This is a genomic window from Ruegeria sp. BA12, assembly GCF_056539625.1.
Map to the genome: position 1 here is coordinate 55,021 of NZ_JBQFVF010000009.1, position 54,737 is coordinate 109,757.

Sequence of the window (54,737 nt, forward strand, 5' to 3'; positions counted from 1 at the left end):
AATTGCTGGACCCCAACAGCTTTATGCCAGCGCAGCGTATTCAACAGGTGATCGTGTTCATGATGGTGGCGGTGACATTGGGCGTGTCGATGCGGCGGCTCAATCGGTTGCTGATGTCGAATGCGGGGTTGGAGCGCGAAAGGGCAAACCTGTCGCGGTATTTCTCACCGAACGTGGTGGATGAGCTGAGCCAGAATGATGAGCCGCTGAAGCAGGTGCGCAAAGAGCAAATTGCCGTCCTGTTCATCGATATCGTCGGGTTCACCAGATATGCCGCTGGTCGCGACCCATATGATGTGATTGAAGCCCTGCGCGGCTTTCACGCCCGGATGGAGGCCGAAGTGTTCCGCCATCACGGAACGCTGGACAAATACCTGGGTGACGGATTGATGGCCACGTTTGGGACGCCGGTGCCGACACCGCAGGATGCGAGTAATGCAGTGGCCTGCGCGCGTGGGATGATCGATGTGATTGACCGTTGGAACGTGGAACGCCGCCGTACGGGCGAGCCTGAGATACGTGTGGGGATCGGGGTCCATTTCGGCGCGGTCGTTCTGGGGGATATCGGCGCCAACCGTTTGGAATTTGCGGTGATAGGGGATGCGGTGAATGTGGCCGCGAAGCTTGAGGCGCAGACCCGCGAATTTCAGGCAAAAGTCATCATGAGCGACGCAGTTCGGAGCCGTTTGGAGGAAGAAGGCCGCAACGTATCCGAGCTGATGGCGGGGTTTGCGAAACACGAAAATCGTGCGGTCCGGGGGGTGGAGGCCCCGATGGATGTATGGGTGATGACCGGGTGAGGGCTCCCGCCGATCAACCATGCATCGAAGATGCAAGGCGGATCGTTGGGCCGGGCAGCCCGCTGACGCGTGCTGCGGTCAGGCACGTGGCAGCGGGTTTTGCAATTTGTTATAGGACGTCCAGTCCGTAACTTCGGGATAGTATTGGCGCCGCCAAGCGCGGACGCGTGGGTTCATGATGCGACGCCACAGCGGTGGGATCATCGCGGCGACCGTCATCACCGGATAGCCGTAGGGCAATTGCGGGGCCGCGTCCTCAGGGTGGTGTTGCAACAGTGGAAAGCGGCGGTTGGGTTTATAGTGGTGGTCCGAGTGGCGCTGCAAATTGATGAGCAGCCAGTTCGACGCTTTCTGTGACGCATTCCATGAGTGGCGTGGTTGGACATGCTCATACTTGCCTGCGCCCAGATGTTTGCGCGTCAGGCCATAATGTTCGACGTAATTAACCAATTCTAGCTGCCAGATGGCGACGCCCGCTTGGATCAGGAACAGTGCGAGCCCCGAGAGACCTCCGATCACGAAGGCCAATACCAGCATTGCACCTTGTAATGCCCAGTAGCGCCAGAACGGGTTGGAGAGGTCGCTCCACGGGCGGTCTTTACGGGCCAGTTTTTCGCGTTCAGCCTGCATGGCCGAGAACAGGCATTGTTTCAGCACCCGCGGATAAAACCGATGAAACCCCTCGTTATAGCGTGCAGTCACCGGGTCGCGGGGCGTACCGACATAGCGGTGATGCACCAGCAGATGTTCAGAGCGGAAATGTGAATACAGCACCATCGCCAGAAGGATATCGCCCAACCAGCGTTCGACTCGGCCTTTTTGGTGCATCAACTCGTGGCTGTAGTTGATGCCGATCGTGCCCGAGATTACTCCCATTCCGAAGAACAGCCCAATCTTAGCTGAACTTGACAGGTGGTCGGTATGCGTGGCGTGCCAGATCAGCCCGTAAAGGGTCAGGAATTGTACCGGAACCCAAGCTTTTGTCAGCAGGATATACCAGTGCAACACCGAGTCGGGGGTATCGGGGTTGGCATTGGTCAGATCCAGCCCGGTGAGCCGGTCGAGCAACGCAAAGGCCCACCATGTGGAAAGTGGCACCAGCAAGACCCACCAACCGCCAGCCATTGCGGTGAACCAGATCAGCGGGATCAGCAGGAATGAGATCCAGAACGGCAGGGCTGATTGCCAACGGGGTAAGGTATCTGTTGCGGTCATTGGGTGGCTCCGGATGACTGCGCGCACATTAGCCACAGTCCGGTAGGACAGACAATGGGTTACCGGTTGCGCCAGAGGTCATATGCTTTGCGCATCACGGTCGGCAGGTCGCTGGGGCGGAAAGTGTGTTTTTCCAAAACGATCAGATCATCGAGGGTCGTTTCCGTCGGCAACGTAGCTGTCCAGACACACAGGATCAGGTGAAAATGGGTGAAGGTGTGGCGCACCTCACCTGCCAAAGCTTGCCAGTCAGCGGAAAAGGGGGGGGAGTCTGCTGGCGCATCTGACCAAACTGACCCCGGCCAGCCCAGCATGCCGCCCAGCAACCCTTTGTCGGGGCGCCGCTCCAGCAGCAGGGCTCCATCCGTACGCTGAGCGATATAGACATGGCCATACCGCGTGGGTTTCGGCTTTTTCGGTGTCTTGCGCGGCAGGTCGGGCTGGGTTCCGGCCGCACGGGCCTGACAAGGGTCGCGCAGGGGGCAGATGCCACAGGCCGGAGATTTCGGGGTACAGATCGTTGCCCCCAGATCCATCACGGCCTGTGCATAATCTCCGGGTCGCAGGTCGGGCGTTAGCGCAGCGGCTTTTTCTTTCAACAGGGGTTTCGAGCCTGGCAGAGGGTCGTGAATGTCATACAGACGCGCCATAACCCGCTCGACATTGCCATCCAGAACAGTTTCGGGCTGGTCAAAAGCGATGGCCGAGATAGCGGCGGCCGTATAGGGGCCGATGCCGGGCAGTTTCAGCAGGGCGTCATAGGTATCAGGAAAAACGCCGCCATGTTCATTGGCCACCGCGCGCGCGCATTTCAGCAGGTTGCGGGCACGGGCGTAATAACCCAGCCCGGCCCATTCGCCCATGACTTGATCATCCGGTGCGGCCGCCAGTGTCTGAACCGTAGGCCAGCGCGCGGTGAATCGCGTAAAATAATCTCGGACAGCGGCCACGGTGGTCTGTTGCAACATCACTTCGGACAACCAGACCCGGTAGGGGTCGGGTATCATGCCCGCCGCCCGGTCGGCCGGGCCTACACGCCAGGGCATCGTGCGCGCGTGGCGGTCATACCAGGCCAGTAACGCACCGCTCAGGTCATGTTGAATAGTGTCACGCAAGTTTTATCTATCTTTCTGTCGGGTTTCGCTGGCGTCCGATGTCATGCCCTTTACAATAGCGGCGCAGGAGTTGGAAACCAGATGCAGCGCAGACGTTCTTCGACCCGCGGGTTCAAACGCACCGCGACATTGCTGAACGGCCAGATCAGGCGCGCCGGGGAAAGCCGGGGCTTTGCCGTTTCGCGTCTGCTGACCCATTGGGCCGAGATCGTTGGCCAGGATATGGCCGCCATCGCGCGACCGGTGAATGTGGGCTATGGCAAGGGCGGGATCGGCGCGACGCTGACGGTGCTGACTACTGGCCCGCAGGCTCCGATGCTTGAAATGCAAAAAGAACAGCTGCGCGGCAAGGTGAATGCTGTTTATGGCTATAACGCCATCAGCCGGGTGCGTATCACCCAGACCGCGCCGACAGGATTTGCCGAGGGGCAGGCCAGCTTCGATCACAAACCGAAAGCGGCGAAACCCAAAATCGATCCCGAAATCGTGGCCGAGGCGGACCGGACCGCGCGCGACGTCAATGACGGTGATCTGCGCGCGGCCCTTGAACGTCTGGGCCGCAACGTATTATCCAAGCAAAAACGCTGAGAAAGGGCTGAGAAATGAGCCGTATTGCAACCGGAATCTGCGCGGCCGTAGCTATCGCCGCTGGCGGCTATTGGCTGTCGAATTCCTCTACTTCCTATCCGATGATTGGCAGTGCCGAGGCGCAAGAGGCCGATATTGACACCTCGACCATCGTCGAGATGGTGCAGGGGGCCGAAGATGCGCCGGTCGAGATCATCGAATATGCATCCTATACCTGCCCGCATTGCGCCAACTTCCATACGGGGGCGTATAAGCAGCTGAAGAAGGATTTCATCGACACCGGCAAGGTAAAGTTCATCTATCGCGAGGTGTATTTCGACAAATATGGCCTGTGGGCTTCGATGGTCGCGCGTTGTGACGGCCCCGATAAGTTCTTTGGCATTTCCGACCTGATCTATGAAGGTCAGTCCGAATGGACCCGCGCAGGTGGTCCAGCTGAAATCGTGGACGAGCTGCGCAAGATCGGGCGTCTGGCTGGTATTGACAATGACCAGCTTGAATCCTGCCTGCAGGACGGCACCCGCGCGCAGACACTGGTGGCCTGGTATCAGGAAAACGCCGAACGTGACGGTGTTCAATCCACGCCTTCGTTCGTTGTGAATGGCAAGAAGGTCGACAACCAATCTTATGCCGATTTCAAGAAGCTGATCGAAGAAGAACTGGGCAGCTGATTGCCTGTTGCGACCGGTTCTGCATGGACCGGTCGCACTTTACGGCGACGGGGCGATTTGCAGCAGCATCTGCCGCACCTTGTCGGCCTCATTCACTTTCAAACGCACGGGCAGGGTGATGACCTTGCTGCGAAACGCCGGTGGCAGGCGCACGGCGTCTTTTTCTGTTGTTACCATTTGCGCGCCCAGCAGGCGGGCCTCGTTTTCTAACCGGGTCATAAGGGCAGGGGTCAGCGGTTGGTGATCGTCCAGTGCCTCGGCCCGCAAGAGTGTCGCGCCCTGTTGGCGCAAGGTGGCAAAGAACTTTTCAGGATGACCGATCCCTGCAAAGGCCAGAACCGGCGTATCTGCCCAATCCATACCGGTTTGCAGGGGCTCAACCGCGCCGGTGGCGTGGGGCACGGTCAGCTTCGCTTCCCAGCGATCGGCAAATTGGGTTTGCGCGTCGGTATCACCCAGCGACAGTACCAGATCGGCGCGTTGCAATCCGGTTTCAACAGGTTCACGTAAAGGCCCGGCAGGCAGACACAGCCCATTGCCGAATCCGCGCGCCGCATCGACCACGATGACCGAGAAATCCTTGGCGACCGAGGGGTTCTGAAACCCGTCGTCCAGCAGGATCACACTGGCCCCGGCTTCGGCCGCCGCGCGCGCGCCGGCGGCGCGGTCCTTGGCCACCCAAACCTCAGCAAATGCGGCCAGCAACAGGGGTTCATCCCCGACTTGCGCGGCGGTGTGTTTGGATGGGTCAACCTGCACGGGCCCTTCTAACGAACCTCCATGGCCACGCGTCACCACATGCGTTTCGTGCCAGGCGTCGCGCAATTGCTCGATCATCCAGATCACGGTTGGGGTCTTGCCGGTGCCACCCGCGTTCAGGTTGCCGATGCAGATGACCGGGACGCCAGGTTTAACCCCCGGTTCCGACGCAACCCGCCGGGCGGTTGCGGCGGCATAAATACGGCCAAGCGGTGCCAGTAGTCTGGCACGCATATCCAGCCGGTTGGGGGCGGTGTTCCAAAAACCAGGTGCTCTCATCAATCCGCACTCCGCTGATCCAAGCAATCCTGCACCATATCGATCAGGTGATCCGCTTGTGGTGCGCCTTCGGATACGATCTGCCATCCGGCCAACGCCATATCTGCAGCTCGGTCAGGCGATAGCAGCTCGACCACGGCGTCGCCCAGTTCGGTTGCGGATCTGACCATGCGGGCAGCCCCGGCCCGATCCAGTTGATCGTACATCTGCTGATGACGATGCACAAACGGGCCGTGGATGACGGACGACCCAAGGGCAACGGCAACAAGTGGATCGCGCCCACCCGCGTCGCGCTCTAGCGAACTGCCCATGAATGTGACTGGCGAGACCCGGTGCCACAGGCCCAGATCTTCGGAGTGGGCGGACAGGATAACCTGCGTGTTGTCTTCGATCTGACCGCTGGTGTCCCAATTGGTACAACGCAGATCCATCGTCTCAAGGCGGTTTTGCAGTGGTTCTGCCTCGGCGGTGTCTGCCACATGCAGCACCAGTGTCAGCCGGGGCAACATCCGCAATGCCTGGCGATGGGCACTAAGGATCGAGATGAACTCTTTGTCCCGCACACATGCTGCCAACCAGACCGGACGCCCCGCCAGTGCGTGATTGGTTTCGATCAGTTCATCCTCGGGCCAGGGCTGCGGGTTCGGGCTGACATACAATGGTGGAGAATCGGTGACTTTGCCCGACGTTATGCCAAGACGACGGATTGTCCGGGTGGTCTCCGAATTCGTGGTCAGGATGGTTTTGAAACAGTCTAAAGTAAAACGGGTGATGTCCGGCAGCCACCGGGCGCCGCGCGCGATCTTTATATCGACCCGTGCTTCGATCAGGATCAGGGGAATACCGCGCTCTTCGGCGCGCGTGATAACATTGGGCATCAGCCCGCCCCCGACCCACAGGCCGATTTCGGGGTGCCAATGGTCCAGAAACGCGCGTGCTGCCCCCGCTTGTTCCGAGGGCAGGTTCACCAGCGGGTAGTCTCCTTGCTCCCAAAGGCTCAGGTCGGCTTCGGCGGGCACTGTCAGCAGCACATGCAAAGTGGGTCGAACCTGCTGCAGCCTATGGCAGAAATCTACGACCGCGCGCTGGCGATCCTGCGCGTTGATATGGACCCATAGCAACTCGCCCTCAGGGCGCTGGATCTCGGGTTGGCTGCTCGGGTTGGACACGCCCCAGGACAGAACCCGATAGGCTGCCAGGCTGAGGGATCGCGGTCGGCTCATGGGCGGATTCCGGTGCTGCCCGGGTCAAGCTGTGCGTGCAGGGTGTCATGAATGGGCGTGCCGGCCGCGATCACGCCGTTCAGGCGCGGATGGGCGTTGTTGAACCGCAAGGGTTGCGCCAACCGGTCGGAACAGCGGCCGCCAGCCTCGCGGATAAGCAGGTCGCCCGCGGCGATATCCCATTCCCAACTGGGCCGCAGCGTCAGCATCCCGTCGAAACGCCCTTGTCCGACCAGCGCCATTCGATAGGCCAGTGACGGGCGATAGACCCGTTCAAAGTCAGGCACCTGACCCTGCCGCCAATGGTGTGGCTTCATATTGGGTTTGGCCGCCAATATTTGCGCCGTGTCCAGCGTCGTGACGCCCGAGACGTGGATCGCCGCCCCATTCAGAAACGCGCCTTGTCCTTTGGCCGCAGTATACAGCAGATCGCGCAGTGGCAGGTAAATTACAGCCGCAATCACTTCGCCCTGTTCTGCAATGGCCAGTGAGTGTGCCCAGGTGCGCGATCCTTCGGCAAAGCTGCGGGTGCCGTCGATCGGATCGATGATGAACACCCGGTCCTTCGTCAGCCGGTCAGTGGAATCCTCGGTTTCTTCGCTCAGCCAGCCATAGCATGGCCGGGCGGCGGGCAGGCGCTGTTCCAGCATGGCGTTGACGGCCAGATCGGCCTCGGTCACCGGTCCGGCGCCGTCGGGTTTATCCCAGCGCTGCGCCGTTGTGCCCGAGTATCGGGTGGCGATCTTTCCGGCCTCTAATGCGGCGTCGATCAAAAGTTGCAGGTCAGCTGCCGGCAAGTGTCATTCCTTCGATCAGCACCGACGGAACCACCCGCGACAGATACGGGCGCGCGTCGTTTGCCGGGATGATCCGTTTCAACATATCGCGCAGGTTGCCCGCGATGGTGCATTCGTTGACCGGATGCGTGATTTCTCCGTTCTCGACCCAAAACCCTGATGCACCGCGTGAATAGTCACCTGTGTTTGGGTTGATGGTCGAGCCGATCATAGATGTCACCAGCAGCCCGGTGCCCATGTCGCGCAGCAAGTCCTGGCGGCTGTGTGTGCCTTGGGTCAGGCTCAGGTTCCAGTTGCTGGGCGAAGGTGGCCCCGACACGCCGCGCGCGGCGTTACCGGTTGAGGTCATGTCCAGCTTGCGCGCGCTGGACAGATCAAGCGTCCAGCCGGTCAGCACGCCGTTTTCGACAATGGCGCGCCGCTGCGTTGCCAGTCCTTCGGCGTCGAAGGGGCGCGAGCCTGCGATGCGTGGGCGGTGCGGGTCTTCGATCAGCGACAGGTGGTCAGGTAACACCTGTTCGCCCAGACAGTCCTTAAGCCAAGACGCGCCCCGCGCGATGGCCGCACCATTGCTGGCCCCCAGCAGGTGACCGATCAGCGAGGATGAGATGCGTTCGTCAAACAGCACCGGAAATGTGCCGGTGGCGGGTTTCTGAGCCCCAACCAGCGCCACAGCACGTTCACCTGCGGTGCGGCCAATTTCCTCGGGGCTGCGCAGGTCGCTTTGAAAGGTGCGGCTGTCGCCGTCATAGTCGCGCTCCATCCCGGTACCTTCGCCCGAGATCGCCACGCATGAGGTCGAGCGGCTGCTGCGGGCATAGCCACCGGAAAAACCGTTGGTTGCTGCCAGATGTACACGGTGCGTGCCATAAGCTGCCGCTGCGTCGGAAACTTGCGATACGCCGTGAACCGCCAGTGCCGTAGCTTCGGCTGCCAGCGCGTCATGCAGCAGGTCTTCGGCCGCTGGTTCCGGGGTGGGGTCGAACAATTCCAATGCGGGCAGATCCCAATCCGTGGCCAACTGGGCCGCATCGGCCAGCCCGGTGAACGGATCCTCGGGGGCTTCGCGGGCCATGGCCACGGCGCGCTCGGCCATCGCGGTCAAGGTTTCCGGGCGGCTGTCAGAGCTGGACACGATCGCCTGCCGCTGCCCCAGGAACACCCGCAGGCCAAGGTCAGTACCCTCGGACCTTTCGGCATGTTCCAGTGCCCCGCTCCGCACTTCGACTGAAACCGAAGAGCCATCGATCACAATAGCATCCGCCGCTTCGGCCCCGGCATTGCGGGCCGCGTCCATCAAGGATTGGCTGATGTCTTCAGGTGTAAGGGTCATGCGGCCTCCGGTTGTATTGCATTGGACCTAGCCTTGGACCGCCCGTCCCGCAAGGCCTCTGGGCAGATAGATCACAGGTCAGACCCCTTAGTTTGGCCCAAATTCAGATGGGGCAGCCGAAGGGTTTACATTTCCATATAAACTTTCATTAGTTGGGACGCATTACAGATTTCCGGGTGACGATCACAACAGATTGAAACTTTCACCCGGGCAAGTGAAGGCAAATAGGAGAGCTTGGCTTGGCTCAGTTTTTCGTAGTTGATTTTGACGAGCCGCATGTCGTTGCCGCGGGCAAAGGGTCGAGCAATATCATCAGCCATTTCACAAGGGTTCTTACCAAGCTGCAAGTCCCTGCTGAAGTTTTGCCTTTCCGGGAACTGATTGAGCGCGGCCCGACAACAGATCCGAAAAGCTATGTATTACTGCATTACAACGAGCTTTTCGTCGTTCAGCATCAAAAAGTAGACTGGCTGCGTGCACGTGAAACAGAGCTTGCTGCTCTGGGTCACAAGGTACTGCATTCCGTTGAACATGGGCGCGTCATTGGCCACAAAGTCCGTCAGAACAAGGTTTTGACGGCCGCGGGCGTTCCCATGCCTAGGTTGATTGAGGCGGGTGACAGTTTCGGCACTGTTTTTTCGAACGAAGTGTCAAACGCGCATGTTCCGGTGCAACTCGTGAGCGACGAAAGGGAATTGGATTCCACGCGGTACAACACCGATTACATCAATTGCAAATACGAATACAAAGGTAAGCCCTGGCATTTATCCATTCGTGCCATGGCGGTAGGCGAACAGGTCTTGTTTTCGTGGATAAGAGCCGGAAAAGGACTCAATGTCCGAACTCGGGGGACGCCGGTTGACGCTGAAATGCTAACACATTTTCACGACCTACTGATCAAACCCAATAGTGACCAAATCCGCGACATCGCGAAAAGCGTCAAGAATGCTGTGGGCGTCGGGCTTTACGCGCATGACATTCTTCCATGCGCAGAAACCGGGAAGTTTTTTCTGTGTGAGACCAACTTCAAATTTTATGAGGGGATGTACCGGTTCCACATGCAGAGCATTGCTAAGGATCTGCCGACACCCGCGTATTTTAATGGTCGAACCGCCGGACGGCGTATCGCACGAGCTCTAGTCCACGAGTTGGATTTGCAGACCTGAGTCAGTTAGCGGGCGAAGCTCTGGTAATATTGAGCTTCGCCCCCCAACATCACTTGATGCGCTGACCGTTGGCCAGTATCTGGCCATCTTCCGTGAACTCGATTTTCGAGTTCAGCGTATCCGGTTCGTCGCCGGGTACGGCCATCAGGCCCATCATCATCCGCGCACCCATCGCGTCGCTTTCGCCGATCACGCCCATGGTGATCAGCGTGTCGATCAATGCGTTGGCGCCCGCCAGCTGAAGGTTCGCCACGCCGGCCGGGGTCGGCAGCCCGTCGAACTCCTCGGTGCTGGAATTGTCGAAAGTAAAGTCCGCGTCACCCGTCAATTTAGCTCCGACCATTGAGACCAGCAATTCGTTGATCTTCAGCGAGTTCAGCTCACCCGGTGCTTCGCCAGATGTTTCCAGAGCCTCGATGGCGGCCGGATCGAAGAAGTTCGTCAGGATTCTTGCGGTTCCGGTGGCGTCCAGCGCGATCGTTGCCGGGTCGCGCGGCAGGGCGCCTGCCGGGTCGAAGATGCTCCACAACACGTCCGACATGGTGAAATCGGTTACGTTGACCGACAGTCCAAAGGGCTGCTCTTCTTCGGATTGCTGCACCGGGAATTCGAACCCTAACCCTGTCTTGGCCATTGCCATCTCGATTGGGAACGGCAGCTCGGCCGTAGTCACGGCGAGGTTTGCGCTGTTTTGTTCGACATCATAAGCCAGACGCTGATCGTCCAAGCTGGCGCCGAACCGGCCACCTTCGGATTGGGTGGCCATCGAAAATGCCTGACCTTCGCTCGTCCCTTCAATCGCGGCCTGACCCGAGGCATAGGTGAACAGACCCGAGAATGAGACCCCGCCGTTGAAGAAGGATTGCGGATCGGTGCCGTCGAAATCTTCGGGGATCACGTTGGTGCCTTCGAAGGTCAATTGGTTCATCGACCCGTTGATCTCGCCATCATCTGATCCTTCGGGATCGGTGAATGCCAGATCATAGGTCAGCCCGGCTGCGGTCATTTTCTGGTCCACAGTGCGGGTTTCGCCGATTTTCATCCGCGAATCTCCGGACAAGTCGGTCAGTTTGAAATCCATGGCCAGCATGTCGTTGGGCAGGGTCTCATCCTCGACCTGTACGCCACCCAGTTTCAGACCAAGTGTGGGCGCGGAATAATCATAAGTCATATCGTCCGGTTGGCCCGAAACGACCATCTCAAGCCCGGTATGGTAGTACTCGATATCAACGGAAAACGCCTCCCCCTCTTCCTCGCCGGACAGGGTCATGGGAAAGCTTTCGGGAAAACCGATGCTGACTGTGCCGTCACCATTTTCAGTCAGGGTCATCTGCGGCACGGTCATCTTGAACGATCCGTCCGTGTCCGGCGAAGACAAGGCAACATTCATATCGGTGATCGTGGTCACCCCGCCCGAGATGGATTGTTCCGCCGAAACCGTATAGCCCATCTGGGACAGGTAGGCCTGCCAATCATCCCAAACCTGCTGGGCGGTGACATCGGCGAACGCGCCCTGAGTGACAACGGCATAGGCCAGAACTGCGCCGCTGCTGCGGCGGAGGAAAGCGGACATTTGAGAACCCTTCTTGATCAAATTTGCCGGCATCGTCGTGCCTGAGGCCGCAGGCGTCAAGGGGCAAGGGCTGGACCCTTTCCCCGTTGGCACGGTAAAGATTCACACAATCTAAAAACAACGGAGGTACAGGGTCCGTATGCAGGGTAAAACCGTACTGATAACAGGGGCCAGTCGTGGCATCGGGGCCGAAGCGGGGCGCGTATTTGCCGCAGCGGGGGCAAATGTCGCGCTAGTGGCCCGTAACCTCGACCAGATTGATGCGCTGGCTGCTGCATTGGGTGACAATGCTATCGCGCTGCAATGCGATGTCAGCGATTTTGCGCAGGTCGAACAGGCCGTTGCGGATTGTATCGACCGTTTTGGCGGGCTGGACGTTTTGATCGGCAACGCGGGTGTCATTGATCCGATCTTTCACTTGTCCAATGCCGATGTCGCCGCGTGGAGCCAGGCAATCGACATCAACCTCAAAGGTGTCTTCTACGGAATGCGCGCCGCGTTACCGGTTATGCGCGCGGCGGGCGGGGGCACGGTGATCACGGTTTCTTCGGGCGCGGCGACAAACCCGATCGAGGCGTGGAGCCACTACTGCGCCTCGAAAGCCGGGGCTAAAATGCTGACCGAATGCCTGCATCTTGAAAATTCAATGCACGGCATTCGTGCTATGGGCCTGTCGCCGGGCACCGTGGCCACGGATATGCAGCGGGTGATCAAGGCGAGCGGCATCAATGCCGTTAGCCAGCTGGATTGGGATGATCACATTCCCGCCGATTGGCCTGCACGGGCATTGCTGTGGATGTGTTCGACGGATGCAGATGAGTTTCTGGGCTCAGAAATCTCGCTGCGACGCGAAGATATCCGGCAAAGGGTAGGGCTGACGTGATCAAACTAACCAAGAAGGACGGGTTGTGGACGGTCACACTCAACAACCCGCAAAAGGCCAATGCACTGACCGAGGCGATGCTGAGTGAACTGGTTGAGATCGCCGAAGCTGCTAATGAGGCGCGGGCCCTGATCCTGACAGGTGAGGGTAAGGTGTTCAGCGCCGGGGCCGATCTGGATGAGGTCCGTGCAGGGCTGGCGACCTCGGATCTTTGGGAGAGGTTGTCAGGCGCCATCGCGGCCTTGCCGTGTCTGACGGTGGCTGCTTTGAACGGGACGCTGGCGGGCGGTGCCAACGGGATGGTGCTGGCCTGTGACCTCCGAATCGCGGTGCCGCAAGCCAAGTTCTTTTATCCTGTGATGAAGCTGGGGTTTTTGCCGCAACCCTCGGACCCGGTGCGTATGGCTGCCCTAATCGGGCCATCACGCACCAAGATGATTCTGATGGCCGGTCAAAAGATCACGGCAGAGGAAGCGTACGGTTTCGGTCTGGTCGACCGGGTTGTCGACCCTGATCAACTGATGCCAACGGCGCATGAACTGGTGGCAGACAGCCTGGCCGCCGATCCCCGAATTGCCGCTGGAATCGCAAGGATGAGCCAATGAAATTGTCCGCCGTGCTGCTGCGTGTTGCCGACCCCATGCAACTGACTGATTTTTATACGGATGTTCTGGGTATGACGGCGCGTGCGCAGGGGGCGAATTATCGCATTGGCTATGGTGGGCAGGACGCGGACCTGCTGCTGATGCCGGGTGGGGGCGGATATGCCCACGATGGTGGACAGCGGTATTGGAAGATCGGTATTACCGTGCCCGATGTTGACCTGGCTGTTTCTCGTCTGCGTGAAAAAGGCGTCGAGGTCTCGGAGCCGAAACAGTTCCGCGACATCGGCTATATGTGCCACCTGAAAGACCCCGAAGGGTTTGTGATCGAGCTGCTGCAACACGACTTTCAGGGCAACCGTCCTGACAACGCAGCCGACCCTGCCGCACCATTCGCCAATGCCTGCATCGGCCAGATCACCTTGCGGACAGGGGACATAGCCGCCGAGGATGCGTTCTGTCGGGCGCAAGGCATGCGACTGCTTTCAGTGCAGGATGTGGCCCAATACGGGTTCGACCTGCATTTCTATGCCTTCACCGATGATGTGCCGCCTAATCCGGACCTTTGGTCCGTTGAGAACCGCGAATGGCTTTGGAAACGTCCCTATACCACGCTGGAATTCCAACATATCGCCGGGGCGCAGTTTGCGCCGGCGCCGGATTACAGGGGGTTAGAGGTTCAGGGGCTGTCGACGTCCCTGAGGGATGCTTTTGGTGATCCGGTGCGGCCTGGCTGATCAGCGCCCACGTCGCTTGCCCGGAACTTTCGACCAAAATCCGGGTGGTCGTTTGCGCACCCAGATCAGGAATTTCTCCAGACGCGGGTGGGTGCGCAGAGCCTCGACCGTATTGAACGCGCGGGCCAATTCGCCCTCGGTCAGGGTGGCGTGGATCTCTTTGTGGCAAATCACATGCAGCAAAACCGTGGGTCCGCCCTTGCCCCCTTTGAGTTTTGGGATCAGATGGTGCAGGCTGCCGCCCCCATCCGGGATGGGGCGGTCACAGAGCGGGCAGATCGGATCGCTGTCTGACATGGCAGGTACAGATTTGCGCTGGATAGCGTGAAAGGCAAGGGGACGGACATGGCGCAGGCAGTGGTGATCGGGGCCGGACCCGCAGGCCTGATGGCGGCAGGGGAACTGGCCGCTGCTGGCCATGACGTGATGGTGGCCGAGGCCAAGCCATCAGTCGCACGCAAGTTTCTGATGGCGGGCAAGTCGGGTCTGAACCTGACCAAGGACGAACCGTTCGAAACTTTGCTGCAATCCTACGGAGAGGCGGCGGAGTGGCTGCGTCCGATGATTGCTGAGTTCGACGCCGCCGAGGTGCAGGACTGGGCGCGGGGTTTGGGGCAGAAGCTGTTTACCGGCTCGACCGGGCGGGTTTTCCCGACAGTGATGAAAGCCTCGCCGCTGTTGCGCGCATGGCTGAGGAGGCTTGAGGGCGCGGGCGTTCGGATACAAACCCGCTGGCGTTGGTTGGGATGGGACGGCGATGCGCTGATTTTCCATACGTCTGAGGGTACACAGAGCCTGAAGCCGGATGTGACCATTCTGGCGCTGGGCGGGGCCAGCTGGGCGCGGTTGGGGTCAGACGGTCAATGGGCGGATATCTTGCAACAGAAAGGCGTCGCGCTGACACCCTTCGCCCCGGCGAATTCCGCCTTGTCCGTTGACTGGAGCCCCCACATGACCCCGCATTTCGGCGCGGCGCTGAAATCGGTGCGTTGGATGGCCGGAGAGCTGGACAGCCGCGGAGAAGCCACGATATCGGCAACGGGGCTTGAGGGCGGCGGGTTGTATTCTTTGACCCCGGCTTTGCGCGCCGGTGCGGACCTGTTAGTCGATCTTGTGCCCGATCTGGACGCAGTGGCGCTACAGTCGCGGTTGGCTGCAAAGAATTCCAAGACCACACTGTCACAATGGCTGAAGAAGTCATTGAAGCTGCCGCGGCAAAAGGTTGCGTTGTTCCATGAGATGTCGAAACGTTGTGGATTGCCGCAATCCTCTGAGGCCACTGCACTCAAACAACTTCCTGTTTCCGGGGCTGCCCTGCGCCCGATGGATGAAGCCATTTCAACGTCTGGTGGGGTCAGATGTACAGCGCTGGACGAGGGGCTAATGCTGACTGCAATGCCCGGCGTGTTCTGCGCCGGAGAGATGCTGGATTGGGAAGCTCCGACCGGGGGCTATCTGCTGACCGCTTGCATGGCGACTGGGCGATGGGCCGGGCGTTCGGCTGTGGATTGGTTGCGCACCGGTTAGCGGGATCGGGCCAGCATAGCCAGACGGATCATTGCGCGTTCCACCAGTGCCATGGCAGGCGCAGTCTGCCCAGCTGAGCGCAGTGACAGGTCAGTATCAGTCAGAACTGTCAGAGCCGTTTGCAACTTCGGTGCCCCCCAGCCCTGGGCCTGGCGTAAAATCCGGTCGCGGCGTTTGCCATAGACCGGTGGCCGCAGCTTACCGATGCCCTGTGCCGCCCCGCCGGGGTCCGAGGCACAGGCATACAATGTGCGAAAGTGCCGGGTTGCGCCGATACACAGGCTGACCGCATTGGTGCCCTGTGATTGCAGCCGTCGGATCAGCGGACCGATCTCTCCGGCGCGGCCTTCAGCGACCACGTTTAAAACATCATCCAACGCTGCCTCGGTCGAGCGGGGCGCGCAAGCTTCGATATCTTCGATGGCCAGTTCGGAACTGTCTCCACGTTTATAGAGCGACAGTTTTTCAATGGTTTGCGTGAAGTCTCCGGGGCTGATGCCGGTGGCCAGTTCAGCAACGGCAGACATCGAATCGCGAGGGATGTTCTGCAACCCGGCCTGAGTCAGAATACGTTCGATCTCGGTCCGCGAGGGTGGGTCGTCATAGATGCCGACGGCATAGGCAGCGGGATGCGCCTCGAACGCCTTGCGGACTTTCGAGCTTGGTTTCAGCTGCCCGGCGGTGACGATGATCTGGGCATCACCGGGGGCCCAATCCTCGAACGCGGCGGTAATCGCCGGGGCGGCGGTGTCGGTGGTGTCTTCGACGAATACGGCGCGGGGGCCTGGGAAAAACCCCACGGCCTTGACCGCATCCAACAAAAGTGCAGGATCGCCGCGCAAATCCGTGCCCGGAATGCGGGTCAGGCGCATTTCCTCTTCGGCATTGGCGCCCAGAAGTGCCGACAGAACCTGCTGGCGTTTCAGTGCCACGCGCATCGTATCCGCACCATAAATCAAGAGCCCGGCCTTGTCGGCGTCGGGCCGGGCGAAATACCCTTCAGCCTCGCGCGGGCTGAGCTTCATGAACCAAGGCCTGGCGCAGCATAGAGTTCGTTTACGATCTGATCCGACAGGATCGCCATCAGCCGTTTGCGGGCGTCGCGTTCGTCCGCCAGCGTGGACACTGTCGATCCGGCGGCAGAATAGCTGACGAAATTCTCGACCGTGCCCGAGGCAATGACCTGACCGGTCTCGTTTGATTTGAGCGTGTAGCTAGACCTGCCTTCGATGGTATAGCGGTTGGTTTCGTTCGTCGAAGTGATCGCTGACCGCTGGAAAGCAATCGAGACGTTTACATTCAGATTGTATTCGCTGCCCGAGGTCGCGCTGCGCCCCAGCCGCTGTTCCAGATTTTGGACCAGCAAATAGGTGTCGACCGAGTTTGGCGCTGAAACGGCGACCTTGCCGTTCAGGGCCGCACCCGAACCACCGGGCGCGTAGACCGGTTCAAAGCCGCAGGCAGCCAACACCAGCGGTATCATCAACAGGATTCTGCGGTTAAACAACGACATTTACGATCCGGCCCGGGACAACAATAACCTTCTTAGGCGCATTGCCATCCAGCGCCTTTTGCACAGCTTCGGTGCTGAGCGCTATTTTTTCAACCTCGTCCTTCGCCATATCCTTGGCCACGCTGATTTCCGCGCGGCGCTTGCCGTTGATCTGAATCGGCAGGGTCACCGTGTCGTCGACCAGCATCGCCTGATCCGCAACGGGCCATGGGGCTACCGCCACCAAGCCTTCGCCGCCTTGATGTGCCCAGATGTCTTCTGCAAGGTGCGGCGTCATCGGCGACATCAGCTGCGCCAGCGTTTTTATTGCCTGCTTTTGCGCCGCAGCGCCAGCTTTGGATTTTGCCAGCGTATTGGTGAAGGCGTAGAGTTTCGCGATCGCTGCGTTGAAGCCAAAGCTCTCAACGCCAAGGGTTACGTCGTGGATGGTCTTGTGCATCTCGCGCAAGAGCTCTTGATCGCCTTCCCCTTCGGCTGCTGGGTTCATGGCCCCGATCTTGTCGCAGAGGTTCCATACCCGGCTGAGGTGCTTATAGGCGGCCTCGGCCCCGGACGCGGTCCATTCCACATCGCGCTCGGGCGGCGAATCGGACAGCACGAACCAGCGCGCGGTGTCGGCACCGAACGCCGAGATAATGCTGACAGGGTCGACCACGTTCTTCTTGGATTTCGACATCTTGGCCGAAGGGATGATCTCGACCTCGGTGCCGTCTGCCAGTTTGCCGTCGGTCACATCCTCGGGCAGGTGATAGACCGGGCGGCCGTTTTCGTCGCGGGTCTGGTAAATCTCGTGGGTCACCATGCCTTGGGTGAACAGCGCATCGAAGGGTTCGATGGCCTTTTTGGGCAGATGGCCCGTGATGTTCATCGCCCGCGCGAAGAAGCGGGAATAGAGCAGGTGGAGAATCGCGTGCTCGATGCCGCCGATATACTGGTCCACATTCATCCAGTATTCGGCCTCAGCCAAATCAGTGGGCGTTTCGGCGCGCGGGGCGGTGAAGCGGGCGAAATACCACGACGAATCGACAAACGTATCCATCGTGTCGGTTTCTCGCTTGGCCGGGGCGCCGCAGTTCGGGCACGAACAGTCGCGCCAGGTCGGATGACGGTCCAGCGGGTTGCCTGGTTTGTCAAAGGTGACATCATCGGGCAGGCGGACCGGCAGGTTCTCTTTCTTCTCGGGCACCACACCGCAGCTGTCGCAATGGACAACGGGAATCGGGCAACCCCAATAGCGCTGGCGGGAAAGGCCCCAGTCTCGCAGGCGGTATTTGGTGACGCCTTCGCCCCAGCCTGCCTTTTCGGCAAAATCCACGGTGGCGTTGATAGCCTCGTCGCCTGTCGCCTCGGTCAGGCCCGCGAAATGGTTCACCCAACGGACTTTCTCGGTTTTCGGCGGGACAAAGGCGATCTTGTCGACCGGAGTGGCGTCATCCAGCGCAAAGAACGTATCGACCACGGGCAGGCCGTATTTGCGGCAGAAATCCAAGTCGCGCTGGTCATGCGCGGGGCAGGCAAAGATCGCGCCCGTGCCATAGTCCATCAGGATGAAGTTGGCGATCCAAACTGGCAGTTCCCAGCTTGGGTCCAGCGGGTGCTTGACGCGGATCCCGGTATCGTAACCCAGCTTTTCAGCCGTTTCGATGGCTTCTTCGGTGGTGCCACCTTTGCGACATTCAGCCACGAATTCAGCAACTTCGGGGTTCTCGGCTTCCAATTGCTTGGCAATCGGGTGATCCGGCGAGATGCCCACAAACGACGCGCCCAGCAGCGTGTCGGGGCGCGTCGTATAGACGGTGATCGGTTCGCCTCCGTCCGTGCGCTCGAACCCGAATTGCAGGCCGCGTGACTTGCCGATCCAGTTTTCCTGCATCAAGCGGACCTTTGCGGGCCAGTTTTCCAACGTGTCCAGTGCGTCGAGCAGTTCCTCTGAATAGTCCGAGATCTTGAAGAACCATTGGGTCAACTCGCGGCGTTCAACCAACGCGCCCGAGCGCCAGCCGCGCCCTTGTTCCACCTGCTCGTTGGCCAGAACGGTCATGTCGACCGGGTCCCAATTCACAACGGCGTTCTTGCGGTAAACAAGCCCAGCATCGAGCATATCCAGAAACAACGCCTGTTGCTGGCCGTAATATTCTGGGTCACAGGTTGCAAACTCACGCGACCAATCGATCGACAGGCCCAATGGCTTCATTTGCCCCCGCATGTCGGCGATGTTCCCGTAGGTCCAGTCTTTGGGGTGGCCACCGATGGCCATAGCGGCATTTTCCGCAGGCATTCCGAAGGCGTCCCAACCCATCGGGTGCAATACGTTGTGGCCGGTCGCCAGTTTGTGTCGCGCGATCACGTCGCCCATCGTATAGTTGCGCACATGTCCCATATGGATTCGGCCCGACGGGTAAGGGAACATCTCAAGCACATAGTATTTCGGCTTGTCCGCCTTGTGGTTGGCGGTGAAGATTCCGGCCTTGTCCCAGGCCTCTTGCCATTTTGCTTCGATTTCGTTGGCCGAGTAGCGAGACATCGTACGGTCCTTCGTGAATGAAAACGCCGGGTAGGAACCCGGCGTGGTATTAGTGTGATTTTCGACGAGTTGCTAGAACTTGTTGTCCGCAATGCGCAACTGACGGGCGCGGGACAGGATTGCATCTTCGACTGCGCGGGTCGTGGCCGCACTGACCGGGGCGCCACCGCTGGTCTGCAGCGAGACCGACAGAGACCGCGCCGCCAGGGCCGGGTCACTGATGTGAACTGTCGCGCGATACTGCCGCCCTCCACCCGGAGGTGTGCCGTACCCGGTCACGATTACCCCGGTAAAGGGATCAACTTCCTGAACCGGCAGGAAATTCAATACATCCAGCGACGCCGTCCAAAGATAGCGATTCACATTTGTGATCTGTTCAGCATTGGCCGTGTTGAACACATCCCAGATGGTCTCGCGATTCGGATCGTTGAGCTGGCGCTCATCGGTTTTACCCGCATCGAGATTCGTAGTGTACTCGGTTGGTGCGGCCCGATTCTGTCCGCAGGCGGACACGGCAGCAGTCATTATGATCAAACCGAAAATCGTCTGCAGGCGCATTATCGACTGGTCCTGTTCACTTTGGTCAACGTTGTCAATTGTTACTCCTAGACAAGGACCCGTTCAGCAACAACCCTATTATTGTCACATATCAGTGGTCGTAGGGCTTACCGATGCCCAAAAACAGACTGTGGCATCCTTGCACCAATTTTCCCTCAATGCAGCCGAGTCATTTATGCCAAGCTTGCGTGTTGGGGGCAAAAAGAGCGAAACGGTTCCCGTGCTGAGACATGTGCTGAGGCATGTGTCGAGTAGAAAAACTTTTGAAACCGAGGGAAACAAGATGAAAAAAGTTCTCTTCGCATCGACAGCTCTGATTGCAACCGCAGGTGTTGCAGCGGCTGATTCCGGTGTAAACTTGAGCGGTTATGGCCGTTTCGGTATTGGCTACGTTGAAGATCGCGCCAATGCGACCGGCGTAACTGCTGCCACTCTGACCACCGTGAACGGCGGAACTACAGCAGGTGTCATCCCGACCTTTGCTGATTCCGACGACGCGATCCTGGTATCGCGCTTCCGTCTGAACATCGACGGTTTCACTGAAACCGACGGTGGCGTTCGCTTTGAAGGCCGTGTTCGTCTGCAAGCCGACGAAAACTCGTCGACCGGCGAAGCCAACTCCGCTGGCCTGAACGGCGCGCGCTTCTCGGTTATCTACGGTGGTCTGCGTGTTGACGCCGGCAACGTTGCCGGTTCGTTCGACAACTTGGCAAACTACTACGGTAACGAAGTTGGTCTGGAACTGTTCGCAGGTCAGTATTCGGGTGTTGACTACAGCTTCCTGTCGTACACCTCGACCGGTTCGGGCGCGAACGCAGTGTTCTTCCAGTACGCAGTTGGCGACTTCGCTTTCGGCGCATCGTATGACCAGCGCACCATCTTCCTGAACGACGGCCTGGGCGGCACCATCGACGCCGACCGTTGGGACGTGAGCGCGACCTACACCTTCAACAACATCACCGCAGCTATTGCTTATGGTCAAACTGACGCTGGTGTTTCGGGTGTTTCGGATCCAGAACTGCTGGTTTTCACCCTGGGTGCTGAATTCGGTGACTTCTCGGGTACCCTGTTCGTGGCTGACGAAGACAATACCGCTCCTGCTCTGATCGGTACTCGCTTCTATGAAACCGACGGCACCGCTTGGGGTGTGTCGGGTGCCTACAACCTGGGCGCAGCAACCACCCTGCTGTTCACCTACGGTGACGGTAGCGCGGACGCTGACCTTCAGCAGATTGCTATCGGCGCAAGCTATGACCTGGGCGGCGGCGCGTCGTTGGTCGGTGGTATCGGCCGCAACGATTGTTCGGTTTGCGAAGACTCCATCCAGGCTGACTTTGGTGCAATCTTCAACTTCTAAGTTGGGTTGAACCGCAAAGTTTAAGGGCAGGTCTTCGGACCTGCCCTTTTCTTTTTTGCCGACATGGTGTTTTCCTGCGCTGAAAGCAGATTGAGGAAGCTTATGTCGCTGCAAGATATCACTGCCCGTATTTCCAAAGCCGAAACTGCCGCCGGGCGACCTGCCGGTTCTGTCAAACTGATCGCCGTATCAAAAGTGCAGCCGAACGAACGTGTGCAGGCTGTTCTGGAGCAGGGCCATCGGTGTTTTGGTGAAAATCGGGTTCAAGAGGCCGTAGGTAAATGGCCGGGTTTCATGGAGCAGTTCGCCGACATTGATCTGCATCTGATTGGCCCGCTTCAAACCAACAAGGCCCGTCAAGCGATTGAGCTGGTCAACTCTATCCACTCGGTGGACCGGCCCAAGCTGGCCAAAACGCTGGCGCGGCTGGCACAAGAGGTCGGCACCTGCCCGGATCTGTTCATTCAGGTCAATACCGGGGAAGAGGATCAAAAGGCCGGTATCCTGCCTGCCGAGGCGGATACGTTCATTGCAGAATGCCGGGGGCTGGACCTGCCGATCCAGGGACTGATGTGTATCCCACCCGTCGATGAGGAACCCTCACTGCATTTCGCACTGCTGGCGAAAATAGCCGAGCGCAACGGGCTGACTGGTCTATCGATGGGTATGAGCGGTGATTTCGAACAAGCCATTGCGCTGGGGGCAACCCATGTGCGCGTGGGCTCGGCCATTTTTGGTGAACGGGTCAGGCCGCAGGAATAATTACACGCGTGCCAGGCGAAATCTGGCGCGCGATCCAATGCAGGTGGTCCCGGCGGAAGGCTACGCAACCCTCGGTCGGGAATCCCGGGCGGCGCCATTGGTGAACAAAGATCGCCGATCCGTAGCCCGGTATCGCATTGGGCCAGTTCCAATCGGTGATCAACACCAGATCATACAGCGGATCTGCGCGGCGCAGCTTTTCATGGCTAAAGTCATAGGGCGCGCTGACCATATTATTGTACTGGTCGTCCCGCCCGTCATCCGACCAAAGATCGCGCGGACCGATGGGAATCGCCCAAGAGGCCGGTTTGGCCATGCGATCTGGCCGGTACAGCATCCCCACGATGTGATGTACACCCGTGGGCGTGGCGCCATCCCCTTCGCGTTTTGCGTGGCTCAACCCACCTTTGCCGATTGTGCAGGGAAAAACACGCCCGGCAAATCGTACTCCGCGCGGTGTCAGGACCAGATCATTCGGCGTCACAGCAGATGCCCGGACTTGGCCGCTTTGGTCGCAAGATATCCGCGGTTATGGGCGGTTTCGCCAACCTTCAGCGGCACGCGCTCGGTCACGGCGATACCGGTCTTCTCCATCATCGCGATCTTTGCCGGGTTGTTGGTCAGCAACCGGACCGAGTTGAACCCCAGAGATTTGAGAATGTCCGAACCCAGCCTGAAATCCCGCTCATCATCCTCGAAACCCAAACGATGATTAGCTTCGACCGTGTCGAACCCCTGATCCTGCAGGAAATAGGCGCGCATCTTGTTGGCAAGGCCAATCCCGCGCCCTTCCTGGTTCAAATACAGCAGCACCCCGGCCCCTTCCGAGCCCATCTGCGCCAGCGCACCACGCAATTGCGGACCGCAGTCGCATTTCAGACTGCCCATAAGGTCTCCGGTAAAACAGGCCGAATGCAAACGGGCCAAAACCGGTTTATCCCGATCAGGGCGGCCGATCTCGACTGCGTAATGTTCCTCGCCACCGTCTTCGGGGCGAAAAACGTGCAAACGACCGGCCTCGGATACTTCCATCGGCAGGCGGGCGGCAACCACAGCATGAAGCTCACTGCGATCGGCCAGATGTGGCGCAGCGCGGGTGTGGTCAATGCATGTCAGGCCATGTGCCGCAGCAAAGCCGCGCCCATCCTCAATGGGCATCACAACGGCTGCGGGTAGCAATCGCGCCGATTTGGTGAGGGCGATTGCGATGCGGTGCAGGTTGGCGTTGCCCTGACGTTCGGTCATCAGGGGGCCCTTCATCGGAGCGTTCAGGTCGTCTGACGGATCGGCCACCGCCTGCACCCAGGTCATATCGGCATCGGCAGGGATAATCACACGCGCCAGATCGCCATCATAAGACCGGGCCTTCAGCGTTTCCGCCCGCCGCACAGTGACAGCAACCACCGGGTCGCCACCAAGCCCGCGCAGATCCGCGAGCCGTTGCGCGCTCAGGGTCTCAGCCGCGATGGCCAGCACGCTGAACCCGCTGTCGTCGGTCAATGCGACGGGAACCCCCATGCGCAGATCGGCGCGGGCCCGCGCCAGCAATTCTGAAATATCCGGGATCAGACTCATTTATGTTACCCTGTAACGTTCAAGCTTTCCTGTAGCCTGATACGGCAGAAATGTGAAACATTTCCTCTACCTTGGACACGAGGGCGTGAGACAATTGCAGCAAACCTTGTTGATTGCATCTTCCGCGCGCAAGTGGTGGAAAAGGCTTAGGAGGACCGCACATGGCTCAGCTCAAGAAAATTCTGCTGGTGGATGATGACGAAGACCTGCGCGAGGCGCTTAGCGAGCAACTTGTGATGACCGAGGATTTCGACGTGTTCGAAGCCCATGACGGTCAGTCCGCGATGGAACGGGCGCGTGAAGCGATTTACGATCTGGTCATTCTGGACGTTGGTCTGCCGGATACCGATGGGCGCGAGCTGTGCCGCCTGATGCGCAAGCAAGGTGTAAAAAGCCCGATTCTGATGCTGACCGGCCATGACAGCGACGCAGATACCATCCTGGGCCTGGATGCAGGTGCCAACGACTATGTCTCGAAACCGTTCAAGTTTCCCGTGCTGCTGGCCCGTATCCGTGCCCAGCTGCGCCAGCATGAGCAATCCGAGGATGCGGTGTTTGTTCTGGGGCCGTACACGTTCAAGCCTGCGATGAAGATGCTGATCACCGAAGAAGATCGCAAAATCCGGCTGACCGAAAAAGAAACCAATATTCTCAAGTTCCTGTACCGTTCGACCGATGGCGTGGTTGCCCGCGACGTTCTGCTGCATGAGGTCTGGGGTTATAACGCCGGTGTCACCACCCACACGTTAGAGACGCATATCTATCGTCTGCGCCAGAAAATCGAGCCCGATCCGTCAAATGCGCGCCTTTTGGTCACAGAATCGGGTGGATATCGCTTGGTCTCATAACTCGTTGTGGATTGACGTGGATCAAAGTGATACTCTGGATACGAAATTAGATTACTCCCAACCCGCGCATGTCCGGGTAATGACATGCACCTCCCTGTTGGACTGCCGGGCCTGATGGCCCGGCCTTTTTTTGAAACAAGCTGGGTCGAAGATACAAATCCGATGGCCAGATTTGCTCACTCAAACGCAGTTTAGCTGGTGCCGTCGTTTTCCAGAACGGTACCGTAGGTTATGCCGCTGCGCAGGCTGCGAAAATCAGCATAAATCTTGCCATCTTCAAATGTGGCATCGATCAACCCGTTGACCTGGCGGTCTTCTCCGACCCGGGTTTCAACCATGGCGATTGAACCAGTGCCATCGCGGCTGATTGTCCCGGTAACCTGACCTTCGTTCCACCGGTCCGAGCCAATCCGGCTCCATTTGCTGGTTCCCCAGAACGCATTGTCCTGCTGTTGTTTGATCTCAAGAACCCACTCAGATTGATTAAAACGCGGGGCTCCGTCGCTGTGTTCGTTGGGCAGGGCCGCAACGGTGTGGGTGCCGCTCCAGACGCCGCGCAAATCAGGTGTGTTTTCCGCAACTGCATGGGTTGCAAAGGCAAGGGTGCTGGCCAGCGCGGCGGCGCCAAGTGTCTTGAATCTGGTCATGGTTTCCTCCGTTTTCTAGTCTTAAATGTTGGGAACCGCTGTTCTGATTTCCATGCTGGCGACGAAACATAAACAGGATTTAACCTGCGCTTTATGTTGCGAACGGTGTGGTGGATTGAGCCCGTTTGCCCTCAAAACCAAAAACTGGCTCAGGACAATTTTTTCTCGTGGCACCGGCGGAAACGCCACGCTAACCTGCGCCAATTGCGACAGAGGAATCCCCCATGCCCTTTACCCTTGCCACCTGGAACATCAACTCGGTCCGCCTGCGCGAGCCTATCGTGCTGAAATTGCTGCAGGAGGAAGCGCCGGATGTTCTGTGTCTGCAGGAGTGCAAGTCGCCGGTTGAAAAGATCCCGACCGAGGGGTTTGCCGAGCTGGGCTACACCCACATGATCGCACGTGGGCAAAAGGGGTATAACGGCGTCGCCATCCTGTCTCGGCTACCAATGGAAGAGGTCGGCGACAAGGATTTCGCGGGTCTCGGTCACGCGCGACACATTGCCGGACGGTTGGAAAACGGGGTTACCATCCACAATTTCTATGTCCCGGCTGGTGGCGACGTGCCGGATCGTGAAAAGAATGAGAAGTTCGGGCAAAAGCTCGACTACCTCAGCGACATGCGCGATTGGTTCCATACGGAAAAGCCGGAAAAATCCATTCTGGTGGGGGATCTGAACATCGCCCCGCGCGAGGATGACGTCTGGTCGCACAAACAACTGCTCAAGGTTGTTTCGCACACACCGATCGAGGTCGAAGCGCTGGCTGAAACCCAGGATGCAGGCGGTTGGGTTGATATCACCCGCCAGGATATTCCCGAGGGGCAATTGTACAGTTGGTGGTCCTATCGCGCGCGCGATTGGGACGCCGCTGACAAGGGGCGGCGGCTGGATCACGTCTGGGCCACGCCCGATATCTCGAACGCGGGCCACTCCAGCCGCGTCCTGCGCGACGCGCGCGGATGGGAAAAACCCAGCGACCACGCACCCGTTTTTGCCAGTTTTGACCTGTAATTACGCAACTCTGCCCTTGGTTTCCGCTGCCAGCGGTTGCATATAGGGCGCAAGTTCGAACCGGAGAGTGAAAACCATGGATCTTCTGAACGCCGCAGCCAGCCCCGAGGCCACCGATCTGATCAAGGACGGGTCCGAGGCGACCTTTATGGTCGACGTGGTCGAGGCCTCTCAGGAAACGCCTGTCATCGTTGATTTCTGGGCGCCTTGGTGCGGGCCATGCAAGACGCTGGGGCCCGCCCTGGAAGAAGCTGTAACCGCTGCCAAGGGTGCGGTGAAGATGGTCAAGATCAACGTGGATGAGGCGCAGATGATCGCGTCGCAAATGCGCATTCAGTCGATCCCGACCGTTTATGCCTTTTTCAAAGGTCAGCCCATCGACGGGTTTCAAGGCGCTCAGCCGGGTTCGGAAATCAAGGCTTTTGTTGATCGTGTGATCGAAGCCGCGGGCGGCGAAAGCCCCGGTGGGCAGCTGGATGACGCAGTCGAAGCTGCCGAAGATATGCTGGCCGATGGCGCCGCTGTTGATGCGGCCCAAACCTTTGCTGCGATTTTGGGCGAAGATCCGAACCATGCCGGGGCTTACGGCGGGCTGGTTCGCGCACATATCGCGTCAGGCGATTTGGAACAGGCCGAAGCCATTCTGAACGGCGCACCTGCCGAGATTTCTACCTCGGCCGAGGTGGAGGCGGCGCATGCGCAGCTGGAACTGGCCAAGCAGGCCGCTGATGCCGGTCCGGTGGCCGAACTGACCGCTGCGGTCGAGGCTGATCCCGACAACCTTCAGGCCCGGTTCGATCTGGCGCAGGCACTGCACGCCAATGGCAATGTGGAGGAGGCCGTGGCGCAGTTGCTGGACCTGTTCCGCCGTGATCGCGAATGGAATGACGGTGCCGCCAAGGCGCAGCTGTTCACCATCTTCGACGCGCTAAAACCCAATGATCCGATCGTTCTGAACGGGCGGCGCAAGCTCAGCTCGATGATATTTGCCTAATTCGGGATCAGAGCTACACTCGGATACATGATGCATCCCGCTGATCTGCCGGAAACGGTATCCGTTTTTCCATTGCCGGGGGCGCTGTTGTTGCCCCGCTCGCGCCTGCCGCTGCATATTTTCGAGCCGCGCTATCTGCAGATGCTGGACGACGCACTGAAAACGCAGGAGCGGCTGATCGGCATGGTGCAGCCGAACCCATGTCACAGCAACGAAGATAAGCTGCACCAGATCGGCTGTGCTGGGCGTGTGACGCAATTTTCGGAAACCGAAGATGGCCGTTACCTGATTACCCTGACCGGGATTTCACGGTTCCGCGTCCAATCCGAGTTGGACGCCTTTACGCCTTACCGGCGCTGTGCCGTGTCGTGGGGTGGGTTTGATCGGGATTTGGGCCGGGCCGAGATGGACGATAGTTTCGACCGCAGCGCATTTTTGGGCTTGTTGGAACGGTTTTTCGCCTCGCGCCAGCTTTCGACCGATTGGGATACGTTGAAAGATGCAGATGATGAGTTGCTGGTGAATTCACTGTCGATGCTGCTGGATTTCGATCCCGAGGAAAAACAAGCGCTGCTTGAGGCCCCCTGTCTGCGCACCCGGCGCGAGACACTAACGACACTGATAGAATTCGCCATGCGCGGCGGCACGAATGAGGAAAAACTGCAATGACCGAGCCCCAACACCCTTTCGACCGGCATATGCTTGAGGCTCTGATTTGTCCGCAGACGCACACGACTTTGCATTATAATGCCGACAAGCAGGAACTGGTGTCCAAGGCGGCCAATCTGGCCTTTCCGATCCGAAATGGGATTCCGGTGATGTTGGTCGATGAGGCGCGAGAACTAGACTAAATCGAGCGACCCTGCAGCAGTTTTGGCAGGTCTCCGGTCAGCCCGGCGGCCTCACGCACGAAGCCACGGCGCAGGCCGGGCAGCGATCCCACAATTCCCATTCCAATGTCGCGTCCGATCCGCAGCAGTGGGTTGTCGTTGGAAAACAGCTTGTTGAACACGTCTGTCGCCATAGCCAGCGCCGCCGTGTCGAACCGCCGCCATTCCTGATAGCGTTCCAGCACCAGGACAGATCCGATATCCTCGCCGCGCCGTCCGGCCAGTGTTAGCACCTCGGCCAGAGCCCCGACATCGCGCAGACCCGCGTTCAGGCCTTGCCCCGCGATGGGGTGCATGCCGTGGGCGGCGTCTCCGACCAGGGCCATTCGGTCGCCAATGAAGGAATTGGCGATGGTCAGGTTCAGCGGATAGGTGAACCGGTCGCCCTGCAGGCGGATATCGCCCAGAAAATCTCCGAACCGGGGGCGCAGGACCTGCAGGTACTCGTCTTCGGGCAGGGTGTTGATGTGCTGGGCCGTCTCGGTCCGTTCGCTCCAGACGATCGAACTGCGATTGCCGGTCAGGGGCAGAATGGCTAGCGGGCCGGGTGGCATGAAGAACTGGTGGGCAACGCCGTGGTGGGGCAGGTCATGTTCGATGGCGCAGACCAGTGCGGTCTGGCCGTAATCCCAGCCAGTACGCTTGATGCCCGCCCGCGTGGCGGTCCCGCTGCGGCGACCGTCGCAACCGACCAGCATTAAACCTGTCAGTGTGGTTCCGTCGTCCAAGGTCAGCGTCACGCCGGTCGCATCGCAATCCTGCGCGACAACGGTTCTGCCGCTGATTTCTTTGATGCCTTTTTCCTCGGCCATGGCGTTCACAAAGGCGCGGCGCAGGTGACGGTCTTCGACCATATAGCCCATCGGACCTTCTTCGATCTCGGCATGGTCGAAATGCATGAAGAACGGGGATGGCCCAACGCCCGCATGCCCATCGGTGACCTTGATTTCCAACATCGGCTGGGCGTGTTCGGCCACGCGATCCCAGACCCCGATCGCATCCAACAACCTTTGCGAGGCTAGCGCCAGCGCATAGGCACGCCCATCAAAGGCTGCGTTCTTGCGCACTTTTTCCGCCAGCGCGTCAATCACGGTGACCGAATGGCCGGTCTGCGCCAGTGCCAAAGCCAATGCCGGGCCGTTCAGGCCGCCGCCCACGATCAGGATATCCGAGGTTTGTTCCATGCTCCGCAATATGCGCGCCCATTCGGGATTGTCCATGTGCGGTCCTGTCGCTACCGTCCGTCAAAGCGCAATTTTTTCAAGGGGGCGGTGATGCAGGATTGGCTGACCATGACGGCGTGTGATCTGGGTCGGGGCATCGGTATGGGGCGGATTGACCCGGTGGAATTGACCGAAACATACCTGTCGGCCATCGACGAACATCCCCACAGCGACCGAATCTATGCCCGTGTCACCCATGATCGCGCCCGGTCTGAGGCGGCAGCGGCGCAAGCCCGCGCCAAGCATGGGCAGCGTCTGTCGCTTTTGGATGGGGTGCCGATCAGTTGGAAAGACCTGTTCGACACTGCCAGTATTGGAACCGAGTCCGGGTCGGCCTTGCTGAAAGGTCGGGTGCCGGAAACTGACGCGGTCGTGGTGCGCAACGCCACCGCATTGGGGGCGGTCTGTCTGGGCAAAACCCATATGAGCGAGCTGGCTTTTTCCGGCCTTGGCCTGAACCCAATTACTGGCACGCCGCCCTGCGTCGATGATGTAGAGGCGGTGCCGGGTGGATCCTCGTCTGGTGCCGGGGCATCGGTGGCCTGGGGATTGGCGGCTGGCGGGATCGGCTCGGACACCGGCGGATCGGTCCGCATCCCCGCGGCCTGGAACAACTTGGTGGGGCTTAAAACCACCGCCGGACGGATCAGCCTGGAAGGTGTAGTGCCCTTGTGCCTGCGATTCGACACCGCCGGTCCGCTGACCCGGTCGGTTGAGGATGCCGCGCATATGCTGGCGCTGTTGGAAGGAGGCACACCGGCGGACCTGCGGGGGGCCAGCCTGAAAGGTCGGCGCTTTGCTGATCTGCAGAACGTCGCCAAGGACGACCTACGCGATGCGCCCCGCAAAGCTTTTGACGACGCTGTTGACCGGTTGCGCGATGCTGGCGCGGAAATCGTGCCATTGGAAGTGCCCGAACTGGATGAGGCGATGGGGCTTTCGGGCATTCTCTACACCACCGAAGCATATGGCTTGTGGCGTGACGTGATCGAGGCCAACCCTGATGCCATGTATCCCGAGATTCTGGAACGGTTCCGTGCAGGCAAAAATAACTCTGGCCCCGATTACGTCGCCGCATGGTCCAAACTGAAAGCCTGCCGTGCCGCTTGGGACGCGGCAACCACTGGCTTTGACGCCGTTCTGGCCCCGACAGCCCCGATTCTGCCACCGAATCTGGAGCGGTTGATGACGGATCACGACTATTACGTCACTGAAAACCTGCTGGCGCTGCGCAATACGCGGATTGGCAACCTGATGGGGCTTGCAGCCCTGACCCTGCCCACCGGCACCCCCGGTTGTGGGCTGATGATGTTAGGTTATCCGGGCTCGGAAGAAGTGCTTTTGCGACTTGGATCAGCAGCCGAAGCAGCATTGGCCTGAATGCCACAATCCCCTGATTCGGCACCTCTTTGTCTGGACGAAGCGGGGTGCGGCCTGTAATCTGCTAAAAAAACGGGGCGAAAATGATCCCGATATTGAGGCAGCAGTTATGAATTTCCCCGAGCGGTTTTCGAACCTACCGGAATACGCATTTCCGCGTTTACGCACCCTGTTGGACCACCATCAGCCGGGCGGAGACGTGATTCACATGACCATCGGCGCCCCGATGCATGACTTCCCGGCTTGGGTGACGGATGTGATCATGGAAAACGCTGCTGGGTTTCAGGGCTATCCGCCAAACGAAGGCTCGCCCGAGCTGCGTGGCGCGATCACCGACTGGATCAAGCGCCGCTATGGCGTGGCGATGGACCCCGAAACCAACGTGATGGCGCTGAACGGCACGCGTGAGGGGTTGTATAACGCCGCCATGGCGCTGTGCCCGGAACAGAAGAACGGCCAAAGACCGGTCGTCCTGTGCCCGAACCCGTTTTATCAGGTTTATATGGTCGCCTCGATCTCGGTTGCGGCCGAGCCGGTCTTTGTGCCCGCAACCGCCGCAACGGGTCATCTGCCCGATTACGCTGGATTGCCCGAGGACGTGCTGAACCGCACCGCTGTGGCCTATATCTGCTCACCCGCCAACCCGCAGGGGGCCGTTGCCTCGCGCGATTATTGGGCCGAGCTGATCCAATTGGCCGAGAAATACGATTTCCGCATCTTCGCGGATGAGTGTTATTCCGAGATTTATCGCAATGATGCCCCAGCCGGGGCCTTGACCGTAGCGCAGGAAATGGGGGCCGATCCCGAACGGGTCACCCTGTTCAACTCGCTGTCAAAACGGTCCAATCTGGCAGGGCTGCGGTCCGGCCTGATTGCGGGCGGGCCTGAGACGATCAAACGGGTCAAGCAGTTGCGCAGTTACGCGGGCGCGCCCTTACCAGCCCCCTTGCAGGCCGCAGCGGCACGGGTTTGGGCGGATGAGGCGCATGTCGCTGAGAACCGCGCGCTGTATCAGGAAAAATACGCGATTGCCGATGAGGTACTTGCCAATGTTCAGGGTTATATGCCGCCAGAGGCGGGGTTTTTCCTGTGGCTACCGGTCGAAAACGGTGAAGAAACCGCATTGAAGCTTTGGCAGCAGACCGGGGTACGGGTGCTGCCGGGCGCATATCTTTCTCAAGGCGATCCGGGGCAAAACCCGGGCGAACAATTTATCCGGGTCGCCATGGTGGCCCCAAAAACAGAGATGAAGCGCGGACTGATCATGCTCCGCGACTGCATCTATTCGTGAGGTACGAGGGCAAAATGGCATCTTATAACGCGCGCAACCGCGATCCATTGCTGGACAGCACGACTCAGGCCGCGATTGAGCGGCGCAGCAAAGAGCTGATCGGGATCGCCCTGATCCTGCTGGGCCTGGCCGCCGCTGCGATGATCTGGTCCTACACGCCGGATGATCCGAATTGGATGGTTTCAACAGACGCGCCGGTGCAAAACTGGATGGGGCGGATTGGTGCCTCAATCGCCGCACCGTTGTTCATGATCGTAGGTTGGGGCAGCTGGAGTATCGCGCTGGTGCTGATAGGCTGGGGCGTGCGCTTTGCTGGGCATTTCGGCGAGGAGCGCGCAGTTGGCCGCCTGATCTTTGCGCCGATCTGGATTGCCATAGTCTCGGTCTATGCCGCGACGCTGGTGCCGGGGGAGGCGTGGCGTGCGACCCACAGCTTTGGTCTGGGTGGTCTGTTCGGCGATACCGTAATGGGCGCGCTTCTGACGCTGCTGCCGATTTCCTCGCATTTCATGGTCAAGCTGATGTCACTGGCCATGGCTGCCGGGATGTTGGCGCTGGGTGTTTTTGTGCTGGGTTTCACCAAAGCGGATGTGCGCAAGGGCTTCCGCGCCTTCTTGCTGGGCTTGGTCATGTCCTATGACATGCTGATGAACCTGCTGGGCCGTGGGGCCACTGCCACCGCGCAGGTCGCTCGCGACCGTCGCACGCAGTGGGAGGAACGCAAGGCCGCCCGTACGGAAGCGGCGGAAGCCGTGTTTGACGATGATCTGGCCTATGCCGATCCGGTGTTCGAAGAGCCGGACTATGAAGAACCCGAGCCCGCAAAGCCGGGCTTGTTGGCGCGGATGCCCAGCCTGATCCGCCGTCCCGATCCGATGATCGAGCCCGAGCTGGTCGATCCTGAACCCGTTGCTGGCTTTGACGAAATGCCGGGTGAGGATCGTATCCGATCCAAGATCTCTGCCGCTGTGCGCAACCGCAAGGTCGCGATCGGCGAAATGACCCCCGAGCCTGATCCGAACCTGCCGCTGACCAAGGGGCGGGGCCGGGGGCCCGATCCGCTGATCCTGAACCCCAGAGGTGGCGACGAGCTACCGCCCGAACCGCCGATGACCTCGGCTGGACTGCCGCCGGAACCGATGCTGACAGCGGAACCTGCGCCCGAATGGCAGCAAGAACCGCTGCATCAGGATTTTGCGTCCGAGCCGGATTTCGAAGACGAAGCCGTGTTCGAGGATGCGCCACAGTCTGAACCCGCGTCGCAGCAGCGCCCTGCGATGAAAATCCCGGTGGCCGAGCCGCGCAAACCGGTGGTGGCACAGCCCGTGCGCCGGACCCCGCCGCCCTCGCGCCGCGCTCAGGCCGAGGCACAGCCGACCTTGTCCTTCGAGGAACGGCATTCCGATTTTGAATTGCCGCCGCTAAGCCTGTTGTCCAATCCCGCCAGCATTCAGCGCCATCATCTTAGCGACGAGGCGTTGGAAGAAAACGCGCGGATGCTTGAAAACGTGCTGGATGACTATGGCGTCAAGGGTGAGATCACCAGCGTCCGCCCCGGCCCGGTTGTCACCATGTACGAACTGGAACCGGCGCCGGGCCTGAAAGCCAGCCGTGTGATCGGTCTGGCCGACGACATTGCCCGTTCGATGTCGGCGTTGTCGGCCCGGGTTTCGACTCTGCCGGGCCGCTCGGTGATCGGGATCGAACTGCCGAATGAAAACCGTGAGATGGTGGTTCTGCGCGAAATTCTGGCCAGCCGAGATTTTGGTGACGGTAACCATGCGCTGCCTCTGGCGTTGGGCAAGGATATCGGTGGCGAGTCCGTTGTGGCGAACCTGGCCAAGATGCCTCACTTGCTGATCGCGGGGACCACCGGGTCCGGTAAGTCGGTAGCGATCAACACGATGATCCTGTCGCTGTTGTACAAGTTGTCACCGGACGAATGCCGCCTGATCATGATCGATCCGAAGATGTTGGAACTGTCAGTTTATGACGGCATCCCGCATCTGCTGTCGCCCGTTGTAACCGACCCGAAAAAGGCGGTTGTGGCCCTGAAATGGGTCGTGGGCGAGATGGAGGACCGCTATCGCAAGATGTCCAAGATGGGCGTGCGTAATATCGCGGGCTACAACGGCCGTGTGAAGGACGCGTTGGCCAAGGGCGAGTTGTTCAGCCGCACGGTGCAGACCGGGTTCGATGACGAAACCGGCGAACCGATGTTCGAGACCGAAGAATTCGCCCCCGAGTCGATGCCCTATATCGTTGTCATCGTCGACGAGATGGCCGACCTGATGATGGTAGCGGGCAAAGAGATCGAAGCTTGCATTCAGCGTCTGGCGCAAATGGCGCGGGCCTCGGGCATTCACTTGATCATGGCTACGCAGCGTCCCTCGGTCGATGTGATCACCGGTACGATCAAGGCGAACTTCCCGACCCGGATTTCGTTCCAGGTGACCTCGAAAGTCGACAGCCGCACCATTCTGGGCGAAATGGGTGCTGAACAACTGCTGGGGCAGGGCGATATGCTGTATATGGCCGGTGGGGCCAAGATCACCCGCTGCCACGGGCCATTTGTCTCGGACGAAGAGGTCGAAGAAATCGTCAATCACCTGAAACAGTTCGGCCCGCCGGATTACATGAGCGGCGTTGTCGATGGACCGGCAGATGAGAAGGCTGACAATATCGATGCCGTTCTGGGTCTGAACACGGGCGGCAATACGAACGGCGAAGATGCTCTCTATGATCAGGCCGTGGCGATTGTGATCAAGGATCGCAAATGTTCGACCTCATACATCCAGCGGAAACTTGCCATTGGCTACAACAAGGCCGCGCGGTTGGTTGAGCAGATGGAGGACGAAGGCGTTGTTTCTTCTGCAAATCACGTCGGTAAGCGGGAAATCCTCGTCCCCGAGCAGTAGGATATTTAATAACACGGGCAAAGCGCTTATCTGGGTTTTATGAAACAGATTGCTTTTGCCCTTGCTCTGACCCTGGCCGCACCTGCCGCCTGGGCGGCTGACAAACTGCCATTGTCGCAGATATCCAATTATCTGAACGGTCTGAATACCGTTGAGACGACATTCACTCAGGTCAATGATGACGGCTCGTTGAGTACCGGCAAGCTGTGGATGCAGCGGCCGGGCAAGATGCGGTTCGAATATGATCCGCCCAACAGTGCCGTTGTTCTGGCCAATACGGGCACGGTGCAAATTTTTGACCCCAAGTCGAACCAGCCGCCCGAGCAATACCCGCTGAATCGGACACCGCTGTCACTGGTGCTGGCGCGTAACGTGAACTTGGGGCAGGCAAATATGGTTGTGGCTCATGACTTCGACGGCACCGCCACAGTTGTCACCGCCCAAGACCCGAAAAACCCCGATAGCGGACGGATCGAGCTGATGTTCACCGACAACCCGGTTGAGCTGCGCAAATGGGTGATCCATGACAATGCGGGCACGAAAACAACTGTGCTGTTGGGTCAACTGGATACAGACAGCAACCTGAGCCGAGATCTGTTTACCAAAGCGAAAAGAAGCGGGTCAGGCAATCGCTGACCCGCGTTCTGGTCAATAGCGGCAACCGGACAGTTGCGCTTGGTAAAGTTTGGCGCGCGCATCCACATCATTGGCGACATTCAGCAACCAGGTCTTGCTATAGTGGCTGCCCCGGGCATAGCCGGTGTGGCCTTCGTGATAGGCTAGATACTGGTTGCGGGTGTCGCTGGGGTGAATGCCGTTCCGCTGATAACTTTTGTTCATATACCAGCCGATAAAGTCAGACGCATCGCGGATACGGTCACGCTTGGCCCGGCGCTTGCCGGTCTCGCGCTGGTATTCATCCCAGGTGCCATCCAACGCTTGGCTGAAGCCATATGCGCTGCTCTGCCGGCCCATCGGAATCACACCCAGAACGTAATTATGCGGCGTGCGTGCGTCATGCTTATAGCGGCTTTCCTGATAGATCGTCGCCATTTGGACATGAATCGGGACGCCCCATTTGCGCTCGGTGCTTTTGAAGGCCTTCATATAATCGGGCCGTTCGCGCGCAATGCTGCACGCGTCATTCAATTTGCTGGGTGGTTGCTTGGACCCACCACCACAGGATGCCAAAAGCAGCACCCCGAAGAGTACGATAAGAATTCTGCTCATGTGCCTCGTGCCTTTTTTCTTTATTCTAGCGCAGATTGAGCGTTTAGGGAATCACAATCGTTACAGAATAATCGCGAGAATTATAGGTAATGCGCCCACGGACAACGCTGTTGAGACCATGACCATCCCGGCAACCGCGTCGGAATCGGCATCGAACCGCTCGGCCAGCAAGTAAGAGGTTACTGCCACCGGAGTACACATCTGCAGCACCAGAACGCCAAAGGCCACGGCTTCGAGTTTGAAGATCAGCGCAACAGACCAGCCCAGGGCGAAACAGACAGCCAGTTTAAGAAATGACAGCCAGACCGCCTGACTCAGCCGGTGCGTTGTCAACCGCGCAACCGCCACGCCCAGCGTTATCAGCATCAGGGGCACTGCCATCTGGCCCAACAATTCCAAAGTGTTAGTCAGAAACGGGGGCGTCTGCCATCCGCGCCACAAAAACAGTGCCCCCAATAGGGTGGCCCAGACCATCGGTTCGCGCACGACTTTGCCGAACGCGCCTTTTCCGGCCACAAGGTAGATGCCGTACGTAAACGAAAACAATGCTGTAACTGATAGGAAAATGACCGCATAGCCCAACCCGGCCTGGCCAAAGGCGAAAATGCACAAAGGAAGACCCAAATTGCCGGTATTTCCGAATATCAGCGGCGAAAGATAGGTACGCTGTTCAAGTTTCAGCCCCCGGACGATCAGCCAGAAGACCGCTGCCATCACCAGATTGGCAACGATTGTCGCAACGGTAAAACGGGAAAGATCGCCGCCCGGAATGTCGGTTTGCATCAGCGCCACAAAGATCAGGCTGGGCACAGCAAGGGTCATGGCAAAGCGTGTGACGAATTGCAGGCGATACTCGAATCCCAGCTTGACCCAAGCAAAACCGATGCCCGCCAGAATAAACACCGGGGCCACGATTTCGAATACTGTCAGCAAGAGGTTCACAGACTGTTTCCCTTATTTACGGATCAATGATTGGCATTTCGGCCCGGAAAGAGGTAGTAAGTTCAATGGGGGCATAAACTATGCTGAAGACACACGCCAAGTACGGCCTGGGACAGATCGTCCGTCATAAAAAACATCCCTTCCGCGGGGTGATTTTTGACGTGGACCCCGAGTTTGCGAACACGGAAGAATGGTATCAGGCCATCCCCGAAGACAGCCGCCCGGTCAAAGATCAGCCGTTTTACCACTTGTTGGCGGAAAACGACCAATCCTTCTATGTGGCTTATGTTTCTGAACAAAATCTGATCGCTGACCAGTCGGGCGAACCGGTCGAACACCCCGATATCCCCGATATGTTCGGCCCGTTCGAAAACGGCGCCTATCCGCTCCATTTCCATCTGAACTGAAGGTGCTTGGCCGGGCGTCGGCCCGTCAGTATCCAAGGGCGCACCCGTCTTTTCGCGGATCGCTTGCGCCTTGCAAAACGCCATCCTCACAGATTCGAATAGCTTGTGCGCCACCCAATGGCGTTTCTGGAATCTCTACAGTGTGTCCCAAATCACGCAATTGTTGGGCGGTGCTGGGCGAAATTCCGCGTTCCAGCTTTAATACGCCATTGTCGGCAAAGGCGCGCGGTGCCTCGATGCTGACCTGAAGGCCCAACCCGTGGTCCGTCAAATTTGACACAAACCGGGCGTGGCCGGTGGGTTGATAGGCGCCACCCATCACGCCGAACGGCATCAGCACACGACCATTTTGCGTCAACATCCCCGGAATGATTGTGTGCATGGGGCGTTTGCCGCCGCCCAGTTCATTCGGATGACCCGATTGCAGGGTAAAGCCTGCGCCTCGGTTTTGTAGCAGAATGCCGTATTTTTCGGATGCGATCCCCGAACCGAAGCTGTGAAAGATGGAATAGATCAGCGAAACCGCCATTCTGTCCCGATCCACAACGGTGATATAGACGGTGTCCTTGTGAATCGCCTCGGTCAGCGGGGCGGCGGCGGGCATGGCGCGTTTCGGGTCGATCAGCGCGGCCAACTTGTCGGCCACATCCTGATCCGTGAACCGATCCGCGTGTGTTGTATGATCGGGATCGGCGATAAAGCGGTTGCGCGCGTCATAGGCGAGTTTCGAGGCTTCTGCCTCGATATGCAGACGCTGCGCCCCGAACGGGTCCATGCTGGCAAGGTCGAAGTTCTTGAGGATATTCAGCAAAAGAATGGCCGTGGCGCCCTGGCCATTTGGTGGATGTTCAACCAACTCCAACCCATTGTAGTCACCGCTGACAGGCTGTGTTTCAGTGCATGCGGTGGCCAGAAAATCCTCAATCGTGTGAACGCCGCCCAGTTGGGTGAGTGCAGCGACCATGTCCTCGGCGATGTCGCCGGAGTAAAACGCATCCCGCCCGGTGCGAGCAATCTGGCGCAAGACTTCGGCTTGCCCTCGAGAGCGAAACACCTGCCCAGTCTTAGGAGCACTGTCATTGATCAGGTATTGCGTCCGCGCGGCCCCCTGTAGAATGGCTGCCCCCGTTTCCCAATCAAACGCCACCCTTGGGGCAACCGGCACCCCAGCTTCGGCATAGTGAATGGCGGGTTGCAGAATGGCCTCAAGCCCCAGCTTGCCCTCGGTTTGCGCCAGATGACAGAACGCATCGACGGCGCCGGGAACGGTTACAGCGTCTGCTGTGTTCAAAGGCACTTTTGTCAGCCCTTGTGACCGCAGTTTTTCTGCGCTAGCTGCTGCAGGCGCGCGGCCCGAACCATTCAGGGCGCGTATCTGATCCTCACCCGCCCGGTTGTACAGCACGAAACAATCGCCGCCCAGCCCGGTCATCTGAGGTTCACAAATACCCAGCAGCACCGCCCCGGCGATGGCGGCATCCATTGCGTTGCCACCCCGGGTAAGAATGTCCACAGCGACCTTTGCGGCCAAGGGATGCGACGTGGCGCACATCCCTTCGGCTGCCAGAACTTCGGATCGGCCCGGTGAGTGAAAATCCCGCATGACATTTTTCCCCGATTGAACGCGCCGAAGGTATCGCGCAGTCAGGGGTTGTCCAGTCAAATCAAAGGGAAGTTCCTCGGCGCCGTTCACTGGGTGGGGGCTGTGACACGTGGCGCCGAGGGAAGCTATCTGAGCTACAATTACTCTTTTGCCCTTTGTTTGCGGCGTTACAATGGTTCGATCTGGGCCTTATTGTGACGTTTTCTTGCCGTCAGGCGGGCTCTGGAAAGTCAAAGCGCAGCGACAAACGGTTACAACCATTGCTTCGTTCATAGCGGATATCGCTGGTCAGTTCATGGATTAGAAACCAACCGAACCCACCTTCGGGCAGGTCTTCGACCGTCGATCCCAGTGATGCCGGGATGCCGTCAGGTACCCGAAATCCGGGTAACGGGTTGCCGGTGTCCGAGATCAGAATCTCAAGCCAGTTCTGATGCAGGCGGCACCGAACCTTCACCTTGGCCGGAGTTATGTCGGCATAGGCATGTTCGACCACATTATTGATTGCTTCGGCCAGCGCGATTTTCACATCACCCGCCTTGTGCGCCGGAAGCCCATGCGCCGCCAATCCCCGGCTGAGTTGCGCGATCCCGGCGCTGGCCTCAGTCTCAGTTGCTGCGAAGCTCAGATCTAAACACTTGCCGTTGTACATGGGCATCGCGCCTATTCAGATAGTCAATTAGGTCAATCCGCGGAGGTCGACAGGGCATCATCAAGGGTTGGATATAGTTTGAACACCGTGTCCATACGGGTCAGGCGGAATACCTTTTCAACAAAAGGGTGCAGCCCAGCCAGGTCCAGCCTGCGCTCATTTCCAAGCTGTTTCATCGAGGCGACTATGGCACCCAAGCCACTTGAATCTATGAACTCGACACTGGTCAGGTCCAGCACTACGCGCGTGGCCCCGCCTTCGGCCTGATTGCGCATATCTTCCTTGAACTGGATGGCCATGGCCGCATCAATCCGGTCGGAATGCACTTTGATAATTTGGGTTGCGTCGGTCGTTGTGCTGGTCAAGGCCATGCGCGACGGTCCTCTAATATGAAACTCGCTAGTAGAAATACGCTAGACGACAATTCTTACCATTCGGTATCCATCAAAGCTGAAAGAGGAGGATCATCGCGATGAAACAGGTTGTTATCGCGGGGGCGGCGCGGACGCCCATCGGCGGGTTTCAGGGTATGTTCGACGGTATTGCCGCTGCTGAATTGGGCGGGAGCGCCATTCGTGCTGCGCTGCACGGCGCAGGCGCTGATACGGTCGACGAAGTGCTGATGGGCTGTGTTCTGCCCGCCGGCCAGGGCCAGGCCCCGGCACGACAGGCCGGATTTGCGGCGGGATTGGGTGAAGAGGTGCCCGCAACAACCCTGAACAAGATGTGCGGGTCGGGAATGAAGGCTGCCATGATCGCCTTTGACCAGATTGCTCTGGGTCACGCTGATACGATGATCGCAGGTGGCATGGAGAGTATGACCAACGCCCCTTACCTGTTGCCGAAAATGCGCGGCGGTGCGCGCATCGGGCATGGTCAGGTGGTTGATCACATGTTTTTGGACGGCCTCGAGGACGCCTATGACAAAGGCCGCCTGATGGGCACTTTCGCCGAGGATTGCGCCGAAGCCTATCAATTCACGCGAGAATCGCAGGACGAATACGCGCTGCAGTCGCTTTCCAACGCCCTGTCTGCACAGGAAAGTGGTGCCTTCGAGGGTGAGATCACACCTGTTACCTCCAAGACCCGCAAGGGCGAGGTCACTTTTGCCCAAGATGAACAGCCGCAATCCGCCCGGCCAGATAAAATCCCGACGCTGAAACCTGCCTTTCGTAAGGATGGGACGGTCACGGCAGCCAATTCGTCATCGATTTCTGACGGGGCAGCCGCGTTGCTACTGGCTTCGGCTGAGGCGACCGAAGCGCAGGGCCTGACTGTGCGTGCCCGGATCATTGGTCATGCCAGCCACGCGCAGGCCCCGGGTTTGTTCACGACCGCGCCGGTTCCGGCCGCACAGAAACTACTGTCGAATATCGGCTGGTCCAAAGATGACGTCGACCTGTGGGAGGTGAACGAGGCCTTTGCCGTTGTACCCATGGCCTTTATGCACGAAATGGGCCTGTCGCGCGACAAGGTGAACGTAAATGGCGGGGCCTGCGCTTTGGGGCATCCAATCGGCGCCTCGGGCGCTCGGATCATGGTCACTCTGCTCAACGCACTGGAAAAGCGGAACCTCAAACGCGGCGTGGCTGCCATCTGCATCGGTGGCGGCGAAGGCACGGCCATCGCCATCGAACGCGTTTGACGCTTGGGTTTATTCCACATACTGCGGGATAAACCTTTTCCAAAGAGCTCAATCATGACCGCCGATTACGACACGCTTGCTAAAACCATCGCCGCCCTGACCGAAGGTGAAACGGATCAGGTTGCCCTAATGGCGACAATTACCTGCGAGGTGCATCACGCCGATGACCGGTTCGACTGGACTGGCTTTTACCGCGTGACCCAGCCCGGTTTGTTAAAGATCGGTCCCTATCAGGGTGGGCACGGCTGTTTGGTCATCCCGTTCGACCGGGGCGTCTGTGGTGCTGCCGCGCGGACTGGCGAAGTGCAGCTTGTGCCGGATGTCGAAGCCTTTCCGGGTCACATCGCCTGTGCGACGTCCACCCGGTCAGAATTGGTGCTGCCAGTGCGGGACGCATCGGGAAAGGTGATAGCGGTGTTCGACATCGACAGCAATCAGCCGGACGCATTTACCGATCAGGACGCCACAGCGCTTGGCGCCATTCTGACCGACGTTTTTGCAAGATGAATTCAGCCGGGACATGTCCCGGCTGATTGATGTTCAAAAAGGGTCGCGATTTATCAGCTTGCCAGGATCTTGGCCTTTTGCGCGGCGAATTCCTCTTCCGTCAGATGGCCGCTCTCCTTGAGCTTGGCTAGCCGTTCCAATTCATCCGCGGCGGATACGCTCGCGACCGAGCGGATGTAATCCTTCTGCGCCTCTTCTATCTGATTCATGGTCTCGACATTGTGCTGGTGCATCTTATCCCCGCGCACGATGAGATAGCACAGCACGCCCAACCAGGGGATCAGGATCACAAAGGCGATCCACAACGCTTTGCCTCCGCCGCTCAGGTCCTTTGAGCGGAAGACATCGGCAACGACCGAAATCATCACCCAGAACCAGGCAACCATCAGAAACAACCAGAAGATTGACCAGACTATATCGAAGAAACCGATCCCGTTTTCCATATTCATCCAACCCTTTGCATAAAAAATAGAAATCTCTGCGCACAGAGATACCTATTTGTAACAGACAGTTGGCGATATGGTTAGATATTGTTTTAGGTGAATATAATATTTTTACAGTAGTTTTTCCGAGGCTTCGGTCATCACCAAGAATATTAGAGTCATTTGAACTCCAGTTATAGCGAACAGCCAGACTGAAAACCCGCGTTTGCGGGTTTTGTGCCTGAAAATCCATCGCCCGACCACTGCGCCGGGGCTGCCACCAAGCGCGGCCAGCCATAATAGGCGGCGTTCCGGCACCCGGTTTTTGCGCCGTCGTGCGCGGGCCTTGTCCCAGCCAAAGGCCAATAGTGTCAGGGTGTTGATCCCCCATAAATAGATCACTGCAATCCACATGCGAAAGGCATACCAAGCAAACTGATCAAGTGAAATGAAAAAACTCTTGGAAATTTCATGATTCTCAGCCATCGTGAAAAAGGAGAGGAAATTTTCACAAGAATCGGAACGCCCCTGGTGAATACCCAAGCCCCCCACAGCGCGACACTTGGTGCGGATATCCGCGCCCTGCGCAAGGCGCGCGGGTTGACCTTGACCGAGATTGCAGCGCGGCTGAACCGGTCGGTCGGATGGCTCAGCCAGGTTGAGCGCGACATGTCCGATCCCTCGATCTCGGACCTGCGCCAGATTGCTGAGTGTCTGGGTGTGCCGATGTCGATGCTGTTTGCGCATTCCTCGGTGCCGGTGGCCGAACAGGGTTACGTGGTGCGCGCCGGATCGCGCCGTCCGATGGGCTCGGGTGAGGAAGGGTTGATCGAAGAATTGCTTTCGCCCGATCTGACTGATGACTTCGAGATGGTACATTCCACATTCGAGCCCCGCTCCAGCATGCAGAAACCAGCCAATCGGCCGACGCAAGAGGTTGGTTACATGATCTCTGGCCGATTGGATCTGACCATAGGCTCCAACCAGTTCACGGTGGGGCCGGGTGACAGTTTCCGCATCAGGCATGAATCCTATCAATGGGCCAACCCCTATGATGAGCCCGCCGTGGCCATCTGGGTCATCGCCCCGCCGGTGTACTGATGAGTTTCGAGGCCTGGACCATATTCGCGCTGTTTTGGGTAGTCTTCGTAACTACCCCGGGGCCGAATGCGGTCAATTGTATTTCGAATGGGATGAGCCTGCCGTTTCCAAAGGCGATGCTTGGCGTTCTGGCAATCCTGACGCAGGCCAGCGCGTTTCTGATCCTGTCAGCGCTGGGTGTGACCGCGCTGATCGCGGCCTCTCCAACCGGGTTCTTCATCGCAAAGCTGGTGGGCGCGGGTTTCCTGATCTGGGTGGGTATTCGTGGCTGGATGAATGCTACGAAACCTGCGCCAGCTTCGGAACGGCCTGCACGTCATGTCTATCTGCACGCGCTGGCCGTGGCGACGATCAACCCCAAAAGCGTGGCGGGATATCTGGCGGCCTTTTCGCAATTTGTGCAGCCCGAGGTGCCGATCTGGCAGCAGATGGGGGTGATCATGCCCACCGCGCTGGTCATCACCACGCTCAGCTATACCGGGTTCACCTTGCTGGGCGCGCTGATGGGCAAGGCGGCACTGGGGGCGGTGTTCAACATCTGGGTGCGCCGGGTCATGGCGACCTGTTTCATCATCTATGGCGTGTTGCTGGGGGCCAGCTCCACGCCCGCAACAAGGGGGTAATGACATGCAAGCCGGTTCCTGCCTGTGCGGCGCGGTCGCGTTCACGATTGACGGAGAATTGTCGCCGCCCTCGGCCTGCCATTGCGGTCAGTGCCGCAAGCAATCAGGGCATTATTGGTCTTCGACCTCGACCCATCAGGACAACCTCAGCTTCGCTGCCAGCGATACGCTGAACTGGTTCCGTGCCTCGGACATTGCTCGGCGTGGTTTTTGCAACGCCTGCGGTTCGTTCCTGTTTTGGCAGCACAATGACGAAGACACGATTTCGATTTCCATGGGCGCACTGGATGAGCCCACAGGACTGCACCTCGCCCGGCATATCTTTGTCGCTGACAAGGGCGATTACTATGACATCACAGACGATCTGCCCCAACGGGCACAGTAACAAGGATCAAGACCAATGAGCGATTTTCCGACAAAAGCCCGCGTGGTTGTTATCGGTGGCGGTGTGGTGGGAGCCTCCTCGCTGTACCATCTGGCCAAGAAAGGCTGGACCGACTGCGTTCTGCTGGAAAAGAACGAGCTGACCGCAGGCTCGACCTGGCACGCGGCGGGTAACGTGCCGACCTTCTCGACCTCGTGGGCGATCATGAACATGCAGCGGTACTCGACCGAGCTGTATGCGCGGCTGGGTGAAGAAGTCGACTATCCGATGAACTATCATCAGTCCGGCTCGATCCGTTTGGCGCACAGCAAAGAGCGGATGCAGGAGTTTGAGCGTGCCATGTCAATGGGCCTGTACCAGGGCATCCCGATGGAGATGTGGACCCCAGAAGAGGCCAAGGAACGCTATCCCTTCCTTGAAACGCATGATCTTGAGGGCGTGCTGTATGATCCGACCGATGGTGACATTGACCCGGCGCAGTTGACACAGGCGTTGGCCAAGGGTGCCCGCGACATGGGACAAAAGATCATCCGGTTCTGCCCGGCAACCGGCGTGACCCAGCATGATGACGGCACCTGGACCGTACACACTGACAAGGGCGATATCGCCTGTGATTATGTGGTCAACGCTGCTGGATATTACGCGCAGCGCGTGGGTGAGTGGTTCAAGCCTTACGGTGGCCGCACTGTGCCCGCGATGGTCATGAGTCACCAGTACCTGCTGACCGACGAAATCCCCGAGGTTGAAGAATGGTCCAAGGAAAACGGCGGCAAGAAGTTGCCGCTGCTGCGCGACGTAGATATCTCGTACTACCTGCGGCAAGAGAAGCACGGCTTCAACCTTGGCCCGTATGAGCCCAACTGCAAGGGCCACTGGATGAGCGAAGACGACCCGATGCCCGAGGATTTCTCGTTCCAGCTTTGGAATGACGATCTGGATCGGATTGAGGACATCGTCACCGACGCGATGGAGCGGGTGCCGCTGATGGCGACCTCGGGCGTTGGTCGCGTGATCAACGGCCCGATTCCTTACGCGCCGGACGGTCTGCCACTGATTGGCCCAATGCCGGGCGTCAAAAACGCGTTCGAGGCGCACACCTTTACCTTCGGCATCGCGCAAGGCGGTGGTGCAGGCAAAGTGCTGGCCGAATGGATTGTTGATGGTCACACCGAATGGGATATGTGGGCCGTCGATCCGCGCCGCTATACCGATTACACCGATCAGGATTACTGCAACCAGAAAGGGCTTGAGGTCTATGGCAACGAATACGCCATGCACTATCCCCAACACGAATGGCCGGCCGCACGCGACAAGAAACTGTCGCCGGTCCACGCCAAGGTGAAGGAACTGGGCGGCGTCATGGGAGTATATAACGGTTGGGAACGGGCCAACTGGTTCGCACAACCCGGCGATGACACCTCGCTTGAAGCCACCCATACCTGGGGCCGCTCGGGCCCGTGGGAGCAGCGCGTCAAAGAAGAATGCGAGGCTGTACGCGACCATTGCGGTGTGTTGGATCTGCCGGGCTTTTCGCGCTTTATGGTCAAAGGCGAGGGCGCGGCCGAGGCGTTGCGCGGGCTGGTCGCGGGTGGTTTGCCCAAGGTCGGCCGCATCAATCTGGTTTATATCTCGGACGATCGGGGCCGAATTCTGACCGAGATGTCCTGCCTGCGTTTGGGCGAGGATGAGTTCGTCATGATAACGGCCGCAACGGCGCAATGGCATGACCGCGATATTCTGGTGAATGCGATGCCTGCTGGTGTTTCGGTCGAGGATGTCACCACCACACGCGATACACTGATCGTCACCGGCCCGAAATCGCGGGATATCCTGTCGGGTTTGACGGATGCCGATCTGACCACAGGTTGGCTGACCCACCAAGCGGCCACCGTCGCCGGGCAACCTGCCTATTTGATCCGCGTGTCCTTTGCCGGCGAGCTGGGCTGGGAAGTGCATGCCCTGAACGAGCATATGCCTGCGATCTATGATGCGATCATTGATGCCGGGGCCAAGCCGTTTGGTATGTATGCCCTGAACTCGCTGCGGATCGAAAAGGGATATCGCGCCTGGAAAGGCGACCTGTCGACCGACTATTCGCTGCTGGAAGGTGGACTGGGGCGGTTCGTCAAGCTGGACAAGCCGCAGGACTTCCCCGGCAAGGCCGCGATCCAGAACGAAAAACAGCAGGGCGTGAAGAAATCCTTTGTCACCCTGACTGTGGACGCAGGCGATTGCGACGCACCCTACATGTCTTGCATTTGGCAGAATGGTGAGATCGTTGGCGAAACCACCTCGGGCGCATGGGGCTACCGTGTTGGCAAATCCATTGCGCTGGGCATGATCAAGGCCGAGCTTGCCAACCCCGGCACCGAACTTGAGGTCGAAATTTACGGCCGGAAATGCCGCGCCGTGGTAGAAGAGGATCAACCGCTGTGGGATCCTCAGAACGAGCGGCTGCGCGCCTAACCCCTGTCGGAGGAGCCATGAGCAAGCGATATTCCAAATTGGGGCCCGGTGAGGGTCCCAACTATGACTGGGAAAACGACCATACGTTCGTAAAGGTTTCGGCCCGGGATACGAATGGCGCCTATACGCTCATGGAAGACAATCTGAAGGCCAGCTTCGCGCTTGGCCTTCATCGTCACGATACCCATGCCGAGACCTTTTATTTCTTGGAAGGTGAAGTGGATTTCTATGTCGACGGTGACTGGCATCGATGCGGTCCGGGTACCACGATGCATGTCCCGCCAGGAGTTCCGCATGCTTGTCGCGTGGCCGATGGGGCACCGGCGCGGATGCTGATGATTTTTCAGCCTTCGGGGTTTGACGGTTTCCTTGCAGAACTTTCGACTATGACCAACGCCGATTTCGCTGATGAGGCTAAAATGGCAGCACTAAACGCCCGCTATGACATCATCCCGATGGGTCCCGTTCCGTCGCATCCAGACGATCAGGCATAAAGGCAGTATCTGATGACGACACCCACAGTCATGTCCGGCGTTTATCTGACCCAACACGGCGGACCCGAGGCGTTGGAATGGCGCGACGACCTTCCGGTACCGCAACCGGGTCCGGGGCAGGCGCTGGTTCGGGTGTTGGCCGCCGGGGTAAACAACACGGATATCAATACGCGGGTCGGCTGGTATTCCTCGGATGTGACAGGCGCGACGGATTCTGTTGATCAGGACGTCGATGCCGGAGGTTGGGGCGGTGCGCTGCAGTTTCCGCGCATTCAGGGTGGTGATTTATGTGGTGTCGTTGAAAAAGTGGGTTCAGGGGTGGCGTTCCAACCGGGCCAACGCGTGACCTGCCCGATCAACCTGCCCCGCCCCAGACCCGGTCACCCGACCGGTTTCGTTGCGCTGGGCTCGGAGTTGGACGGCGCATTTGCGCAATACTGTCTGGTTGAGGCGGATGATCTGTATGACGTCAGCGCCTCGCCCCTGTCTGACGTGGAAATCGCCGCCATCCCCTGCGCCTTTGGCACGGCCGAGAACCTGCTGGCCCGCGCAGGTGTGACCTCGGGGCAAAAGGTGCTGATCACCGGCGCGTCAGGTGGCGTCGGTCTGGCGGCCGTACAGCTGGCGGTGTTGCGGGGGGCAACCGTCTGGGGCGTGACCAGCCCGTCCAAGGCCGAAGTGGTCAAATTACAGGGCGCCGCGGATACGTTCGACCGTGATGCCGCACTGCCAGCCGATATGTTCGACGTGGTGATCGACGTTGTGGGCGGCCCGGCATGGCCCGGCCTGATTCTGGCATTGAAACCGGGTGGCCACTACGCGGTTTCAGGTGCCATCGCCGGCCCGATCGTAAAGGCCGACCTGCGAGATATCTATTTGCGCGACATCACCATTCACGGCTGTACGCATCAGGCGTTCGAGGTGTTCGGACGGCTGGTTGAGATGATCAATGGCGGGCGCATCATGCCCTTGATCGCAAAGACTTATCCGCTAAAGGACATCGCAACCGCGCAGGCTGATTTTCAATCCAAGGCGTTTGCGGGCAAACTTGTGCTGATTCCCTGAAAAGGATGAGATATGGCGGATATCACTCTTCTGGATGGCTCAATCGGACAGGAACTGGTCAAGCGCAGCGGGGACCGGGCCACGCCACTGTGGTCGACGCGGGTGATGATCGACTATCCCGAACTGGTGGGTGACGTACATGACGACTACTTTCGTCGTGGTGCGACTGTCGCCACCACAAACACCTATGCCGTCCACCGCTCGCGTCTGGTGCGCGTGGGGATGGAGGATCAGGTCGCAAACCTGATCGACACTGCCCTGACCCAGGCAGAACGAGCATGTGCAGGAACCAGAGGGCGGATTGCCGGATCGCTAGGGCCGCTATTGGCTTCGTACCGACCCGACCTGAACCCTGACCCGACAGATGCGGCGAATAAGTTTCGGGAGCTAGTGTCGCTGATGGCCACGCGCGTCGATCTTTTCCTGATTGAAACGGTGTGTTCGGTGCAGGAAGCCCAAGGTGCTTTGCGCGGCACCGAAGGCTGCGGCAAACCTGTCTGGTTGGGGCTGTCGGTGATGGATGAGGACGGAACCCGCCTACGCTCGGGCGAGCCGTTGAGGGATATCGAACCGGTCGTGGCACGCTTTGCGCCCGACGCCATCTTGATCAACTGTTCGCGTCCCGAGGCGATTCCCGCGGCGCTGCCGATCATTGCGCAGATGGGCCGCCCGTTCGGGGCCTATGCCAACGGGTTCACCGGAATATCAGAAGGATTTCTGAAAGACGCACCCACAGTCGATGCATTGGAACAACGTCAGGATCTTGGACCTGATGCCTATGCCGATCACGCCATGGCCTGGGTGGCGCAGGGGGCGACGATTGTGGGTGGCTGTTGCGAAGTTGGCCCGGATCACATCGAAACGCTGGCCGGCCGGCTGCGCGCAGCCGGCCACCGGATTGTCTGAGGAAAAGGCGATGCGGACACGTTCGGACAACTTACCGCAGACACAGCAGCACTTCGATATCCTGGTGGCACCCGGCTATGTGTTGTTGGAACTGGCCTCGCTGGTTGAAGTTCTGCGACTGGCCAACCGCGTGTGCCCAACGCCTCCGTTCTCCTATGCCTACCGGTCACTGAAAGGGGGCCCGATATCCAGCAGCAGTGAAGCGATGGTTCAGACCGATCCCGTTCCGGCGCAGCCCAAGGCGGATTACCTGTTCGTGATCGGCAATTCTGACCCGGATCACCCTGACCTTTCACTGGGGCGCGTCGTGTCGAGTTATACGTTCCGCGGGGCCAAGGTGTTCCTTCTGGCCGAGGCCGCCAGCCGCTATATCAACGAACACGGCACGGGCGACATGGCGACCCATTGGGAGAACGCCTCGTTCCTGCGTGAGCGCGGCGCCCGGTTCGAGGCCAAGCTGTCCATTGCCACCGAACAGGGCGCGGTGGTGACCTGTGCCGGGATGGAGGCGACAACAGATGTGGCGCTGGCGGTGATCGGTCGCCATATCTCGGGACCTGCCAAGATGACGGTGGCCGATATCATGCTACATGAAAACATCCGCGATTTTTCATCAATGCAGCCGTTTTCCGGGGCGAAACTGACCGCGACGGGCGACGCCAGACTGGATCAGTGCATCAAGCTGATGCAGGCCAATATTGAAGACCCGATGCCAATCCATCAGATCGTCGAGTCGCTGCACCTGTCGAACCGGTCGCTAGAGCGGAAGTTCAAAACCTTTTTCGGTACCACGCCAAATGGATTCTATCGTGAAATGCGACTGGCCAAGGCCAATAACCTGCTGCTGAACACCACAATGAGCGTTCGTGAAATCGGGCTTGCCTGCGGATTTCCCAACGGTTTTTCCTCGGTCTACAAAAGCTTCTTCGGGGTTACGCCCTTTGTTGTAAGGCGGGAAAAACGGGCCGCGATACAACGGTGAAAATCGCCAATACAGTGACGGTTTTGGCGCATTTATTGTCGATCTTCCGTGGCATTTTGGCGCAAACCTGACACATCGGAGATTCTCAGGATGGTTGATCTTCCCAGCAAGGCCAAAGTGGTCATCATCGGCGGCGGCGTCATCGGATGCTCGGTCGCATATCATTTGACCAAGAAGGGCTGGAATGACGTTGTGCTGCTGGAGCGCAAGCAATTGACCAGCGGCACCACATGGCATGCCGCCGGTCTGATCGCGCAGCTGCGCGCCACGGCGAACATGACCAAGTTGGCGAAATACAGTCAGGAGCTTTACGGCTCGCTTGAGGAAGAGACCGGTGTGGCCACCGGTTTCAAACGCTGCGGGTCGATCACTGTGGCGTTGACCGAAGAGCGCAAGGAAGAAATCTATCGCCAGGCCGCCATGGCTCGCGCTTTTGGGGTGGAAGTCGAAGAGATTTCCAACGAACGCGTTCAGGAACTTTATCCGCATATCAACCTCGAAGGTGTGACGGGCGCGGTTTACCTGCCGCTGGACGGGCAGGGCGATCCGGCGAACATTGCGCTGGCTTTGGCCAAGGGCGCACGCCAACGCGGTGCGGTTGTCAAAGAGCGGGTGAAGGTTGCCGATATCGTCAAACAGGGCCGCAAGGTGACCGGTGTCGATTGGGTTGCGGATGACGGCAGTGCCTCGGGTCATATCGAATGTGACATGGTGGTGAACTGTGCGGGAATGTGGGGGCATGAGGTCGGTCGCATGGCGGGCGTCAATGTCCCGCTGCACGCGTGCGAACACTTCTATATCGTCACCGAGAGTATTGAAGGGTTGACCCAGTTGCCGGTGCTGCGGGTGCCGGATGAATGCGCCTATTACAAGGAAGACGCAGGAAAAATCCTGCTAGGGGCCTTTGAGCCCAACGCCAAGCCTTGGGCGATGAACGGCATCCCTGACACGTTCGAGTTTGACCAGCTGCCTGAAGATTTTGATCACTTCGAACCGATCCTCGAAGCTGCCTGTGAACGGATGCCGATGTTGGCCGAGGCCGGTATCCATACCTTCTTTAACGGACCGGAGTCTTTCACACCCGATGATGCATACCATCTGGGCCTCGCGCCCGAGATGGACAATGTCTGGGTTGCCGCGGGGTTCAACTCGATCGGTATCCAGTCCGCCGGTGGCGCGGGTATGGCGCTGGCTGAATGGATGGATACGGGCGAGAAGCCGTTTGATCTGGGCGATGTGGACATCAGCCGGATGCAACCTTTCCAGGGCAATAAGCAGTATCTGTTTGAACGCTCTAAGGAAACGCTGGGCTTGCTTTATGCCGACCACTATCCCTATCGCCAAAAAGCCTCCGCGCGGGGTGTGCGGCGGACCCCGTTCCACCATCATCTGCTGGAACAGGGCGCCGTGATGGGCGAATTGGCTGGTTGGGAGCGCGCCAACTGGTTTGCCAATGAAGGGCAAGAGCGTGAATACCACTACAGCTGGAAGCGCCAGAACTGGTTCGAGAACTCGGCCACCGAACACCACGCCGTGCGTGAGAATGTGGGCATGTACGATATGTCCTCGTTCGGTAAAATCCGCGTCGAAGGACCGGATGCTGAGAAGTTCATGAACTATGTCGGCGGCGGCGACTATTCGGTGCCGAATGGCAAGATCGTCTATACTCAGTTTTTGAACCGTACCGGCGGGATTGAGGCGGACGTGACCGTCACCCGCCTGACGGAAACTTCCTATCTGGTGGTCACTCCGGCGGCGACCCGTCTGGCGGACCAGACCTGGATGATGCGTCACGCAGGTAACTTCAACGTGGTCATCACCGATGTCACCGCGGGCGAGGGCGTTCTGGCCGTTATGGGCCCGAATGCGCGCGCGCTGCTTGAAAAGGTCTCGCCAAGCGATTTCTCGAACGCGACCAACCCGTTTGGCACCGCGCAGGAGATTGAGATTGGCATGGGCCTCGCCCGCGCGCATCGCGTGACCTATGTGGGTGAGCTTGGTTGGGAAATCTATGTTTCATCCGACATGGCAGGGCACGTGTTTGAAACCCTGCATGAGGCCGGGCAGGACATGGGTCTGAAACTGTGTGGCATGCATATGATGGACAGTTGCCGGATCGAGAAGGGCTTCCGCCATTTCGGCCATGACATCACCTGTGAGGATCACGTGGTCGATGCGGGCCTGGGCTTTGCCGTGAAGGTCGACAAGGGCAGTGACTTTATCGGCCGCGAGGCGGTGATTGCGCGCAAGGAAAACGGGCCCAAAAATCGCCTGGTGCAGTTCAAACTGACTGACGCCGAACCGCTGCTGTTCCACAACGAACCGATTATCCGGGATGGCGAATATGTGGGCTATCTGAGTTCAGGCAACTATGGCCACACGTTGGGTGGTGCCATCGGTCTGGGCTATGTCCCGTGTGAGGGTGAGAAGGCAGCAGATGTGCTGGCCTCGACCTACGAGATCGACGTGTGCGGTGTGAAGGTCAAGGCAGAGGCTTCGCTGAAGCCGATGTATGACCCGAAATCCGAGCGCGTTAAGGTGTAATCAAATTGTCGGGGCGCTGTGGCGCCCCGCTCGATTTTGGTGCCTGCCTGTATTGGCACTACGTATCAGATTTCCTGATGACCCTCTTCACAGTTTTCGCGGTTTCCAAGCTAGTCTGATTTGCCGTAGAGAAATACGGTATCAGTCGGAGACCCGCCGTGGCAGACGCCCCCCTACCATCGAACAATGCAGACACGCCCAAAGGGCTTGCGCTGGCTGTGACGGCCTATGTCCTGTGGGGATTTTTGCCCCTGTATATGAAGGCACTGACGCACGTTGGCCCGGTTGAGATTGTTGCGCATCGCGTCATCTGGTCGGTGCCTGTGGCCGGGTTGTTGCTTGTGGCGCTGGGGCGCACGCGGGATCTGAAGGCGGCGCTGGTAAACCCAAAGATGTTAGGGATGGCTTGCCTGACGGCAGCGCTGATCTCGGTGAATTGGGCAATCTATGTCTGGTCGATTGCCAATGACCGGGCTTTGGATGCTGCGCTGGGATATTACATCAACCCGTTGTTCAGCATTGCGCTGGGCGCGGTTCTGCTGCGCGAGCCGTTGACGAAAACGCAGCTGATGGCAGTGGCGATTGCGGCCCTTGGAGTGCTGGCTTTGATCATCGAGGCGGGTAGCCTGCCGTGGCCAGCATTGGGGTTGATGGTAACGTGGGGATTTTATGCCTTTTTCAAGCGGTCACTGCCCATTGGCCCCAACCAAGGTTTTTTGCTTGAGGTCCTGATCCTGCTGATCCCGGCGTTGATGTACGTCACGTGGTTGGGTGTGCAAGGCACCGGTAATTTCGGTGTGGGTGCCTCGGACACCTTGCTGCTGGCTGCGGCCGGGGTGGTGACGGCGGTGCCCTTACTGGTTTATGCCAATGGGGCCAAGCTGGTACGGTTGTCGACCATGGGTATTCTGCAATACATCGCTCCGACCATGATTTTTATCACCGCCATTACCGTGTTTGGTGAACAGATTGACCGAGGACGCATGATTGCATTTCCTCTGATCTGGACGGCTCTGGTGGTGTATTCGATTCCGATGATCCGGCAGATGCGGGCTCAGGCTTGACGTAGCAGACGGGCCGCCTCTTCGGCCCAGATCGCATAGGTTTTTGGACTTGGGTGATATCCGTCCGGCGCGACCAGTGCCGGATCGTCGGCCAGATCCATCGCCAGATACCGCGCCTGCGCGAAGCTGGCCGTAACATGCCGTAGGCCCTGATCCAACCGTCTTGCCTGATGGCCTAAGACCCAGGCCAGCGGCTGCGGCAGGGCCGGGAACCGGTTCATCTGCGGTACCGCTGTGACGGCCAATCGTTTTACGCCCAGAGGGCCGGTCAAAAGCTTCAACAATTGGGTCTGGCGGTCCACGAAGCGCTTGTACGTCACGCCGCGCGTCACGTCATTTACACCGAGAGCTGTCACTGCCATGTCGAACTGGCCGCTCAGGCCGCGCAATCGGTCAATCGTATCCTGAGTTGTGTGTCCAGTGGTGGCCTCAAGCCGCCATTCGACCGTGTAGTGACTGGCCAGTCGGGACACGAGATGCCCGGATAGCGCTTGCGCCTGCGTCCCCGCACCGACCCCGGCGGCCGAGCTGTCGCCCGTGATCAGCAACCGCAACCGGGGCCCACGCCCTTCGCGCCCTTCGCGCGGGCCAATTGGTTCCGGCAGCAATTGGGCGTTGCGGCGCACCGACAGGCCCTGCATCGCCAGAACCGGCAGTAAGGGCACGCGCAATAGCTGATCCGGGGCAAAAGGCATGGTCAGTTGAGCGCGTTCTTGAATTCTAGGAACCGCGCATCGGTCATGATCCGCGCCATCATCGCCTCGCGCAGGGCACCGATGGTTTTGTGGGGGCGCATGACGACCTCGAATTCCTGGATCAGACCATCATCGTTCAGGGTGATCAGATCGACACCCACCGCATCCAGGTCACCGACCTTGCACTGAAACTCCAACGCCCAGTCCTTGCCCGCACCCATCACACGGCGATAGCGGAAGTCC

The 54,737-nt window shown here is 59.0% G+C and carries 57 protein-coding genes (2 of these 57 only partly in view); 32 read left to right on the top strand and 25 right to left on the bottom strand.

What is annotated here, in order from left to right; translation table 11 throughout:
• Positions 1–800, top strand: the 3' portion of a protein-coding gene (locus ACR0B0_RS16060; protein WP_480648671.1) for an adenylate/guanylate cyclase domain-containing protein. Its footprint begins 589 nt before the window's first position; only the last 800 of its 1,389 coding nucleotides appear in the window; its start codon lies off the left edge, out of view; its stop codon occupies positions 798–800.
• Between the two features lie 78 nt (positions 801–878).
• On the opposite strand, the gene ACR0B0_RS16065 is transcribed toward ACR0B0_RS16060, so the two are convergent.
• Together ACR0B0_RS16065 and mutY are read right to left on the bottom strand one after the other, a co-directional pair.
• Positions 879–2,015, bottom strand: a complete 1,137-nt coding sequence (locus ACR0B0_RS16065) for an alkane 1-monooxygenase (protein WP_480648673.1) — start codon at positions 2,013–2,015, stop codon at positions 879–881.
• A gap of 59 nt (positions 2,016–2,074) precedes the next feature.
• Positions 2,075–3,130, bottom strand: a complete 1,056-nt coding sequence (gene mutY / locus ACR0B0_RS16070) for an A/G-specific adenine glycosylase (RefSeq protein ID WP_480648675.1) — start codon at positions 3,128–3,130, stop codon at positions 2,075–2,077.
• Between the two features lie 81 nt (positions 3,131–3,211).
• On the opposite strand from mutY, the gene ACR0B0_RS16075 reads away from it, so the two are divergent.
• Together ACR0B0_RS16075 and ACR0B0_RS16080 are read left to right on the top strand one after the other, a co-directional pair.
• On the top strand, positions 3,212–3,718 hold the full coding sequence (locus tag ACR0B0_RS16075) for a DUF721 domain-containing protein (RefSeq protein ID WP_170351071.1): 507 nt from the start codon (positions 3,212–3,214) through the stop codon (positions 3,716–3,718).
• Positions 3,719–3,732: 14 nt separating this feature from the next.
• Positions 3,733–4,389, top strand: coding sequence for a DsbA family protein (locus ACR0B0_RS16080; RefSeq protein WP_170351070.1), 657 nt, complete (start codon positions 3,733–3,735; stop codon positions 4,387–4,389).
• A gap of 39 nt (positions 4,390–4,428) precedes the next feature.
• On the opposite strand, the gene lpxK is transcribed toward ACR0B0_RS16080, so the two are convergent.
• Genes lpxK through ACR0B0_RS16100 form a run of 4 tightly spaced genes read right to left on the bottom strand, consistent with a single transcriptional unit; the run spans position 4,429 to position 8,780 of the window.
• Complete coding sequence (gene lpxK / locus ACR0B0_RS16085) at positions 4,429–5,427, bottom strand: tetraacyldisaccharide 4'-kinase (protein WP_480648677.1); 999 nt, start codon at positions 5,425–5,427, stop codon at positions 4,429–4,431.
• Complete coding sequence (locus tag ACR0B0_RS16090) at positions 5,427–6,650, bottom strand: 3-deoxy-D-manno-octulosonic acid transferase (protein ID WP_480648679.1); 1,224 nt, start codon at positions 6,648–6,650, stop codon at positions 5,427–5,429. The genes lpxK and ACR0B0_RS16090 overlap by 1 nt, the downstream gene beginning before the upstream one ends.
• Entirely contained in the window at positions 6,647–7,447 is an 801-nt protein-coding gene (locus tag ACR0B0_RS16095) for an inositol monophosphatase family protein (RefSeq protein WP_170413906.1), read from the bottom strand. Before ACR0B0_RS16095 ends, ACR0B0_RS16090 begins: the two co-directional genes overlap by 4 nt.
• On the bottom strand, positions 7,434–8,780 hold the full coding sequence (locus ACR0B0_RS16100; RefSeq protein WP_170413903.1) for a TldD/PmbA family protein: 1,347 nt from the start codon (positions 8,778–8,780) through the stop codon (positions 7,434–7,436). Before ACR0B0_RS16100 ends, ACR0B0_RS16095 begins: the two co-directional genes overlap by 14 nt.
• 239 nt (positions 8,781–9,019) lie before the next feature.
• Between ACR0B0_RS16100 and ACR0B0_RS16105 the strand changes: the two genes are divergently transcribed.
• Complete coding sequence (locus tag ACR0B0_RS16105; RefSeq protein ID WP_480648681.1) at positions 9,020–9,946, top strand: hypothetical protein; 927 nt, start codon at positions 9,020–9,022, stop codon at positions 9,944–9,946.
• A gap of 49 nt (positions 9,947–9,995) precedes the next feature.
• Here ACR0B0_RS16105 and ACR0B0_RS16110 read toward each other — a convergent pair whose 3' ends face one another.
• The gene (locus ACR0B0_RS16110; protein ID WP_480648683.1) at positions 9,996–11,519 is read right to left on the bottom strand and encodes a DUF2125 domain-containing protein; all 1,524 of its coding nucleotides are present in this window, start codon (positions 11,517–11,519) and stop codon (positions 9,996–9,998) included.
• Between the two features lie 139 nt (positions 11,520–11,658).
• On the opposite strand from ACR0B0_RS16110, the gene ACR0B0_RS16115 reads away from it, so the two are divergent.
• Genes ACR0B0_RS16115 through ACR0B0_RS16125 form a run of 3 tightly spaced genes read left to right on the top strand, consistent with a single transcriptional unit; the run spans position 11,659 to position 13,741 of the window.
• A complete protein-coding gene (locus ACR0B0_RS16115; RefSeq protein WP_170351063.1) occupies positions 11,659–12,402 on the top strand; it encodes an SDR family oxidoreductase in 744 nt (247 codons plus the stop codon).
• Positions 12,399–13,007, top strand: coding sequence for an enoyl-CoA hydratase/isomerase family protein (locus tag ACR0B0_RS16120; protein ID WP_480648685.1), 609 nt, complete (start codon positions 12,399–12,401; stop codon positions 13,005–13,007). Before ACR0B0_RS16115 ends, ACR0B0_RS16120 begins: the two co-directional genes overlap by 4 nt.
• Positions 13,004–13,741 (top strand): VOC family protein, encoded by a 738-nt coding sequence (locus ACR0B0_RS16125; protein ID WP_480648687.1) that lies wholly within the window; start codon positions 13,004–13,006, stop codon positions 13,739–13,741. The genes ACR0B0_RS16120 and ACR0B0_RS16125 overlap by 4 nt, the downstream gene beginning before the upstream one ends.
• Here the strand turns inward: ACR0B0_RS16125 and ACR0B0_RS16130 are convergent, their stop codons facing one another.
• Positions 13,742–14,038, bottom strand: a complete 297-nt coding sequence (locus ACR0B0_RS16130) for an HNH endonuclease (RefSeq protein WP_170351060.1) — start codon at positions 14,036–14,038, stop codon at positions 13,742–13,744.
• Between the two features lie 48 nt (positions 14,039–14,086).
• On the opposite strand from ACR0B0_RS16130, the gene ACR0B0_RS16135 reads away from it, so the two are divergent.
• On the top strand, positions 14,087–15,268 hold the full coding sequence (locus tag ACR0B0_RS16135; protein WP_480648689.1) for a TIGR03862 family flavoprotein: 1,182 nt from the start codon (positions 14,087–14,089) through the stop codon (positions 15,266–15,268).
• Here ACR0B0_RS16135 and holA read toward each other — a convergent pair.
• The 4 genes from holA to ACR0B0_RS16155 all read right to left on the bottom strand — a co-directional run bounded on the left by holA (position 15,265) and on the right by ACR0B0_RS16155 (position 19,863).
• On the bottom strand, positions 15,265–16,293 hold the full coding sequence (gene holA / locus ACR0B0_RS16140) for a DNA polymerase III subunit delta (RefSeq protein WP_480648691.1): 1,029 nt from the start codon (positions 16,291–16,293) through the stop codon (positions 15,265–15,267). The genes ACR0B0_RS16135 and holA overlap by 4 nt on opposite strands.
• On the bottom strand, positions 16,290–16,781 hold the full coding sequence (gene lptE, locus ACR0B0_RS16145) for an LPS assembly lipoprotein LptE (protein WP_170351057.1): 492 nt from the start codon (positions 16,779–16,781) through the stop codon (positions 16,290–16,292). The genes holA and lptE overlap by 4 nt, the downstream gene beginning before the upstream one ends.
• Positions 16,768–19,305, bottom strand: a complete 2,538-nt coding sequence (gene leuS, locus ACR0B0_RS16150; protein ID WP_480648693.1) for a leucine--tRNA ligase — start codon at positions 19,303–19,305, stop codon at positions 16,768–16,770. Before leuS ends, lptE begins: the two co-directional genes overlap by 14 nt.
• A 72-nt stretch (positions 19,306–19,377) precedes the next feature.
• The gene (locus tag ACR0B0_RS16155) at positions 19,378–19,863 is read right to left on the bottom strand and encodes a DUF3576 domain-containing protein (RefSeq protein ID WP_170351055.1); all 486 of its coding nucleotides are present in this window, start codon (positions 19,861–19,863) and stop codon (positions 19,378–19,380) included.
• A gap of 283 nt (positions 19,864–20,146) precedes the next feature.
• Between ACR0B0_RS16155 and ACR0B0_RS16160 the strand changes: the two genes are divergently transcribed.
• Positions 20,147–21,220: a porin gene (locus ACR0B0_RS16160; RefSeq protein WP_170351137.1), complete on the top strand. Its 1,074-nt coding sequence runs from the start codon at positions 20,147–20,149 to the stop codon at positions 21,218–21,220.
• 102 nt (positions 21,221–21,322) lie between these two features.
• Positions 21,323–21,982: a YggS family pyridoxal phosphate-dependent enzyme gene (locus ACR0B0_RS16165; RefSeq protein ID WP_170351054.1), complete on the top strand. Its 660-nt coding sequence runs from the start codon at positions 21,323–21,325 to the stop codon at positions 21,980–21,982.
• On the opposite strand, the gene ACR0B0_RS16170 is transcribed toward ACR0B0_RS16165, so the two are convergent.
• Together ACR0B0_RS16170 and ribA are read right to left on the bottom strand one after the other, a co-directional pair.
• Positions 21,966–22,466, bottom strand: coding sequence for a L,D-transpeptidase family protein (locus ACR0B0_RS16170; protein ID WP_480648695.1), 501 nt, complete (start codon positions 22,464–22,466; stop codon positions 21,966–21,968). The two genes, ACR0B0_RS16165 and ACR0B0_RS16170, sit on opposite strands and share 17 nt — an antisense overlap.
• Complete coding sequence (ribA, locus tag ACR0B0_RS16175; RefSeq protein WP_170351052.1) at positions 22,463–23,557, bottom strand: GTP cyclohydrolase II; 1,095 nt, start codon at positions 23,555–23,557, stop codon at positions 22,463–22,465. Before ribA ends, ACR0B0_RS16170 begins: the two co-directional genes overlap by 4 nt.
• A 161-nt stretch (positions 23,558–23,718) precedes the next feature.
• Here ribA and ACR0B0_RS16180 point away from each other — a divergent pair, with 161 nt between their 5' ends.
• Positions 23,719–24,405: a response regulator transcription factor gene (locus ACR0B0_RS16180; protein WP_058283107.1), complete on the top strand. Its 687-nt coding sequence runs from the start codon at positions 23,719–23,721 to the stop codon at positions 24,403–24,405.
• Between the two features lie 191 nt (positions 24,406–24,596).
• On the opposite strand, the gene ACR0B0_RS16185 is transcribed toward ACR0B0_RS16180, so the two are convergent.
• Positions 24,597–25,052 (bottom strand): hypothetical protein, encoded by a 456-nt coding sequence (locus ACR0B0_RS16185; RefSeq protein ID WP_170362350.1) that lies wholly within the window; start codon positions 25,050–25,052, stop codon positions 24,597–24,599.
• A 224-nt stretch (positions 25,053–25,276) separates the two neighbouring features.
• Here ACR0B0_RS16185 and ACR0B0_RS16190 point away from each other — a divergent pair, with 224 nt between their 5' ends.
• The 4 genes from ACR0B0_RS16190 to ACR0B0_RS16205 all read left to right on the top strand — a co-directional run bounded on the left by ACR0B0_RS16190 (position 25,277) and on the right by ACR0B0_RS16205 (position 27,910).
• Positions 25,277–26,065, top strand: coding sequence for an exodeoxyribonuclease III (locus ACR0B0_RS16190; RefSeq protein WP_170378290.1), 789 nt, complete (start codon positions 25,277–25,279; stop codon positions 26,063–26,065).
• A gap of 76 nt (positions 26,066–26,141) precedes the next feature.
• Positions 26,142–27,059: a thioredoxin gene (gene trxA, locus ACR0B0_RS16195; RefSeq protein WP_170378292.1), complete on the top strand. Its 918-nt coding sequence runs from the start codon at positions 26,142–26,144 to the stop codon at positions 27,057–27,059.
• Positions 27,060–27,086: 27 nt separating this feature from the next.
• Positions 27,087–27,728 carry an LON peptidase substrate-binding domain-containing protein gene (locus tag ACR0B0_RS16200; RefSeq protein WP_170362347.1) on the top strand — a complete coding sequence of 214 codons (642 nt, stop codon included), beginning with the start codon at positions 27,087–27,089 and terminating at the stop codon, positions 27,726–27,728.
• The gene (locus tag ACR0B0_RS16205; protein WP_480648698.1) at positions 27,725–27,910 is read left to right on the top strand and encodes a Trm112 family protein; all 186 of its coding nucleotides are present in this window, start codon (positions 27,725–27,727) and stop codon (positions 27,908–27,910) included. The genes ACR0B0_RS16200 and ACR0B0_RS16205 overlap by 4 nt, the downstream gene beginning before the upstream one ends.
• On the opposite strand, the gene ACR0B0_RS16210 is transcribed toward ACR0B0_RS16205, so the two are convergent.
• Complete coding sequence (locus ACR0B0_RS16210; RefSeq protein ID WP_480648699.1) at positions 27,907–29,169, bottom strand: FAD-dependent monooxygenase; 1,263 nt, start codon at positions 29,167–29,169, stop codon at positions 27,907–27,909. The two genes, ACR0B0_RS16205 and ACR0B0_RS16210, sit on opposite strands and share 4 nt — an antisense overlap.
• A gap of 54 nt (positions 29,170–29,223) precedes the next feature.
• On the opposite strand from ACR0B0_RS16210, the gene ACR0B0_RS16215 reads away from it, so the two are divergent.
• The 4 genes from ACR0B0_RS16215 (at position 29,224) to ACR0B0_RS16230 (ending at position 35,397) form a co-directional block, all read left to right on the top strand.
• Positions 29,224–30,552, top strand: a complete 1,329-nt coding sequence (locus ACR0B0_RS16215; RefSeq protein WP_480648701.1) for an amidase — start codon at positions 29,224–29,226, stop codon at positions 30,550–30,552.
• 109 nt (positions 30,553–30,661) lie between these two features.
• Entirely contained in the window at positions 30,662–31,843 is a 1,182-nt protein-coding gene (locus ACR0B0_RS16220) for an aminotransferase class I/II-fold pyridoxal phosphate-dependent enzyme (protein ID WP_480648703.1), read from the top strand.
• A 14-nt stretch (positions 31,844–31,857) separates the two neighbouring features.
• Positions 31,858–34,761 carry a DNA translocase FtsK gene (locus tag ACR0B0_RS16225; RefSeq protein WP_480648705.1) on the top strand — a complete coding sequence of 968 codons (2,904 nt, stop codon included), beginning with the start codon at positions 31,858–31,860 and terminating at the stop codon, positions 34,759–34,761.
• Positions 34,762–34,800: 39 nt separating this feature from the next.
• Positions 34,801–35,397, top strand: coding sequence for a LolA family protein (locus ACR0B0_RS16230; RefSeq protein WP_170362343.1), 597 nt, complete (start codon positions 34,801–34,803; stop codon positions 35,395–35,397).
• Between the two features lie 12 nt (positions 35,398–35,409).
• Here the strand turns inward: ACR0B0_RS16230 and ACR0B0_RS16235 are convergent, their stop codons facing one another.
• Together ACR0B0_RS16235 and ACR0B0_RS16240 are read right to left on the bottom strand one after the other, a co-directional pair.
• The gene (locus ACR0B0_RS16235; RefSeq protein ID WP_480648707.1) at positions 35,410–35,991 is read right to left on the bottom strand and encodes a transglycosylase SLT domain-containing protein; all 582 of its coding nucleotides are present in this window, start codon (positions 35,989–35,991) and stop codon (positions 35,410–35,412) included.
• A 60-nt stretch (positions 35,992–36,051) separates the two neighbouring features.
• Positions 36,052–36,933, bottom strand: coding sequence for an AEC family transporter (locus ACR0B0_RS16240; protein ID WP_480648708.1), 882 nt, complete (start codon positions 36,931–36,933; stop codon positions 36,052–36,054).
• Positions 36,934–37,013: 80 nt separating this feature from the next.
• On the opposite strand from ACR0B0_RS16240, the gene hspQ reads away from it, so the two are divergent.
• Positions 37,014–37,340 carry a heat shock protein HspQ gene (gene hspQ / locus ACR0B0_RS16245; protein ID WP_170351040.1) on the top strand — a complete coding sequence of 109 codons (327 nt, stop codon included), beginning with the start codon at positions 37,014–37,016 and terminating at the stop codon, positions 37,338–37,340.
• A gap of 25 nt (positions 37,341–37,365) precedes the next feature.
• Here the strand turns inward: hspQ and ACR0B0_RS16250 are convergent, their stop codons facing one another.
• The 3 genes from ACR0B0_RS16250 to ACR0B0_RS16260 all read right to left on the bottom strand — a co-directional run bounded on the left by ACR0B0_RS16250 (position 37,366) and on the right by ACR0B0_RS16260 (position 39,966).
• Positions 37,366–38,943 carry a gamma-glutamyltransferase family protein gene (locus tag ACR0B0_RS16250; RefSeq protein WP_170413857.1) on the bottom strand — a complete coding sequence of 526 codons (1,578 nt, stop codon included), beginning with the start codon at positions 38,941–38,943 and terminating at the stop codon, positions 37,366–37,368.
• Between the two features lie 211 nt (positions 38,944–39,154).
• Complete coding sequence (locus ACR0B0_RS16255) at positions 39,155–39,595, bottom strand: ATP-binding protein (RefSeq protein ID WP_254438803.1); 441 nt, start codon at positions 39,593–39,595, stop codon at positions 39,155–39,157.
• 32 nt (positions 39,596–39,627) lie between these two features.
• A complete protein-coding gene (locus ACR0B0_RS16260; protein ID WP_170362337.1) occupies positions 39,628–39,966 on the bottom strand; it encodes an STAS domain-containing protein in 339 nt (112 codons plus the stop codon).
• A gap of 101 nt (positions 39,967–40,067) precedes the next feature.
• Here ACR0B0_RS16260 and ACR0B0_RS16265 point away from each other — a divergent pair, with 101 nt between their 5' ends.
• Both ACR0B0_RS16265 and ACR0B0_RS16270 read left to right on the top strand, forming a co-directional pair.
• The gene (locus ACR0B0_RS16265; protein ID WP_480648711.1) at positions 40,068–41,240 is read left to right on the top strand and encodes an acetyl-CoA C-acyltransferase; all 1,173 of its coding nucleotides are present in this window, start codon (positions 40,068–40,070) and stop codon (positions 41,238–41,240) included.
• Between the two features lie 54 nt (positions 41,241–41,294).
• A complete protein-coding gene (locus ACR0B0_RS16270) occupies positions 41,295–41,747 on the top strand; it encodes a GAF domain-containing protein (RefSeq protein WP_170362335.1) in 453 nt (150 codons plus the stop codon).
• 53 nt (positions 41,748–41,800) lie between these two features.
• Here the strand turns inward: ACR0B0_RS16270 and ACR0B0_RS16275 are convergent, their stop codons facing one another.
• Both ACR0B0_RS16275 and ACR0B0_RS16280 read right to left on the bottom strand, forming a co-directional pair.
• Positions 41,801–42,196: an SHOCT domain-containing protein gene (locus ACR0B0_RS16275; protein WP_170378302.1), complete on the bottom strand. Its 396-nt coding sequence runs from the start codon at positions 42,194–42,196 to the stop codon at positions 41,801–41,803.
• A 105-nt stretch (positions 42,197–42,301) separates the two neighbouring features.
• Complete coding sequence (locus tag ACR0B0_RS16280) at positions 42,302–42,712, bottom strand: DUF1294 domain-containing protein (protein WP_254429602.1); 411 nt, start codon at positions 42,710–42,712, stop codon at positions 42,302–42,304.
• On the opposite strand from ACR0B0_RS16280, the gene ACR0B0_RS16285 reads away from it, so the two are divergent.
• The 10 genes from ACR0B0_RS16285 (at position 42,701) to rarD (ending at position 53,799) form a co-directional block, all read left to right on the top strand.
• Positions 42,701–43,270, top strand: a complete 570-nt coding sequence (locus ACR0B0_RS16285) for a helix-turn-helix domain-containing protein (protein WP_170351033.1) — start codon at positions 42,701–42,703, stop codon at positions 43,268–43,270. The genes ACR0B0_RS16280 and ACR0B0_RS16285 overlap by 12 nt on opposite strands.
• Positions 43,270–43,893, top strand: a complete 624-nt coding sequence (locus ACR0B0_RS16290; RefSeq protein WP_170553116.1) for a LysE family translocator — start codon at positions 43,270–43,272, stop codon at positions 43,891–43,893. Before ACR0B0_RS16285 ends, ACR0B0_RS16290 begins: the two co-directional genes overlap by 1 nt.
• A gap of 4 nt (positions 43,894–43,897) precedes the next feature.
• Complete coding sequence (locus ACR0B0_RS16295) at positions 43,898–44,278, top strand: GFA family protein (RefSeq protein WP_170362333.1); 381 nt, start codon at positions 43,898–43,900, stop codon at positions 44,276–44,278.
• 15 nt (positions 44,279–44,293) lie between these two features.
• Positions 44,294–46,744, top strand: a complete 2,451-nt coding sequence (locus tag ACR0B0_RS16300; RefSeq protein WP_170351030.1) for a GcvT family protein — start codon at positions 44,294–44,296, stop codon at positions 46,742–46,744.
• A 17-nt stretch (positions 46,745–46,761) separates the two neighbouring features.
• A complete protein-coding gene (locus tag ACR0B0_RS16305; protein WP_170578118.1) occupies positions 46,762–47,238 on the top strand; it encodes a cupin domain-containing protein in 477 nt (158 codons plus the stop codon).
• A gap of 12 nt (positions 47,239–47,250) precedes the next feature.
• Positions 47,251–48,303 carry an alcohol dehydrogenase catalytic domain-containing protein gene (locus ACR0B0_RS16310; RefSeq protein WP_170578116.1) on the top strand — a complete coding sequence of 351 codons (1,053 nt, stop codon included), beginning with the start codon at positions 47,251–47,253 and terminating at the stop codon, positions 48,301–48,303.
• Between the two features lie 12 nt (positions 48,304–48,315).
• Complete coding sequence (locus ACR0B0_RS16315) at positions 48,316–49,209, top strand: homocysteine S-methyltransferase family protein (RefSeq protein ID WP_480648714.1); 894 nt, start codon at positions 48,316–48,318, stop codon at positions 49,207–49,209.
• Positions 49,210–49,219: 10 nt separating this feature from the next.
• Positions 49,220–50,191, top strand: a complete 972-nt coding sequence (locus tag ACR0B0_RS16320; RefSeq protein ID WP_170351026.1) for a GlxA family transcriptional regulator — start codon at positions 49,220–49,222, stop codon at positions 50,189–50,191.
• 90 nt (positions 50,192–50,281) lie between these two features.
• Positions 50,282–52,735 carry a GcvT family protein gene (locus ACR0B0_RS16325; RefSeq protein WP_480648716.1) on the top strand — a complete coding sequence of 818 codons (2,454 nt, stop codon included), beginning with the start codon at positions 50,282–50,284 and terminating at the stop codon, positions 52,733–52,735.
• Positions 52,736–52,893: 158 nt separating this feature from the next.
• Positions 52,894–53,799: an EamA family transporter RarD gene (rarD, locus tag ACR0B0_RS16330; RefSeq protein ID WP_480648718.1), complete on the top strand. Its 906-nt coding sequence runs from the start codon at positions 52,894–52,896 to the stop codon at positions 53,797–53,799.
• Here rarD and ACR0B0_RS16335 read toward each other — a convergent pair.
• Positions 53,790–54,494, bottom strand: a complete 705-nt coding sequence (locus tag ACR0B0_RS16335) for an SGNH/GDSL hydrolase family protein (RefSeq protein ID WP_480648720.1) — start codon at positions 54,492–54,494, stop codon at positions 53,790–53,792. The genes rarD and ACR0B0_RS16335 overlap by 10 nt on opposite strands.
• Before the next feature lie 2 nt (positions 54,495–54,496).
• Positions 54,497–54,737: the 3' portion of a nuclear transport factor 2 family protein gene (locus tag ACR0B0_RS16340; RefSeq protein WP_170398292.1), read on the bottom strand. 170 nt of this gene lie beyond the right edge of the window; the window shows 241 of its 411 coding nt (coding positions 171–411); its start codon lies beyond the right edge, outside the window — the gene reads right to left on this strand; the stop codon is at positions 54,497–54,499.

What these genes read in the sequence shown, in the direction of transcription:
- ACR0B0_RS16215 (WP_480648701.1), top strand. Translation starts at nt 29,224, where the DNA reads ATGCAGGATTGGCTGACCATGACGGCGTGTGATCTGGGTCGGGGCATC.
- ACR0B0_RS16115 (WP_170351063.1), top strand. Translation starts at nt 11,659, where the DNA reads ATGCAGGGTAAAACCGTACTGATAACAGGGGCCAGTCGTGGCATCGGG.
- ACR0B0_RS16100 (WP_170413903.1), bottom strand. Translation starts at nt 8,780, where the DNA reads ATGACCCTTACACCTGAAGACATCAGCCAATCCTTGATGGACGCGGCC.
- ACR0B0_RS16155 (WP_170351055.1), bottom strand. Translation starts at nt 19,863, where the DNA reads ATGCGCCTGCAGACGATTTTCGGTTTGATCATAATGACTGCTGCCGTG.
- leuS (WP_480648693.1), bottom strand. Translation starts at nt 19,305, where the DNA reads ATGTCTCGCTACTCGGCCAACGAAATCGAAGCAAAATGGCAAGAGGCC.
- ACR0B0_RS16075 (WP_170351071.1), top strand. Translation starts at nt 3,212, where the DNA reads ATGCAGCGCAGACGTTCTTCGACCCGCGGGTTCAAACGCACCGCGACA.
- ACR0B0_RS16110 (WP_480648683.1), bottom strand. Translation starts at nt 11,519, where the DNA reads ATGTCCGCTTTCCTCCGCCGCAGCAGCGGCGCAGTTCTGGCCTATGCC.
- trxA (WP_170378292.1), top strand. Translation starts at nt 26,142, where the DNA reads ATGGATCTTCTGAACGCCGCAGCCAGCCCCGAGGCCACCGATCTGATC.
- ACR0B0_RS16310 (WP_170578116.1), top strand. Translation starts at nt 47,251, where the DNA reads ATGACGACACCCACAGTCATGTCCGGCGTTTATCTGACCCAACACGGC.
- ACR0B0_RS16305 (WP_170578118.1), top strand. Translation starts at nt 46,762, where the DNA reads ATGAGCAAGCGATATTCCAAATTGGGGCCCGGTGAGGGTCCCAACTAT.
- ACR0B0_RS16300 (WP_170351030.1), top strand. Translation starts at nt 44,294, where the DNA reads ATGAGCGATTTTCCGACAAAAGCCCGCGTGGTTGTTATCGGTGGCGGT.
- holA (WP_480648691.1), bottom strand. Translation starts at nt 16,293, where the DNA reads ATGAAGCTCAGCCCGCGCGAGGCTGAAGGGTATTTCGCCCGGCCCGAC.
- ACR0B0_RS16200 (WP_170362347.1), top strand. Translation starts at nt 27,087, where the DNA reads ATGATGCATCCCGCTGATCTGCCGGAAACGGTATCCGTTTTTCCATTG.
- ACR0B0_RS16250 (WP_170413857.1), bottom strand. Translation starts at nt 38,943, where the DNA reads ATGCGGGATTTTCACTCACCGGGCCGATCCGAAGTTCTGGCAGCCGAA.
- ACR0B0_RS16065 (WP_480648673.1), bottom strand. Translation starts at nt 2,015, where the DNA reads ATGACCGCAACAGATACCTTACCCCGTTGGCAATCAGCCCTGCCGTTC.
- ACR0B0_RS16220 (WP_480648703.1), top strand. Translation starts at nt 30,662, where the DNA reads ATGAATTTCCCCGAGCGGTTTTCGAACCTACCGGAATACGCATTTCCG.
- ACR0B0_RS16160 (WP_170351137.1), top strand. Translation starts at nt 20,147, where the DNA reads ATGAAAAAAGTTCTCTTCGCATCGACAGCTCTGATTGCAACCGCAGGT.
- ACR0B0_RS16210 (WP_480648699.1), bottom strand. Translation starts at nt 29,169, where the DNA reads ATGGACAATCCCGAATGGGCGCGCATATTGCGGAGCATGGAACAAACC.
- ACR0B0_RS16185 (WP_170362350.1), bottom strand. Translation starts at nt 25,052, where the DNA reads ATGACCAGATTCAAGACACTTGGCGCCGCCGCGCTGGCCAGCACCCTT.
- ACR0B0_RS16130 (WP_170351060.1), bottom strand. Translation starts at nt 14,038, where the DNA reads ATGTCAGACAGCGATCCGATCTGCCCGCTCTGTGACCGCCCCATCCCG.
- ACR0B0_RS16205 (WP_480648698.1), top strand. Translation starts at nt 27,725, where the DNA reads ATGACCGAGCCCCAACACCCTTTCGACCGGCATATGCTTGAGGCTCTG.
- ACR0B0_RS16315 (WP_480648714.1), top strand. Translation starts at nt 48,316, where the DNA reads ATGGCGGATATCACTCTTCTGGATGGCTCAATCGGACAGGAACTGGTC.
- hspQ (WP_170351040.1), top strand. Translation starts at nt 37,014, where the DNA reads ATGCTGAAGACACACGCCAAGTACGGCCTGGGACAGATCGTCCGTCAT.
- ACR0B0_RS16125 (WP_480648687.1), top strand. Translation starts at nt 13,004, where the DNA reads ATGAAATTGTCCGCCGTGCTGCTGCGTGTTGCCGACCCCATGCAACTG.
- ACR0B0_RS16235 (WP_480648707.1), bottom strand. Translation starts at nt 35,991, where the DNA reads ATGAGCAGAATTCTTATCGTACTCTTCGGGGTGCTGCTTTTGGCATCC.
- ACR0B0_RS16080 (WP_170351070.1), top strand. Translation starts at nt 3,733, where the DNA reads ATGAGCCGTATTGCAACCGGAATCTGCGCGGCCGTAGCTATCGCCGCT.
- ACR0B0_RS16275 (WP_170378302.1), bottom strand. Translation starts at nt 42,196, where the DNA reads ATGAATATGGAAAACGGGATCGGTTTCTTCGATATAGTCTGGTCAATC.
- ACR0B0_RS16180 (WP_058283107.1), top strand. Translation starts at nt 23,719, where the DNA reads ATGGCTCAGCTCAAGAAAATTCTGCTGGTGGATGATGACGAAGACCTG.
- ACR0B0_RS16265 (WP_480648711.1), top strand. Translation starts at nt 40,068, where the DNA reads ATGAAACAGGTTGTTATCGCGGGGGCGGCGCGGACGCCCATCGGCGGG.
- ACR0B0_RS16090 (WP_480648679.1), bottom strand. Translation starts at nt 6,650, where the DNA reads ATGAGCCGACCGCGATCCCTCAGCCTGGCAGCCTATCGGGTTCTGTCC.
- ACR0B0_RS16325 (WP_480648716.1), top strand. Translation starts at nt 50,282, where the DNA reads ATGGTTGATCTTCCCAGCAAGGCCAAAGTGGTCATCATCGGCGGCGGC.
- ACR0B0_RS16225 (WP_480648705.1), top strand. Translation starts at nt 31,858, where the DNA reads ATGGCATCTTATAACGCGCGCAACCGCGATCCATTGCTGGACAGCACG.
- ACR0B0_RS16135 (WP_480648689.1), top strand. Translation starts at nt 14,087, where the DNA reads ATGGCGCAGGCAGTGGTGATCGGGGCCGGACCCGCAGGCCTGATGGCG.
- ACR0B0_RS16230 (WP_170362343.1), top strand. Translation starts at nt 34,801, where the DNA reads ATGAAACAGATTGCTTTTGCCCTTGCTCTGACCCTGGCCGCACCTGCC.
- ACR0B0_RS16190 (WP_170378290.1), top strand. Translation starts at nt 25,277, where the DNA reads ATGCCCTTTACCCTTGCCACCTGGAACATCAACTCGGTCCGCCTGCGC.
- ACR0B0_RS16260 (WP_170362337.1), bottom strand. Translation starts at nt 39,966, where the DNA reads ATGGCCTTGACCAGCACAACGACCGACGCAACCCAAATTATCAAAGTG.
- ACR0B0_RS16295 (WP_170362333.1), top strand. Translation starts at nt 43,898, where the DNA reads ATGCAAGCCGGTTCCTGCCTGTGCGGCGCGGTCGCGTTCACGATTGAC.
- ACR0B0_RS16335 (WP_480648720.1), bottom strand. Translation starts at nt 54,494, where the DNA reads ATGCCTTTTGCCCCGGATCAGCTATTGCGCGTGCCCTTACTGCCGGTT.
- ACR0B0_RS16255 (WP_254438803.1), bottom strand. Translation starts at nt 39,595, where the DNA reads ATGTACAACGGCAAGTGTTTAGATCTGAGCTTCGCAGCAACTGAGACT.
- ACR0B0_RS16320 (WP_170351026.1), top strand. Translation starts at nt 49,220, where the DNA reads ATGCGGACACGTTCGGACAACTTACCGCAGACACAGCAGCACTTCGAT.
- ACR0B0_RS16290 (WP_170553116.1), top strand. Translation starts at nt 43,270, where the DNA reads ATGAGTTTCGAGGCCTGGACCATATTCGCGCTGTTTTGGGTAGTCTTC.
- ACR0B0_RS16270 (WP_170362335.1), top strand. Translation starts at nt 41,295, where the DNA reads ATGACCGCCGATTACGACACGCTTGCTAAAACCATCGCCGCCCTGACC.
- ribA (WP_170351052.1), bottom strand. Translation starts at nt 23,557, where the DNA reads ATGAGTCTGATCCCGGATATTTCAGAATTGCTGGCGCGGGCCCGCGCC.
- lpxK (WP_480648677.1), bottom strand. Translation starts at nt 5,427, where the DNA reads ATGAGAGCACCTGGTTTTTGGAACACCGCCCCCAACCGGCTGGATATG.
- lptE (WP_170351057.1), bottom strand. Translation starts at nt 16,781, where the DNA reads ATGTCGTTGTTTAACCGCAGAATCCTGTTGATGATACCGCTGGTGTTG.
- ACR0B0_RS16165 (WP_170351054.1), top strand. Translation starts at nt 21,323, where the DNA reads ATGTCGCTGCAAGATATCACTGCCCGTATTTCCAAAGCCGAAACTGCC.